Below are 57,671 nucleotides of genomic sequence, written 5' to 3' on the forward strand. Positions count from 1 at the left end.
TCACCAATCCGTCTTCTGCCTACGAAGCGCAGGGCAGCGCCGGTATTATCAACATCATCCTCAAAAAAAATGAAATGCAGGGCTGCAATGCTTCTGTACAGGCCAGTCTGGGCAGTCCGGCCAGCAACGGCATCAACGTGAATATGAGCTATAAAACGCAGAAGGTAAACCTCTTTTCCAATATCGGTTACCGCTATATAAATATGATTGTGGACAATACCCTGTATAAAGATAGCCGCAACAAAGGCCAGCAGAGCATACTGGAGCAGCATGGCAGCGAAAATTCAAGTGCCGGCACCACTAGTGTGTATATCGGCGGCGATTATTACATCAATGCAAAGAATACGCTGACCGGCAGTTATTACCGCTCATATAATGTTAACAAGGATGACAACCGGTATTACTATAACTACTTCACCAATAACCGGAAGGATAGCACGGTTGCACGTCTGGAAAACTACCGCGAGCCACAGATATTCAACGAGCTGGAACTGAATTATGTGAAGACATTCAACCAACCCGGGCTCAAGTGGACTACCAACCTGCAATATGATTTCTGGAATGATGATGAACATCAGAATATCCGCCAACAGCGGTCCACACCGGAAGGACCCCTATCGCAGATCATAACCCGTGATATTGAAAGCAGCAACGACATATTCATTCAAAGCGATTTTACCACTCCCCTGAAAAAGAGCGGCAGGCTGGATGCTGGCATCAAAGGCAATCTGCGCGCCATCCGCAGTGAGTATTCCGCCAGTCAGGACAACGTAGCCCTTGAACAGTACAATAATAAACTGATGTATGATGAGAATATCTATGCCGCCTATATACAATACAGTAATAAGATCAGCAAGCTGAATTACCTCGTGGGATTACGTTCTGAGCTATCAGACATTCACATCAGCGATCGTAAGGGTACCCTGGATAAGCGAAAGAATTACCTGGACCTCTTCCCTACACTTCATCTGCAATACCAACTGCAGCCATTACTTGACCTGCAACTGAGCTATAGCCGCCGTGTTAACCGTCCCAAGTTCTGGCAGCTAAACTCCTTTGCCGGTCTCTCAAACGACCGTTACCTCACCGTTGGTAACCCTGATCTGAATCCAATCTATACCCATTCGATCGAGGCAGGTGTACTGAAAAAAACAGGCAGGCTCTCCATCAACCCCGGCGCGTATTTTCAGTATTCTACCAACTACTTTGAATTTATTTTACAGGAGACAGATAAAGGCAATGTACTGCGCACGCCTGTTAATCTTGACCATGAAACCAGGTACGGCGCAGAACTTACCACCTCCTGGAATCCTTATACCTGGTGGCGGCTTTCGCTGGACCTGAACTTCTATAAGTTCTCGCAGGAAGGGGCATTCGAAGGAAAAAATTATTATACTACAGACCAGACCTGGTTCTCCACATTACGTTCCGGTATGAAGTTTCCGAAGATCGTATCCGTAGATTTCAGTTTCAATTACCAGGGACAAAAGAATACCGTTCAATCGGTGATACGCCCGAACTACCGCGCCAATATTGCGTTATCGAAAGATCTCCTGCAAGACCGGGCATCGATCACCTTTGCGGTGAACAATTTGCTGAACTCTCAGACGTATGAGCAGATCACCGCAGCGCAGGATTATTATCTGAACGTGTATTACAAAAGAGTCGGACCAACATACCTTGGCGCCATTACTTACCGTCTCAACAGGAAGAAGGATCAGGCGGACCGCCTGCCTACTGAAAAGTGAGGCCCCATTATAACAAAGATATAACAGGACTGCGTTCCCGCGTTCCTGTATTAATTCCTACCTTCCGGTTTCAAATGTAGCATCATGGGATTATTTGATAAGTTAACCGGAAAAAACAACAAGGTAAAGGTGCAGTTCATTGATAATACAACAGGAGAAACAATTGGTATAACAGAGCTGACGCCAGAGCAGCTGCCCCAGACGTTTGAAATCAATACCACTCTTAATATCAGAGAAGAACAGTGGGTAGTGGAAGAAGCAGCACCTGCACAGGCGGCAGACTTTATCAGAAGCGGGAGTCTGGTACTGAAACTCCGGAAAATCGAACGTATCGACCCGAAGGATATTCTCTATTCATTGCCAACCATTTCCTCAGAACTACCTGCTGTAAGTATATCTGCGCGCTTCAACAGTTTTGAAGCTACCCTCCGCGAAGACGACTGGCGGCAATATGAATTTCTGAATCACACTTCTTTTCCACTGGTGGATATTGAAACGGCCGCCATCCGGAAAATATGGGAAGATCACAGTAAAGAGACTGGTGAAAAATTCAGTGCCTTCGACAAAATACATGTCCGGGAAACCATTGGAGAACCATCGTTGAATATTGATTTCACTGCACTGCAACAATTGCTGGGCGTGAACGATGCAGGCTCATTGAAGCTGGACGGCTACACCGGGTTTATACAGGATGCCTTCGCGCTGAAAACTTCTGCCACCACTTACTATGGCCTTCTGGAAAATAATAAGGTGACCCTGCTGGGCATCTGCCAGTTCTCCGACAATACCATCGATGAAATAAGAAAGCTTACTACCGCCTTTGAAATACTGTTCATCAGTTGGTACCGGGGCGACATTATTGTGGGCGACGATTACCGTTAATAACGGGAACGCCCGTATTGAAATCAGCGCAGCAGTCCTTTGAGGATGTCCACGGCTTTTTCCTGCTCCCGGAAGTTGAGCGAGGCAAAGCCCATCCGCACTGAATTATAGCGCTTAGGATAGGTATCATAATCCCGGCTGTTTCCCATCACAAGACCTTTACGATAAGCATTTGCCGATAGCTCCATTGTATCGGCGGAAAGAAATTTTGTCCAGACAGACATACCGCCGTCAGGGATCTTAAATGAAACATGCGCTCCCAGTTCCGTCCGCAACAGGTTACAGAAGTGATCGCGGCGCTCTTTATAGAGCTTCACGGACTTCCTGATATGACGGCCGATGGTACCGTCTTTATACAGGTCGGCCAAAGCGTTTTCGAGGAGGCTGTCGCCTTGTGTATCAACGGCTTTGCGCAGGTGCGTAGCTGCGGTAGTGAACTGCTCCGGCGCTACCATGAAACCGACGCGGATGGCCGGCGCCAGCGTTTTGGTGAGCGTACCAATATAGATTACGCTGCCATGGCGGTCGAGGCTGGCCATCGGCATAATGGGTTTGCTGGCGTAGTGAAAATCGTAGTCATAATCGTCTTCAATCAGGGCAAACTTATATTTGGCAGCCAGCTCCAGCAACCTGATTCTTCGTTCAGGCGTAAGCGTTACCGTAGTAGGATGATGATGGTGCGGGATCACGTACACCAGTTTTATTTTCTTCTTTTTACAGATGTCTTCTAATTTATCGATGTCCATTCCTTCTTCATCCACCGGTACGGAGATGATCTTCGCGCCTGTATACCGGAAGATAAGATTGGCGCCGGCGTAGCCTGGTTCGCCTACGACCACGTGATCACCGGGCTGCAACAGTGTATGAGCCGCGAGGTAGATACCCTGCTGTGCCCCTCTGGTAACAAGGATGTTAGCGGGTGAAACCGGCAGGCCGCGGGTATCACTTAAAAAATCAGCGAGGATATGCCGCAACTTTTCGGTACCCTGTGCGCCGCCATACATGAAGTATTTGCGTTGTGTAGCCAGCCGTACAAGGCTTCGCATGCTGCTTACCAGCCGTTCCACCGGGGCCAGCCTGCTGTCGGGGAAGCCATCGTTAAGAATGATCTTGCCGCCTTCCGGGAAATCAGACGAAAACACAGGTATGATATGTTTTTCGTCGAAATGAAAAGATGGTTTCGCCGGAATGGTGAACACCTTCTCTTCTTCCTTTATCCGGCCCGGTTTAAGCACAGGAAGATCCTGTGTTACAAAAGTACCGGTACGCGGCAGCATTTCAATCCAGCCCTGTGCCTTCAGCTCATCGTAAGCCGCTACCATTGTCATGCGGTTGATGCCGAGCAGCGTAGCTACTTCGCGGGAGCCCGGCAGCCGCAGCCCCTTTCTCAGTCTGCCTGCCCGTATATGGTGGATGAAGGCGTTTGTGATCTGTATATAGACGGGCATTTCTGCCTGATGGTCTATTTTTATCAGCTCTTGCAATAGTTCCATCTGGATTAGTTAGTTTATTCAAATTGGATGAGTTATCTCATCCAGCGAAGATATAATTTTACAGAAAAAAATAAGCAATGGAAAAAATAACCGCACTTGAAAAAGCTGGTATGCAACTGGAGCCCGGCATGAGCGAACGGACAACGCTGGCGGAAAAAGTAAATACATATATCAACCAATTTGTAGAAGAGCTGCCGCAGAAACCCGGCTATACAAAGAAGAATATCGGCAGGCTGCGCGCACTGAAGCTGCGGGAAGAAGGCGGACAGCTGGATGAGCTGCTGGACATACTCGGTGAAGAGATGGACAACGACGGTATCAACTCCGCCTCCGGCAGGCATATGGGCTATATTCCCGGCGGCGGCCTATGGACAAGCGCACTCGCCGATATGCTGGCGGCCGCCACCAACAGGTATGCCGGCATTGCCTTCTCCAGCCCTGCCGCTGTAGAGATCGAAAACCAGATGATACGCTGGCTTTGCGAAGTGGCCGGTTATCCCGCCACTGCACATGGTAACCTTACCTCCGGCGGCTCAATAGCTAACCTCGTAGCCATTCAGACTGTGCGTGATCATTATCATATTCATTCCGGCAATGTAAAAAAAGCCGTTATCTATTATAGCGAACAGGCGCACCATTGTATATACAAAGCCCTGCACATGACCGGTCTTCATGAAGCGGTGATCAGAACCATCGGCCTGAACGACCGCTTCCAGCTGGATGTACACGCACTGCAGCTGCAAATGGAAGCCGACGTGGAGGCAGGCCTGCAACCCTTGCTGGTGGTAGGTACAGCGGGTACCACACATACGGGCGCTGTTGATCCGCTGGAAGAAATAGCAGCCCTTTGCAAACAATATCATGCCTGGTTCCATGTAGATGCAGCCTATGGCGGCTTCTTCCTGCTGGTGAATGATATGAAAGATAAACTCAAAGGTATTGCACTATCCGACTCAGTTGTGATGGACCCGCACAAAACACTGTTCACGCCGTACGGTTCAGGTGTAGTACTGATAAAGAACAGGAAAGCGCTGCTGGCCACCTACTCTCATACAGCAGCTTACATGCAGGATGCTTCCGGCCTGGAAGATATTGATCCCGCAGACGCCGGTCCAGAGCTGAGTCGTCACTTCCGCGGGCTACGCATGTGGCTGCCCCTGCATCTTCACGGGATAGCCCCTTTCAGGGCTAACCTCGAAGAGAAAATATTGCTGTGTCGCCACTTCCATGAACAGATCGGTGCGATGGGATTTGAAACAGGCCCGGCACCCGACTTATCTGTGGCTATTTTCAGATGCCCGGATGATCCCGGCAATCAGCAGACAGAGCAACTCATCCAGGCGCTGCATGAAGACGGAAGAGTATTCTTCTCCACTACCCTGATCAATCGCAAACTATGGATACGCTGTGCTGTGGTAAGTTTCAGAACACACCTGCGTGAAATCAAGCTGGCGCTGAGTATGGTAAAGGAAGCGATGGAGGCCATACAGCTGGGGGTTAAAAAATATTCTGAAACTTTTTCCGGGTAGATGTCCATATGAGTTTTGATGGTTTGTTATAAGAGTATAAACAAACTATTCACTAACTTAAAAACAAAAACCATGGATCAGTTCATGTTAATTTTCCGTCATGAAGACGGCACCAAGATAGCCTCCCCGGAACAGATGCAGATCTGGATGAAACACACGATGGACTGGATTGGCGCCATTGCCGCACAAAATAAATATGTGGGCGGTAATGGTCTCCCGTTCGACAACAGCAAAATAGTATGGCATAACAATGTAGTAACCAACGGTCCTTTCGGGGATGTAAAGGAAACCGTAGGCGGCTATATCATTGTTAAGGCTGATTCCGTAGATGAAGCTGTAGAATTTGCGAAAGGTTGTCCCATACTGGGAGGTGAAGGCAACAGCGTGGAGGTAAGAAGGATTGCCACAGGAGATGGAGTACATTGATGAGCTTTTAGCTTCTGGCCTTTAGTTCAAAACTAAACGCCAGAAGCTAAAAACTAAACGCTTGATTTATGAACAACCAGGACCTCATACCCCACCTGTTCAGAGAGGAATACCGCAAGATCGTAGCCGTATTATGCAGACGGTTTGGATTTGAGCAGATGGAAACTGCGGAAGATATTGCCAGCCAGACTTTCCTGGCAGCAGCGCAGACGTGGAGCCTTAATGGCATTCCGAAAAACCCGGTTGCCTGGTTGTATAATGTAGCGAAGAACAATGCAAAGAATTACCTGCAACGTGATCATCTCTTTACAACAAAGATTGCTCCTGAGATAAAACAGACCTCAACAGCTGCTTATGAAAACGAAATAGACCTTTCTCCTCAGAATATTTCAGACAGCCAGTTGCAGATGATGTTTGCAATATGTCATCCGGCCATTCCGCCAGAAGCGCAGGTAGGTCTGTCACTTCGTATTCTTTGTGGTTTTGGTATTGATGAAATTGCGGACGCTTTCCTGTCTAACCGCGAAACCATTACCAAGCGTCTTTTCAGGGCAAGGGAGAAACTGCGGGATGCAAATATCAGTATTGCGTTGCCACCGCCTGCCGAGATTGACAACCGGCTGGATACAGTGCTGGCTACGTTGTACCTGTTGTTCAGTGAAGGGTATTACTCCGCCAGCCAGGACACCACGCTGCGCAGGGACCTTTGCCTGGAAGCCATGCGCCTCTGTTACATGCTGGTGGAAAATGATGCTACCAACAAGCCACCGGTAAATGCACTACTGTCGCTGATGTGCTTTCATGCCTCCCGGTTTGAGGCGCGGATCAGCGAAAACGGCGAACAGGTGCTCTACAACGAGCAGGACACCACCCTCTGGAACCAAGACCTGATCCGTAAAGGCGCCTGGTACCTGAAATGCGCCACCACCGGCGATCATATTTCACGTTATCACCTGGAAGCCTCCATTGCTTACTGGTACACACAGAAAGAAGATACAACAGAGAAATGGGACCACATGTTGCAATTGCATAACCGACTGTTACAAATAGCTTACTCACCTATCGCGGCACTGAACAGAACCTATGCATTTTCAAAAGTATACGGCAAAGTGTCCGCCATAAAGGAAGCGGAGAAATTAAAGCTGGAAGGCAACCATTTTTACTTCACCCTGCTGGGTGAATTGTACACAGGCATAGATGATATAAAGACCAACAACTACTATCAGCAGGCATTACAGCTGGCCAAAACACATCCTGAACAACAACTGATCCGGAAAAAGATTGACCAGTTACCTTCCTGATCATATCCGATATATACCTAGCCGTTATACTCCTGACTGATGGCTGCTACCGCGGCGCATAAAATACTGATCTCCTCTTCTGTATTATAATAGTGTACAGATGCGCGCACCACATCTGTGATATGATGCTTGTTCATGTAGATCACTGTTGCCCTGGGCATTGCCATGGATACATTAATATGCTTTTCCAGCAGCCGGCTTTTCACAGATCCGCTGTCGATCCCTTTGATGGAGAAAGTCACAATGCCGGAGCGGAGCAAGCCTCTGTCCTGTATCGTAACACCGGGGATAGTGCCCAGTTTTTCGCGAAGCTGCGCAGACAGCAACTGTATGCGTTGCCAGATACGGGCAACATCAACATGCAGTGCATATTCTATCGCCTTACCAAGTCCGATTACCAGGGCGCGGTTCTTTTCATACAGTTCAAACCTCCTCGCATCATCCCTCATGGTATAGCTGTCCGGGCTTATGGCAACAGTGGAATGGCCATCCATCATCAGCGGTTCCAATTGGTTCAGGATCTCTTTCTTCACATACAGGAAACCTGTACCCCTGGGAGCGCGCAAATATTTGCGGCCGGTAGCTGCCAGCATATCACAATGGATGGCTTTTACATCAAGCGGTACATGGCCCGCAGACTGGCAGGCATCCACGAGGTATAAGATATTGTGCTTTGCCGCCACCTCACCTATCTCTGCCACAGGCAGCATGCCACCGGTACCAGAAGCAATGTGTGTTACAGCAATCATGCGTGTACGAGGTGTGATGGCTGCTTCCAATGCCGGCAGGGAGAAGTTACCGTCTTCATCATGCGGCGCCGTCTTAATAACAATACCGTGTATTTTCTTTGCCTGTAAGGCGCCTATCAGATTGGTGGAATACTCCAGCTCTGATACAAGCACTTCGTCACCAGGCTTGAAGCTGATCCCCCGGAAGGCTGTCATCCAGGCAGTACTGGCGTTCTCCACTACGGCTACTTCGGAAACATCTGCATTGATAAGCTTTGCGATGAGTGCGTACACCTGTTCCAGCTGGTCTCCGTATTTGTATTCTGCCTCATAGGCGCCGATGTATGCTTCTTCCTGGAGGTAGGCTATTACCGGATCTATCACAGCATCCGGCGGAAGCGCGCCGCCAGCATTATTGAAATGTATCCTGCCTGCGGTTCCTCTGGTGGCAGCCCTGAATTGTTGTATTTCGTCGTTGGTGAACGCTGTTGTTTCCATAGTCTGGGTTTAAGCAGCAGTAAATTAAGGAAAAACAGGCAGACCCAACATCGCATGGGAACGCCATTTATCTGAACCGGTAGTGAATACCCGCGCTGATATAGGCATTGGTGCTGAGCTTATGCCCCGGATTGTCAGAGAACATCTTCGATATATTCTTTTCAGTGAATGCAAAACTTCTCAGCATCATCAGACCACCTTCCACGGAGAAATCAAATTTCTTCACATGCCAGGTATTTTCCAGTCCGATAGGCAGCTGCCAGAAACTGACCAGGCGCTTGTCGTCTGTACGGTAGCTGACGTCATAGGGTTGCATCCTGGGTTTGAAGGCGAGTGTCAGGTCCGTTTGTTTATTGATCAGGTAAGTGGCGCCCACCCTGAAAGCCATTCCGGGTCCTTTGTCCGGCACGTTGATATTGATCCTGAACCGGTCGTTCTCAGGTTGCCATTGCACGTACAAGGCAGGCCAGATAATGGGTACACCAAAGCTATTGGTAACAGTGGCGCCGAAGCCAAAAGTAAAGGTACGGGTGAAATGCTTCATGAAGATAGCGCCGCCGCTGATGAAAAGTGCATTGGTGGTGATCTTTTCCATGTCGGTATAGAGCCCGGCGGAGAGGAAGGAGACCACTCCCCATTGGTTGCGCAGGCTGCGGTAGTGCTGTACGCCCAGGTCCACAGTCAGTAACCCTGACGGATATATTTTCTTGTCGTAATCTTTGTTGAACAGGCTGGTATAACTGCCACCCACATAGGCAGTCCAGGTTCTGACACTGCCGGTGACGGTGTCAATCTGATTAGATAACAGGAGGCTCAGGCCCATGTTCAGCCTTGCCTGTGTAGTAGTGGCGTTGGTTTTCACACTGTCTTCGGGACGTATATAGCGTGATGCCGGTATATAGTCCATGCTTACATTGAGGTCCACTGGTCTTACCTGGGCGAGGGTACCGCCGGTGTGAACAAAGAACAAGATGCCGGCAGCACCGCATACTCGCATGAGGCGGCCTGCAAAAAAGAATCTCTTTTTCTGCATATAGGTATGTTTGAGATGTAGAGTGGTACAGCGTTATAGTTACGCGCTGTTAATCGACGGTCAACTATTCACCCACCCCTATGCATCGCAAAACATTTTATACAGAAAACCACCGTCCCCCTAGACAACTTCGTGGCATCAATCTCTCCTAAGAGCCGGTAACAAACCTGAGAAAGTAGTGTTTTCCGGGAAATATTGCCCTTCTACAGCCCTGATCAGTGGCGGAATAGCGGAGTATAGGCGGACTTGACGTGGACTTGATACGGACATGCCCAGGAGGGGAGCTTTCCTTCCTACAAACTTGATAACTTTAAACGCATGGCATTTACGTGATTTCTTCCTTTCGTCTGATCCGATTTAGCGGGAACAAATAAAAATGCTGAAAGCGCCTCGATAAGCGCTTTCAGCATTTAGGGTGTGTAATTTAGTAAATGAAAATCCTTAGAAAGTGTGAGTTGCCTGTGTTGTCAGTATCTGTCCTGTTGCGGGGCTCTCTTTCACGAGCTTTCCGTCCACATAGATCTGTGCCTTCAGGGTAGCGGCCGCGCTTTCGGACTGACCGGCAGACAAGAGCATAACATAGCGAGCGTCTGCCGGTGTTGTTATTTCAGTAGACCAACTGGTACCTGTAATATTGGTTTTGGAAGTTTCAGTGCCGTTGACAACATATGTTACATAGTGGATAGTTGCATTGGCGGACCATTCTACTTTAAACGTAACCTTGTGACTGCTGGCGGAAGGAGCGTCGTTTTTATCATCTTTCTTACATGCTGCAAATACAGTTACAAACAACAGTGATAACAGAAAAAGCTGCTTAAATACTTTCATAAATCTAAAAAATGTGATGCCTACTCTGAGAATATGCAGTTTTCGGCTTCCCTGCAATAATGCTGTAGCGTACATCCGGATGTAGTTCGAACACTCCTGGTGATGCGGTACAACAAAAGTACTTCCGGCGGGAAACAGCGCCAATACCCGGATGCAAGGAATTATTACTACCCGTTTCCAGGTATTTTTCAGTACCAGGAAGTGTTTAATATCAGAATAGTTGTTTATTTTGTCTGCATGAGAAAACCATTGTGCCTACTATTTCAACTGATAGCTTTTGTTTCCCTGTGTAAAGCGCAGGAACCCCTTCACATGCTGAAATATGCAGACAGCCTCTCCGGAATCCTGCACCGGGCTCCTTCCGACAGTGTGAAAGCCCGCGCAGCATTCGAGCTGTCTGAACTATGGTCCACCTCTGATACATTGCAATCATCCCGTTTCCTGGAACAGGGGCGGCAATTAGCGGGCAAGTCTGCTTACTTACAGACGTTACATCGTTTTTATAGAGGACATTATTTAGCAAAAGCCGGCAACGATAATGCGCAGCCTGTACTGTTACAGGCGGATACGCTGTTGAGCCGGTTCAATACCAAAGAAGCTGCGCTGTACCGCTCGAAAGTATGGTATGATTACGGTGCTCTCGAACAACGCAAAGACAACCCCAAGGGCTTTGCAGACATCCTTGTGAATAAGGCTATCCCGTTTGCAGAAAAGGCCGACAACAAAGCCTTTTCCGGCAGATGTCATCTTGCCCTGGCAATGGTGTTCAAAAACGCCGGGGAGTACGACAAAGCTGAAACCTACTGCCTGAAGGCCATTGAGCTGGAAAGAAGCGGCAACGCCCCTCCCAACTACCTCGCCATGGCCTATTTTACGATCGCAGAAAACTATACACTGGCCGCTAAAACCACGAAAGCGCGCCCGGTGCTGGATACCCTGCGGCAGATACTCGCAGAAGATCCGGAGTCGAGCTATATGCTGGATTATTACGCTGTAGAAGCACTGTATTGGGGACAGGAAAAACAGGCAGACAAAACCCTTGTCAGTGTTGACAAAGGTATTGCCCTGGCCAGGAAACTGAAATTACGCTACGAAGAGCAACGGTTGTTGTTCCAGAAATTCTTCGCCTTACACAACAGTAATAACTTCTCGGCTGCAATAGATGTCCTGAAGGAACTGATGCAGCAGCCCGAAATGATGATGCTTGCCACCAACCGCACGCAGATATATGGGGGGATGGCCCTCAGCTACGAAGGACTGCACAAATGGGACCAGGCGTACTCCTGGATGAAGCGCTACGCGGAGCTGAGCGACAGCATAGCGGCCAGCAAGCTAAAGAACGATGTGCATGCGATGGAAATAAAATTCAACAACGCGGAGAAGCAGAAAGAGATAGACGCCCTGAAAGCTAAAAGCGTACAGGAAGCCCTGGCAGCAAAGAATTCCAGGCTCTTCAACTGGTTATTAGGATCTGCCAGTATATTCCTGCTGGTAGTGCTCATCTTCGTTCAACAGCTTTACCGCAGCAGGAAGATCCTGATGGCACAAAAAGAGCTCACCTACCGGCAACAGCTGCACGAAATTGAACAACGGCAACAGTTGCAGTTCAGCCAGGCGATCATCCAGGGAGAAGAACAGGAACGCAGAAGGCTGGCCCGCGATCTCCACGATGGCCTCGGCGGCATGCTGGCAGGCGCGCGGCTCAATCTCTCCGGCCAGATGAACGATACGCTCTCCACTGACCACCGCGCAGAACTGGAAAGAGTGACCAATCAGCTGGACAGCTCCGTCACAGAACTACGCCGCATTGCACATAACCTCATGCCGGTGAACCTGCTCAAGTTCGGACTCGAAACAGCTCTCCGCGACCTCAGCACTTCTCTGATGAATGACACTACACGTATCGACTTCCAGGCGCTTGATATTTCTGACACCCTGCCGGAAGAAGTGCAGATACATGTTTACCGCATCGTACAGGAGCTACTGTCCAACTCCATCCGCCACGGCCATGCATCCCATATTATACTACAATGCAGCCAGAACGGTGACGTCTTCTATATCACACAGGAAGATAACGGCAAAGGCTTCAATCCCGAAAAGGTCAGCAATGGCATGGGATTGGGTAATATTAAAAACAGGGTAGGTTTCCTCCGGGGCAAAATAGAAATTGAATCCGTAGAAAATGAAGGTACTACCGTAAATATAGAACTTCATGTCAAATAATCATACCACTTTAGCCATTGTAGACGATCATCCGATCGTACTCGAAGGATTGCAGCGTCTGCTCAACAACCTGGACGAGATCCGTATCGGCGGCTGTTTTACTACAGGAACTGACTTCATGTCTTTCCTCAAAAATAACAAAACAGACATCGTTCTTCTCGACATCACGCTCCCCGATGCCAATGGCATTGAGCTTTGCAGGGAAATAAAGAAGCTCTCACCCGACACACATGTGCTGGCATTGAGTAATCACAGTGAACGCAGTCTCATCATGCAGATGATCAACAACGGCGCCACCGGCTACCTGCTGAAAAATATCTCTTCGGAAGAACTGATCACGTGTATACATGAAGCGCTAGATGGTATGATCACCTTCAGCAAGGCGGTAAAAGAAATAATGGCACGCCCCTCTATGAATGAGCTGACGGGCATTCCGGTGCTCACCAAAAGAGAGAAGGAAATACTGCATCTCATCGCCGACGGCAAGACCACGCCTGACATAGCAGAAAAGCTGTTTTTAAGCCCGCTGACCGTAGAAACGCACCGTAAAAACCTTATACAGAAATTCAAGGTAAGAAACGTGGCCGCCCTGATCAAAATGGCAGCACAACAGGGACTTCTCTGATCAGTTATTTTTTCCGCCTGTATAAAAGATCCATCTGCAGGATCTGTAATTCATCAGATTGCAGGAAGCTCACCGGTGCAATGAACTCGAAATCCAGGCTTTTTACGTAGTTGTGCATTTCGTCGAAAAGCGGTTCGCCATTGTACATGGCTACGAAGGAAGTTTCAAACAGCAGGTAATCCACCCGGTCCATGCAGTTTGCGGCGCCCTTCAGCACTTCTTTTTCAAAGCCCTGCACATCCAGTTTGAGCAGCAGCGGCGCGTTAACCCGGATACCCTGCAACCATTCATCGAGGCGTTTCACCGGCACTTCTATCTGTTGCACATTCGCCGTAAAAGGGAGCGTTTTCCGTTGCAGTTCAGACACTTCCAATGCAGAGCTGGCGTGAGAATAGGCATTGCTGTAAAACTCCAGGGTGCCGGTATTACTGCCCAGCGCAAAATTATAAGTGTGGATGTTACTACTCCGCCGCGTGTTGCGTTGCAGGACGGCATATGTTTCAGGAACCGGCTCAAAGGCATGTATCGATGCATTGGGATAAAAATGAGTAGCCGCCAGTGCAAACTGACCCTGGTTGGCTCCCACATCCAATACCGTTTGCAGTTCAGGGATGAATTTCTTACAGTTGTATAATATCTGTGACGACGCTACGGATGCTCCTTTCTTCCACAACATGGAAAGTCCCATCCCCGTTTTCAGCATCACACGCGCTGCATCCGTGATTTTAAAGAATATATGCATGAAGGAAAAATGTTTCAGGGATTTACTGGCTGTTTGTCGGATACCTGCACATCTTTCAATGCGTTCATATCCTCCATTACTTTCGATTTCATAAACAGCTGCACGGCCTTGTCGAGTCCGAAGCGCCCCGCTCCTGCCACCAGCTGGAACACAGGGTTGCTGACCTTCTTCTCCGTCAGCAGGTGATACCCTTTCAGTGAACATACATGGAGGTTATGTTTGCGGGCAATGAATTCCAATGTACGCTTGCGGTAAAAGGCAATATGCTGCCCGTGTTCGCTGCCATAGTACCACCATTTGCCGGGCTTTGGCGCCGGATCGGGGATCAGCTGGGTGGAAAAGAATATATTCCGCGATATGCTGAGGATCTTCTCAATCTCTGCGAGCGGCTCCACAAAATGTTCGAAGCTCTCGAAAGTAGTAACCAGCTCTATTTCATCTGCCGGATTATATTCAAACCCTTTGGCCAGCAGGTTATCTGTATATGGATCATGCGTGTAGAAATCAAAACCATAATTGCGCATCAGTCTTGTAAAAAGACCATAACCTCCGGCATAGTCGAGGAATTTTTTCCTTTTGTTATACAGGCAGAAGACAATGGCAGCTGCTGATCTGGCCGCCATCAGGTTTCTTCTTACCAGACCTGTATCTGTAAGGTTAATAGGCGCCGCATAGGCTTCTGCCAGCCAGTACGGCTGCTCTGTCTGTACCAGGCCGCAATGGTTGCAGGCATAATACTTTACCTGATACCTGTTCAGCAGAGGGGCAGTAAAGATATATTCCGAAGCCTTTCCACATATCCTGCAAGGTATTTCCATAGTACCTGAATTGATTAAAGTATTTTCTTCCGCATAATAATCGCCATCCTACATTACAGTAACACTCATCGGCAGATACTGTTCACTTGGACAGTGATTTCCAGCAAAGAATGCAGAGGGGGCAAAGACGCAATATCCTTTGCGCCTTTGCCCCCTCTGCATTCTTTGCTGGAAACTATTATTCCACTACTATTTTCTTCGTTTGCCTGTCGCCGTTACTGTCTGCTACAGTAAGGAAGTAAATACCGTGAGACAGCGTGATGGTCTGTTTGACGATTCCTGCCGGCACCTGCCATGCGTTTTCCTGGATCTTCTTGCCGGAGAGGTCAGTAACAGTATATTTCACCAGCTGTTGTTTGGAGCTGCTGATTTCTACCTGCAGGTTGTTGTTAGGGACAGGGTTGGGATACACCTTACAGGAGAAGGAGGATGGCGTTTCAGCCGTTTTGCTTTCATCGCCGGCGTCTGTCATGGTGCGGGCCAGTGTACCGGTTACCACCTTGAAGGTATCCGTTACACAGATGCTGCCGGCAGTGGCATTGTCGGCTACGGTGTACACGGTAGTGCCATTGCCCGGTGTAATGGTATTGGTACGGCTGGTGGCGCCGTTGTTCCATTTATAGTTGCCAGGCCATGAAGCGCTGAGTGTGAGCGGCTGACCAGCGGCGGCATTCACCACGGTGGTTTTGCTGACATCCTTCATCATGGTGAAGCGGTCTTTGATGGTTTTATCCGCTGCAACGAACTTAGCATCCAGTCTATTGCCTTCTACTTCCAATACCAACGAGCCGCCGGTGGTAGCGTTGGAATAATAGGAAGATGCATGCGGGAAGGAAGATTGCGTACCGCCTATTTGTCCGGCGGAACCGGCCACTACGTATACGGTACCGTGTGCTGTTTTAGCAGAGGTGGATACGTAAGGGCATGAATTGGAAGTGCTGTCGTACTTCGCACTGCTGTTGCTAACGGCATGCTGTGAGAAGGAGAAGGTATTTTCCAGTCCGTAGTGTCCGCGGATATAGTAAGAGCGCTCGTAATCGTGGCTATGGCCGTTGAGGATAAGGTCTACACCATAACGCTCCAGGATGCGGATGACCATTTGCCTTACTTTCACGAGTTCGCTTTCACTGTCGGAGTTGTGGCTGCCCATAGTGTAGGGCGGATGATGCCAGTAAGCGATTGTCCATTTACGGGTATTGGCGGCCAGGTCATTCTTGAGCCACTGTATCTGTGTGCTGGTGGTATCGTAGAAGCGTTTGCTGCTCTCCATTCCATAGGAGTCGAGGCAGATGAAGTGGATGTCGCCGTAATCAAATGAGTAGTACTCTTCCTTGCCGGAGGCGAGGCCACCGCATTCACCGTTCTTCGGCAGGGTGAAGTTGGCGAGGTACGGAATGTTGTGGTCATTCTGGCGGCTGGAATTATTATCATAATCGTGGTTGCCCAATGTGGGGAACAGCAGGATATTTTTGAGCAGATTGTCTTTGTAGATATTGAAGAAATTGGATTGATACTCGTTATCAAATCCGCCGTCATAGGCGTTATCACCGAGCAGCAGCCATACGTCTGTCTGACCGGCGCCTACATAGTTAAGATAGGCGTCCCGTACTTTGGTCTGGTTGGAGGAATTGTTTCCACAGTCGCCATAAGCGGCAATCCTTATTTTACGGGTAGTGCCGGCAGGAGGCGCTGTATTGAAATAGTTTTTGTCTGTTGCTTCCAATACGGCGGTGGTGGTACCGATGCTGTAGTAGTAACGGGTATCAGGTTGCAGGTTGGTAATCCTTACTTCATGTTCAGTAACAGCAGAGGTGTTCACTACGCTGTCAGTAAGATTGCCGTAAACCGTGCCATACTTCACTTTGGTGTTGTTGGCCACATCTGTGCGCCAGCGGACAGTCACAGCAGTCTGGTTACCCATTTGCAGGTAAGGTCCTCTTACTACGGCGCTGGAAGTGCTGCCGGTATTGCCTTTGAGTTGCAGGTCGAAGGAGATGTCGCTGCTGGTAACCACATGCTGGTGGATTTCTACTGCGATGGTGTTACTGCCTTCTACAAAAGCGGAGACAGGGATGGAAGCCGTCTGGACGGAAGCGCCGTCATCGCCGGCATCATTTGCAGCCATTGTATTGTAAGAGATGGTGCCGGTGGGCATGTTATCTCTTTTTACTTCGGCGCCGTTTACATATACGACGATACCGTCGTCTCTTCTGAATTCCAGCGACAGGCTGGTGTAATTGCTAAGACCTGAAATGTTGAACTTCTTCCTGAAATAGGTGGTGACGTACTTGTTGGAAGAGCTGCTGCCATAACTTACGGTAGTAGCTTCATCTCCATCGCCGTAGCCCAGTTCCGCGGGGCCTTCCTTCCAGGAGCCGTCATTGAAGGAAGCGGAACGCCAGGAAGTGCCCTGGTTAGAGCCATTGTCAAGATATTTCCAGGTAGCGCCAAAGGGCAGCAACGTGGTCTGTGCCTGCAAAGTTAGTCCCAGCAGGGCGCCACAACATGTAAGGATACATGATTTCGCAATAGCGGGCAAACATGGGATCATGGGATAAGATTTAATTGTTGAATGTTGATAGTTGATAGTTGTCAGATAGATAGAATGATCGATTTAGATTTGACACGATACAGATAATCGTCTGGTACAGAACCACGTTTTAATAAATGAAGCCCAGGGTTTTCCGAAAGCGCGCAATACTGCTTCATTACAGGTCCGGAAAAAACATCTCCCGCAGTTGAAAATTAATTATAATTATCCATATTTTACAATACCTAATTGTTAATTACTGCTGCCTGTATGAAAACCATTACCTCTATCCTGTTGTTAGCCATGCTATCTTTTGTGCAACTGCACCGGGAGCAGCACCCTGCTCCTGCAAAGCCAGCCGCGGTACTGGAAGACTATTTCAGGCAACAGATGGGCCTTGCAGCCGACACGCTTCAGCAGCTGCAGCAGGCTATACGCAGCCATGCACCGGTAGCTGTACTGAAACGATTGTTCCGTTCCGGCAGGCTGGCATACAAACGTGCGGAGTTTCTTACAGAATACTATTACCCACACCTCATCCGCAGCATCAATGGACCGGCGTTGCCGTTTGCCGATGGGGAGAATTCCCGCGATATACTGCCCCCACAAGGTTTTCAGGTGATAGAGGAGAAATTATGGGCGCCTGTTATCTCCTACAAAGAGCTGCTTGCCGCTGTAACAGTCCTCAGGACACAGTTTACGACACTACAATCACAAACAGACCCTTATGGTTTCATGGATGCCTATGTATTTGATGCCATGCGCTTTGAGATATACCGCATCATTGCGCTGGGCATCTCCGGTTACGATTCACCGATAGCGTTCCTGTCCATGCCGGAAGCCGCGGCGGCGCTGGAAGGACTGCAACGTGCTGCTATACTGTATGCCGGCAATCTCGCAGACAGCACCATCAAACACACACTGAGAGCGCGTTTCCGGGAAGCGCGGCAATACTTGCTGCAACATCCGGGGTTCAATGAGTTCGACCGGCTTTATTTCATCACTACCTATGCCGATCCCCTGAGTGCATCCCTGCTGGCATTGCAGCATGCACTTTCCTTGCAGCTGCCGCATGAAAGGAGGATATTGTCGCCCGAGGCGCCGCACCTCTTTGCCATGCAGTACTATAACGCCAATGGCTACTCGCCGAATCATGAGTCTGACCCTACGGCGGTGAAAGTACAGCTGGGCCAACGCTTGTTCTATGATCCCGTGTTATCCGGTAACCTGCAACGTTCCTGCGCTTCCTGTCACCAGGCATCCAAAGCCTTCACCGATGGCATGGTCAGAAACACCTCGCTTGATGGTAAACTCACGATTGCACGCAATACGCCTACCCTGCTCAATGCCTCCTTTCAGTCGAAACAATTCTACGACTCCCGCGCTATCTTCCTCGAAAACCAGGTGTCGGATGTGGTGCATAATAAGCATGAGATGAATGGCTCCCTGCAGCAGACCGCACATGCATTAAAAAAAGACAGTGCCTATGTAAGGCTCTTCAATAAAGCCTTTGCAGCTGGACGCAACAGCATTACGGAAGAAAATATTGCCAATGCACTCGCCTCCTTCCTTCGTTCGCTCACCAGTTTGCAGTCGCGCTTCGATTCATATATGAATGGCGATGCCACAGCACTGAATGCCACAGAAAAGAAAGGCTTCAATATCTTCATGGGGAAGGGAAAATGCGGCACCTGCCACTTTGCGCCACTGTTCAACGGCGTGGCGCCGCCTTATTTCGCGGAACCGGAATCAGAAGTACTGGGCGTACCGGAGAGCAACCGCCCACATGCCAAGCTCGACAAAGATCCCGGCAAATATGTGCTGTATCGCATCCCCATTCACCGCTATGCCTTTAAAATACCAACGGTAAGGAACAGTGCCCTCACGGCTCCGTATATGCATAATGGTGTATTCCCTACACTGGAATCTGTGATCGACTTCTACGACAAGGGAGGTGGTGCAGGATTGGGTATAGCACCGTCCAATCAGACATTACCTGCCGGAAAGCTACAGCTGACGCCACTGGAGAAGAAGGCACTGACCGCCTTTATGCAGGCGCTGACGGATACCAGCAGCTGGAAGTCCGCTGCTTCATATTGACTCAGCATTTAAGATCGCTGGGGAGGTAGCCGAAATGTTTCTTGAAAGCAGCCGTAAAATGCTGCGGGTTTTTATATCCTACCACAAAGGAGATATCCGCAATACTCTGCCGCCCCTCGAGCAGCATCAATCTTGCTTTCTCCATACGTACATGGTTCATGTATCCGAAAACGGTGTTACCAAACATTTCCTTGAAGCCCTTCTTCAGCTTAAAATCGTTCAACCCTGCCCGGGAGGCCAGTTCTATCAGGGAGCAGGGTTCCTGTATATTCTCTTCTATCAGTTCCTTCACATGCCTGATACGTTCAGCGTCGCCGCTTTTCAGTACAGAACGGGGCGCCTCTTCCCGGTGCGCTTCCAGCTGCGCCAGCTGCATCAGCAACAGCTCTGTCACTTTGGCCTCGAGGTATACTTTCTTCAGCATATCCCGGTAGGGACAGTGCAGGATCTCATAGATCACATTCCGCATGGCCGGCTGTATGGGCAGGCTTCTGCCGCCGATCAGCACCGGCTGGTTATCCTGAAGCCCTTTGCCGAATGCGCCCAATGGCGCCAGCTCCGGCCCCATCATTTTTTCGAGGAAGCTACGCGTAAGTTTGATTTCCAATGTAAAACGCTGTTGGGCGGCATATTGCAGCCGGCCTTTCACTTCCGGAAAATAAAACAACTGATGACAACCATCAAAGATCGTTACATCCCGGCTGCCCTTTGATTTACTGGCGTACCCGGAGAATCCCTTCAATTCAAAATGCATTTTAAAGAAAGGGAAGTCGTGATGTACTTCCAGCTGCAATGCATTTTCATGATGGATATTCCTATGCTCAATACAAATCCCGTTCAGCAGGATTTCGCGGGTATCTCCCGTATATCCTTCCAGGTTAGTCTGATAGACCGTTTCGCTGAAACCATGATCAGCAGCGAAGTTCTCAGGAAACTCCTTGATGATGGCCTGTTCTTTGAATTCACTACTTCTTATTATCGTTCTCATCTGCTGGTCCGTTCTTTATTGTCATAACCGGGTCAACTCCGTTTTGCGGCAATAAATACTCCGTATTACGTTATATCCGCTCCGGCTTCTACCGGTAACTTTGCAAACCGGTTCAAAATTTTGTCAAACGTAATGCGGATCACGCCTGTGGCGTGGCTCGAAGTGGGAATATTTCTTTCCAATAAGGGAATATTTTCTGCCATACCGGTATTACCATGCTAAAACTGTTAACTGTTATAAGATGAAGATCAGATTGAACCTTGTACTATGTAGCTTTTTGTCCCTATTCCTGACCACCTTTATACCTGGCGTCCATGCGCAGATCAGGCCGAAAGGCAGTATCGCCGGCGTGGTGAGATCAAGCGACAACAAACCGGCAGAGAACATCGTCGTGCTGCTGAAAGGCACAAGCCGGGGCACGATAACTGACAACAACGGAAACTATGCTTTTGACAATCTCGCCGCCGGCGATTATGTTCTGGAAATATCTTTTGCAGGGTTGCAGCCCAGGCAGGTGAATGTAACGCTTCGTACAGGCGAAGACGTTACCGTGGACCCGGTGATATTGCAGGAGAGCACCAAAAAGCTCCAGGAAGTAGTAGTGGTAGGCGCTGTGGAGAAGTTTGCCAGGAAACAGAGCGATGAGGTAGCCCGCATGCCGTTGAAGAACCTGGAAAACCCGCAGGTATATACCGTTGTACCAAAAGAGTTGCTACAGGAACAGCTGGCGGTTGATTTCAAAAGTGCGTTATCAACCGCTCCCGGTGTGAGCAACATTACACTGGGCGTAGGTTCCGGTGGTGTGGGTCTGGGTATGCGTATGCGCGGCTTCAGCGGTTCCAATGCCGCCGGCGCTATCCGTAATGGCATGGCTACCAACTGGGTTACCATGAGCGATCCTGTGAACCTCGAAAGCATCGAAGTGATCAAAGGCCCTTCCGCTACCCTCTTCGGTTCATCCCTCGTAACATACGGCGGCCTTGTAAACAGGGTCACAAAAAAACCTTTCGATTACTTCAGCGGCAACGTGAGCTATACCACAGGCAGCTGGGGGCTGAGTCGCGCTACCATCGACATTAACACACCGCTGAATGCAGAAAAAGGTATGCTCTTCCGTCTGAACGCCGCCGTGGATGTACAGCGTACCTTCCAGGACTATGGCCGCAGCAGCACACAGGTGATAGCGCCAGCCTTCACCTACCGGATCAATGAGCGTCTCACGCTGGACGTGGACTTTGAATACTTCCATACCAAGCGCAACTCCACTTATATAGGTCTGGGTAACCCCGGCCCGATGAAAGCCAAGAGTCTGGATGATCTCAACATGGACTTCCGTTACGCCTATACGAATAACGATCTGCAGAGCGAAGCCAAAACATTTAACGCCTTTGCTAAGGCTACTTACCGCATATCCGATCAGTGGACGTCCCAGACGCTGTTCTCCTATGCCAATACAGATAACAATACCAACTACCTCTTTTTGCTCGTCAATACCGATTCTACCATGCAGCGCAGACTCATGTACATTCCCAGCATCTTTGGTGTGAACCAGGTACAGCAGAATTTCGTTGGCGACTTCAAAATAGGCGATATGCGCAACCGCCTGCTGGTGGGCCTCGACTTCACCCAAATCACGACTACTGATAACAGGTGGATGATCAATTTCTATGACACTGTGAAGATCAACAGAACGCCGGCCTTCATCAATATGGAGAAATACCGCCAGCGTATCGCCAATATGCCGGCGCCCTCCACAGTCAGCAAAAGGAACCAGAAAACCTACAGTGCATATGTATCCGATGTATTGAACATCACGCCCAGGTTGATTGCGATGGCCAGTGTGCGTGTAGACAGGTTTGTGAATGAAGAAGATGATTACAACCAGACAGCGGTGTCACCCAAGTTCGGATTGATTTACCAGGTAATCCGCGACAAGGTTTCTCTCTTTAGCAACTACATGAATGGCTTTACCAATGTGCCTCCAGGCACAACAGCAGAGAAGCCGGCAGAGAAAACCAGCTTCAGGCCTGAACATGCGAATCAGCTGGAAGGCGGTGTGAAAGTTGAGTTGCTGCAGGGCAGGTTATCAGGTACAGCCAGCTACTATTATATCAAAGTGCAGGATAAAATGAGACAAGACCCCAACAACCCTACGTACTCCATACAGGACGGAACACAAGAAAGCAAAGGGATTGAGGCTGACCTGATTGCCACACCGGCCAAAGGGTTGCATATCATTTTTGGTTATGGTTACAATGAAAGCAAGTATACCAAAGCGGCAGCCAATATCAACGGCAAGCGTCCTGCTTCCGCCCCGGCCAATGTGGCCAACCTGTGGGTCAGCTACACTGTGCCTGCCGGCAAAGTAAAAGGGCTTGGATTTGGTTTCGGTGGCAATATGCAGAGCGACTGCTATCTGAACGATACCAACACGTTTACAGCCAACGGCTATACGAAGTTTGACGCTACGGTGTATTACGACCGTCCCAAATATAGGTTGGGTCTTAAATTGAACAACATCACCGATAAGCAATACTGGTCTACCGATTTCTGGGCCAACCAGCAGCCCACCAGACATCTGCTGGCCAATGCAGTGTTTAAATTCTAAGCTGATAGCTGTTGACGTAGAAAGCCAGCAGCTATAACTTCTTCCAACTTATGAACACAAAGTCCAATAAAGTAAAAAGAAAACCCTGGCTCAGCAGGTTGAACAGCTGGCTGCATCTGTGGCTGGGTATATCATCAGGGATCATAGTGGTGATAGTAGCGCTTACAGGTACCCTGTTTGTATTCTGTGACGACATTATTGACGCCATGGCCGGGAAGTCGCAGTATGTACAGGAAGTGCAGACACGGCGCCAGTCGCCGGAAGCGTTGCTGGCAGCCTTCAGTAAAGACCATCCGGGTTTGAAACCATTCAGTATCCAGGTATATAAAGATCCTTCCAGAACAGCACGCATCGGGGCCGGCGACAAAGCGGGGCATTTCAGTTTCACCTGGATAGATCCGTATACGGGGCGGTCGCTGGTGACCAGCGGCGCTTATTATTTCTTTTACGTGGTAGCGCATGTGCACAGCGGAGAGATGCCGTTTGGGCATACCGGTAACCTGATTGTACAAATTGCCACCTGGATATTCCTGATAGAACTGATCACGGGACTGGTGCTGTGGTGGCCTGCCCGCTGGACACGTGCCGCCAGGAAGCAGCGCTTCACCATCAAATGGAAAGCCAGCTTCAAAAGAGTGAATTACGACCTCCATAATGTACCGGGATTCTATAGTCTTATACCTGCGTTGATGATTACTATTACGGGGCTGGTGATTATAAATGATACGGTGAAGCGATCCACCCACCAGCTTTTCGGCAGCAAACCCGATGCGTTTAAATATATGCGCAGCAAGGCTCCCGCTTACGACAGCAGCAGGCAGTTTGTGACCATGAATGAGCTGCTGAACAACCTGTTACAGGAGCCCTCCGCAGCGCAGGTGCGCCTTTCTATACCGAAGGACAGCGCCACCACCGTATTTGCCATGAGCGGCCGGGAGCTGGGTCTCAAGGCCCTGGACGGACGTATGTTCATGATCAATCGTTATACCGGCAAAGAGATGGAATTCCCGGAGAACATTCGCCGCGGCCTGCAGGTGGACGGTATGAATATGAACCTGCACATCGGCTTCTGGGCCGGATGGCTGGGTAAAATACTCACCGCAGTTGCCGGGCTCATCTGCGCGGCCTTGCCCGTTACCGGTTTCCTGATCTGGTGGGGAAAAAGAAATAACAAGAAACATCAGCGTACATCTGTTTCCGTTAGTAAGTCTTCTAAAACATCCTTAGCGTGAAAAAAGCAATCTTACTTATAATATGCCTTATGGCCATGCTACCTGTTTTCTCCCAGGAAAACATCAGTATCGGTAAAAAATATTCCCTGCCCTCCGCTATACTCGGAGAGAAAAGGGAGTTCTGGATATATCTCCCGAAAGATTATTATAACACAACGTATAAGCCTGCCCGTTATCCGGTAGTGTACCTGCTTGATGGCGATGTCAACTTCCATACCTTCACAGGCATCCAGGAAATGCTCACGCAGGGGCCTTATGCCAGTATTCCGCAGATGATTGTAGTGGGCATCCTGAATACGGACCGTACCCGCGACCTCACACCCACCGCTGGCGGCAGGCAGGCGTATTATGATAGTAAGGCCACGCTGTATCAGAACAGTGGCGGCAATAACCACTTCATTTCCTTTCTGCAACAGGAGCTGCGCCCTTACATCGATTCAGCATACCGCACGTCGGGCTATAATATCCTGGACGGCCATTCATTTGGCGGGCTCACAGCTGTTAATATACTGCTGCATCACACTAAATTGTTTAATGCCTATATCATTGTGGACCCTAGTCTTTGGTGGGATCAGCAGCTGATGCTCCGCCAGGCGGACAGTCTCTTCCCGCGGAGAGATTTTTCCGGCGCCAGTATATATGTAGCGATGGCGCATAAGGAGGTAGTACCGATGGATACCGCAACTGATCACCCGATGGCAATCCGGGCATTCGAAAAGCAGTTACAGCGCTTCCAGCCCAAAGGTCTGCGCTGGCAGTTCCGCTATTACCCGGATGAGGATCATGGCACTATACCTGTGCCCGCCGCTTTTGACGGATTGAAGTTCATTTATAGCGGGCACCAGGTGCACGTGAAGCAGGCAGTAGCCGACCCGGTACTGATTACCCGGCATTATGACACGCTATCAACCAGGCTGGGCTTCCCATTCCGGCCTACCGAAAGCTACCTGGACTGGGTGGGTAATTACTGCCTTCGCATAGGTAAAACCGGTAGCGCCATCACAATTTTTAAAATGGCCGCTGCATATTATCCGCAAAGTGCTCATGTCTACAGCAGCCTGGCGGAAGCATATAGAAAGGAAGGAAATCAGCAACAGGCAAGGGTATATGTGGAGAAGGCGGAGAAAATGAAGGAGAAATGAGGAGAAAATCAGAAAGCCCATTGCAGGGATGCTTCTTAATTTATGCACTATTCTCATTCCCCCATCTCAAACATTACGTTATGAAAAAAATTGAATGGTTAGGTAAAAACCTGACAAGAAATCAAATGAAAACCGTAAATGGTGGTAATGCAATGAACGTTTTTTGCCATTTTATTCTATGTCAAATAGTGTGTGATCTTCAGGATAAGAACTGTAATGGAGCTACCTGTAAATGTGTCTGATGGCATTCATTTAAACAGAAAAGATCTCATTTCATCTGTAATGGGTTATAGGTTTTATCGACCATAGCCCATTTTTCTTTTTATGGAAAAGGCAGCTTAAATAAGCCATACAAAATTCATTTACAATAAAATATACCATTTAAATAAAAAAATACGACCTTTCTGTCCAATACATACCAATTCGGTTGTCATTAGGTTTTAAAACACTTAAAACTTATAATCATGAAAAACTTCCTTTTCTTATTCAGGGCAGATCAATTTGTAGCAGCCAAGGGTTCACCTGAAGAGATGCAGGCGACCACCCAAAGCTGGATGGACTGGATCGGCAGCATTGCCGCACAGAACAACCTGGTAGACCGTGGTAACCGGCTGAACGCAGCCGGCAAAGTAGTAAGACCTAACAACGTAGTTACTGACGGGCCTTACACTGAGATCAAGGAAACACTTGGCGGATACACCTTGATAAAAGCCGCATCTATGGAAGAAGCCGTCGAGATTGCCAAAGGTTGTCCGATTTACAAAATAGGGGGCAATGTTGAAGTACGTGAGATAGACGAGATGTAAATTTTTTAATACAGGAAATCTCCGGAGCCTTTGTAATATTACAAAGGCTTTTTCTTATGCAGGAAAACGAATTGATACCGCACCTGTTCCGTACAGAATACAGCAAGATCACGGCTGTGCTGTGCAGCCTCTTTGGCTTTGAACACATTGAAATAGCGGAAGACATTGCCAGCGATACATTTCTGTCGGCCTCCGAAATATGGGGATTGAAGGGCCTGCCGGAGAACCCGGTAGCATGGTTGTATACGGTTGCCAAGAACAAAGCGAAGAATACGCTGAAGCACCAGGCCGTTTTTCACAACAAAATTGTGAAACAGCTTAATTATGATGCTCAGCGTGCAGACAATATTGAAATAGACCTTTCTCCCAGGAATATACAGGACAGCCAATTGCAGATGATCTTTGCGGTGTGTCATCCGGCGATACAGGCGGAAGCACAGATAGGACTAGCGCTCCGTGTGCTGTGCGGGTTCGGGATCAGCGAGATTGCAGACGCCTTCCTTACCGGTAAAGACACGATCAATAAACGGCTGCTGCGTGCCAAAGAAAGGCTGAGAGCTGAGCAGATAAAGATTGAAATGCCACCTGAAGCAGAACTGGGCAGCCGCCTGGAAGCTGTGCTGCGCACATTGTACCTCCTCTTCAATGAAGGTTACTACTCTGCCAGCTATAACACCACGCTACGTAAAGACCTCTGCTTTGAGGCAATGCGCCTCACCCTGCTGCTCATTGAAAATGACAGCACCAACCAACCAGCCGTAAATGCCCTGCTGTCATTAATGTGCTTCCAGGCTTCGAGGTTTGAGGCGCGCACTGGTGAAAACGGTGAAACCATTCTATATAATGATCAGGATATCTCCCTATGGGATCAGGAACTGATCGGACGGGGCAAGCAGTTTCTTTCCCATGCGTCGAAAGGCACCACCCTATCGAAGTATCATATAGAGGCGGCCATCGCGTGTTGTCATACCAACCGGGAAGACAGCCAGGAAAAATGGGACAATATTCTTCAGTTGTACACCCACCTGTTACAATTGGAATACTCTCCTGTAGCGGCACTCAACCGGGCGTACGCACTGGCAAAAGCCAGGGGTAAAACGCAGGCGCTCGCAGAAGCCCGTCAGCTGCAGCTTACCGATCATCCCCAATATCATATATTGCTGGGTGAATTATATACCGGTATCGACAACCAGAAAGCGATCTCGCACCTGAAGACTGCGCTTGGGCTCACCAGATCCTCAGCCGATAAGGCCATCCTTTCCGGCAAAATTGCGCACCTGGAAGCAGGCACATACCGTTCGTGAATTATCTCTGACCGTTAGTTAGTTTTTTTTCCTACTCCCTGCGATTCTGATTAAAATACAGCCGCATTCATCCGTATGGTGATGCATTTAACCCTTTATGTAATTCTTTAAACCCTTGTTATGAAAAGAAAGAAACTTGCCCTCAATCAGAAATTATCCCTTAACAAAACAACGCTTTACAATCTCAACGGGCAGCAGGTGCTGGGTGGCGCTACGATACAACCAACCGCACCAACGGGTTGTGCTCTTTGTCCGATAGACACCAACTCCAAATGCAATGACGCCTGCGCCGTCACCTGGGGTTGTCCCGTGCACACCTCCCCAAGAGTATGCCTGCAGCCAGCCACGCTTGATGCAGGATGCGGCCCCATCAAAACTATTCATACTACCATCCAGGTTTCGGGTATTTAGTTTTTACTGATAGCCTGAATAGTAATTTCCCTCCCGCTAATAGCGGGAGGTTTTTTATTTCCCGGATTAATAATTAAATTTATTCTGTCTTACACTTCATTATTAATCCTGCATATCAGAATGGGAGTGCTGTCGTTCCTGCCGCATCCGGATATAGCGGCTTATATCAGCGATATTGTTGTGATCGAGAACAACAACCTGTATAAGGAGGTGATCCTTCCTTTGATCCCGCGCGGCTCTCCGAGCATTACTTTCCAGATTACCAATCCCTGGCTTACTGGCGGTACCCGTATCGACAACCTGGTGTTGTATGGCCAGCATGTAAGGCCGATAGAACTTCGTACATCCGGCTATGTTATAGTGATTGCTTACTTCCTGTATCCGCATATGCTGAAAGGATTGTTTGGATATGATGCAAAGGAGCTGACCGACGCGAGTATAGACCTGGATCTCACAGAACCTGCCAGGGGTATGTGTCTGCAGGAACAGTTACTCAATGCGCCGGATCTCCGCCACCGCATGCAGCTTATTGATAATTTTATCCGGAAACTGGCGGCGCCCTGTGATACACATGCCGGCAGGGCTATTGCCCATGCCACGCAACTGATACAGCAAGGCCACGGCACGCTGCCCGTCAACTGTGTACAGCAGGAACTGCATACCACGGAGCGTACACTACAACGCCTCTTCGAGGCGCATGTGGGCGTATCACCTAAAACATTCAGCCGTATCTGTCAGTTCCACGCTGCATTGCAACAGCTCTCGCATAATAATTTTACTGACATGACTGCTGTAGCCTTTGACAATGGGTATGCAGATCAGAGTCACCTTATACGCGCTTTCAAAGAATTTACTCACTATTCTCCCCTCGAATACCTGAAACTGGCAGAAGATTTCCCCCGCTGACCCGGTTATTTCATTTTGTCGGGTTTCTTCTATCATATGGAAGGCGGCTGCTTTTACTTTGTACTCAACAAACAAAAACAGTACACTATGAGAAAGTTAATTGTATCAGCGTGGATTTCGCTGGATGGCATCTTCGATGCAGCGTCTATGGGTCAGTGGTTTGCTCCATACGACAGCCCTGAAAGGCAAGCTTACATCGCCGCCGGTATTATGGAATGCGATGCCATTCTCTTTGGCCGCGACACTTACCAGATGCTCGCGCCCTATTGGTCGTCACTCAAAAATAATGAGATGGGCGTTGCTGATAAGCTAAACAATGTGCAGAAGTATGTGGTGTCCACCACCCTGCAGGAAGCCAGCTGGAACAATACGGCTATCATCCGTGAAAATGTAGTGGAAGAGATCAGCAGGCTGAAACAGCAACCGGGGCGTGAAATACAGATAGAAGGCAGCGCCACGCTTATACAGTCGCTCACCAATGCCGGCCTGATAGATGAATACCGACTGCTGGTACATCCTCATATGATGGGCAGCGGCAAACGCTTCTTCAAAGACGGTACCCTTCCGGCAGGCCTGGAGCTGCTCAAAAGCGAGCCTATGCCTAAAGGAGTGATTGCATTATATTATAGAAAGCAGGCTTAAAAGTTTTTTTTCAGTCTTTGTCCAATTTTCATTTTCCTGGTCATTATTGTAGTGTAAATTATATATTCACGCACAAAATCATTACGAAAATGAAAAGTTTCATGTTATTATTCAGACAGCCAAGCTACGACTACAGCAACGCTTCTCCCAAAGAAATGGAAACACTCACGCAAAAGTGGAAAGACTGGGTTGGAGGTATCGCAGCACAGGGCAAACTGGGCAATACCGGTCCACGCCTGGCTACTGAAGGAAAGGTGCTTAAATCAGGCGGTGTGATCACAGACGGGCCGTTTGTGGAAATCAGGGAAAGACTGGGCAGCTTTCTGGTTGTGAAAGCCGACAGCCTGGAAGAAGCTACCACCCTTGCTCATGGCTGTCCCGCCCTGGAGTCAGACGGAAGCGTAGAAATAAGAGAAATCATTCAACAGTAATTTTTATTTTCAGTCATCAGCTTTTAGCATTATACAGCGATAGCTAAAAGCTGATGACTTATGTTTATTCAGTAATGGAACAGGTATCCTTAAAACAATTATTCCAGCAGGAATTTTCGAAGATGGTGGCAGTGATCAGTAAACTGTTCGGGCTACAGCATATAGAGACAGCAGAAGATATTGTCAGTGAAACATTCCTGCTTGCAGCAGAAACATGGGGGGTGAAAGGCATTCCCGCCAACCCTACTGCATGGCTTTACATGGTGGCCAAACAGAAAACGCTTTATCATTTCAGGAGGAATAAAATATTTGAACAGAAAGTTGTTCCACAGTTAACTCATAAAGAAGACATCAACATCATGCCTGACGATCTCGACTTCTCCCAGCAACACATCAAAGACAGTCAGCTGCAAATGATGTTTGCCGTGTGTAATCCGGCTATTGCCAGCGAAGCCCAGATAGGGCTCGCTCTGCGTATCCTCTGCGGCTTCGGCATCGACGAAATTGCCGCCGCATTTTTATCCAACAAGGAAACGATCAACAAGAGGCTCTTCAGAGCGAAAGAGAAACTGCGTCAGGAAAAGGTGAAGATGGAGATGCCGGCTGAAAACGAGATCCCCAAACGGTTAGACAATGTGCTGCATGTAATATACCTGCTTTTCAACGAAGGTTATTACTCCCAGACGCAGGACGAGATCCTGCGGAAGGACCTCTGTATTGAAGCGCTGCGGCTGGGTCTTATGCTCACAGAATATGAAAGTACCAATCTCCCCAAGACCAACGCACTGATTGCGCTGATGTGTTTCCATGCTTCCCGCTTCGATGCAAGGCAGACCAACGGCGATACCATTGTGCTCTATGAAGACCAGGACGAATCCTTATGGGATGATGACCTGATCAGCCAGGGCGCCGCCTATCTCGGCCGTTCCGTAGGAGGTGACGAACTCAGCTCCTATCATCTTGAAGCCAGGATCGCACACTGGCATTGCATAAAAGAAGACTCTTCTGAAAAATGGCACGATATACTTCAGTTATATGATCAGCTCCTGCTGGTGAATTATTCTCCGGGCGTGGCGCTTAACAGGGTATTCGCGCTATACAAAGTAAACGGGCCTGCAGCCGCACAGGCAGAGGCTGAGACGTTGCGCTACGAAGAAGATCATTTTTACTTCCTGTTACTGGGCGAACTATATAAACATACAGATACCGAAAAAGCCAGGCAGCATTATAAAAAGGCGATGGCATTGGCTAAAACCCAAACGGAGAAACAGGGTATCCGCCAGAAGCTGGACCAGCTTGACTAAAAACACGTTTCTGATTTTATACTCCCGGAAAGTTTTTCAGGTTGCGCTTGAACACACGCGCATTCTCTTTGCTGTCCTGGGTGGCCCATACCGCCATGGCATATAGCACGGGCTTCAGTCGTTGTCCGGAAGCTGAAAGGCTGTACGTTACGTGCGGCGGCACAACAGGCATTGCTTTACGTACGATCAACTCATCTGCTTCCAGCTGTTTCAGCTGCTGTATCAATACTTTCTCTGTGATGGCCGGTACGGCTTTCCGCAGATCGCTGTAGCGGCGGCTGCCACCCAGCAGCTGGAAGAGAATAATAGGTTTCCAATATCCTCCGATCTTCTCCATTACATATGTGACGGGGCATTCGTTGAATGCAGACTGTTTGTTTTCCTGTATGGTGGAACTCTCCTTAATACGTGTCATAGCATACATACTTTAGGGTAAGTACTTGTACAAAAGTAAGTATAAAAATACTTTTGCATCAGCAATAAAAGCTAAAAACTATGAACATCACCATCACAGGCTCACTGGGTAATATAGGCCGCAGACTGACAGCAAAACTGATTGCATCCGGACATACTGTAACCGTTATCAGCAGCAATGATCAAAGGGCGGACGAGATCCGTCAGCTGCAGGCAATACCTGCTATCGGCTCTGTAAGCGACGCCGCTTTCCTTCAACAGGTTTTTACAGGTGCAGATGCAGTATTTACCATGGTACCCCCAGACTTTTCCGTACCCGACCACCACACCCATATCAGGGAAACCGCTGCCAGGTATGCCCAGGCCATAGCAACCGCCGGTGTAAAGTACGTAGTCAACCTCAGCAGCGTTGGCGCACATACGCCTGAAGGTGCGGGTCCTTCAGGTGCACACTATCACGTTGAGCAGCAACTGAATGCACTAACGGTAACGAATATACTGCATATCAGGCCTGGTATGTTCTATACCAATTTCCTCGGCGCTGTTCCGGTAGTGAAACAGCACCATATGCTTGGCAATAACTTCGATGCTGCCGTGAGCGCTGCACTGACACACCCTGAAGATATTGCTTCCGCCGCAGCCGCATACTTCAATGCGCCGGTAACGGGTAAGCATATTCGTTATGTAGTCAGCGATGTAAGAACAGGTGGGGAAATAGCGGCAACGCTGGGGCGTGCCATTGGTATGCCGGAACTACCCTGGGTCAGCTTCCCGGATGAAGCGATGCTTCAGAGCCTTGTACAATCGGGGATGACAACAGCAGCAGAATCTTTTTATATTATCGAGATCGGAAAGGCGTTGCGCAATGGCAGCCTGCTGGAAGATTTCCTGCGCCAGCAGCATCAGGCAGGCGGACAGTCCCTGGAAGCATTTGCAAAAGAATTTGCGCAGGTGTATCATGCGTAGGTATCAGCTTTCAGGTATTAGTACTGAAAGCTAATACCTGAAAGCTAAATGCATCTCATCATACTGTTTCTGTCGGGCAAAAGCAGGTAGCCAGCCTGGTGATGCAACCGAACCTTGTATAAGGCAGACAGATAGCAGGCTCCGTACGGCCGCCCTGCAGTGTCAGTTGCTCATCAGTGCTGAGGTTACCCACTGTCAGTTTTCCCAGCTGTAATTTTTTAACGATTTTCTTTTTCATAACTGTAGATTTTAAACGTAACAGCCGTGAAAGTAGGTTCCACCAGTGCCGGGTGTCCGCAGTGGACATTAGAATTCACCAGTTTATCTTGATCTTACTGTTTTGTTAAAGCCGGTAATAAACCACACAAAGAGAATATCTTTATCCGACAGTATATCATCCGGATGAAAATATTATTCAGGCTGTTTATCAAACCTTTCTACAGGGAAAATGCCGGCGCCTTCCTGTTCCTGACCACTATCCTCTTTCTGATAGTAAGCCCGGTACATGGTGCAGGACTGGTGGAATATCATTATTCCCTGATGACGGGCATGCTCAGCAATTATTATTTCCTGCTGGTTGTTTTCTTTGTGTGGATATTATATGCCAGAAAATGCGCGGCATTTGTTACCGCGCTGCTGTACCGGCCGGAGTATACCTTTCTTCGTGTATATAACAGTGCCAGCAGCGCCCGACGGTTCAGACTGTTTCTCCTGGTGGATACCACGCTGTTGCTGCCTGTCATTATTTATGCGGTACTTGTTACCATCACGGGATGGCGGCAACGACTCTTCCCTTCCACCCTGCTGGTGCCTTTATATGTAGTAGCCTTATGTGCGGGGATGGCGGCATATCATCTGCAGCAACTGAGCTCCCTGGAAAGGGATACCACGAAACCTTTACTGCGGGGCGCCTGGAGTCAATGGCTCCGATCGCGTTACCCGGTGATGCTGCTGCGCTATGTGCTGACTAACCAGAAAATGATCTGGCTGGGTATTAAGCTCTTCACCTGCTGGATGCTCTATGGCGCCGCGAGAAATAACACTGCCACCGTATATGATCCGGGCACCGTATTCTGGTTCTTCAACTTCGGTATTATCGCTAATGGCATCATTTTAAATAAGACCAGGGAGTTTGAGACGGTGTACTTTTCTTTTTACCGTAACGTTCCAGTATCCCTCGTTACAAGATTGCTGCAATATGCGTTGTTCTGCCTGTTACTGCTGCTACCGGAAATGATTACTATTGCCTCGCTTACGCCCGTACACCTGCATGATAGCGATGCGCTGCGCTATGCACTGTGCAGCTATAGCCTGGTGTTACTCATGCTGAGCGTTACCTTTCTGCGCAGGTTCAGCATGAAATCTTACCTGCAGATCATCCTCCTCATTACCTGTATACAATTCGGTTGTCTGCTGACGGGCGCCCTGCTTCCGCTTTCCTTGCTGATGCTGGTAACGGCGGTATGTTGCTTTTCCGCCGGGTACTACCGATATGAATAAGTGTATTCAGTGGCTTCCGAGTGTAATACGAAGCCTGTTCAGCGCATTCATCAGCGATATACTGGCCGTGAGTTCTGCCACTTCTCTTTCTGAAAAATGTTGCAGTAGCCGTGGATACAATGCTGTGGCGGCCACTGGCTGGTTGGTCACGGTTTCAGTCCATTCAAGTACCAGCTGCTGTTGCGGGTCAAAATCGCCGGACAGTCTCCATCCCGGCAGCTTATCAATCAACGATGAGGGGATACCCATTTCCCGCAGCTCAGCGGCGTGATAAGCACAACAATATGCGCAGCCATTGAGCTGCGATGTGCGCAGCTCCGCCAGTGCAATGAGTTTCACATCCAGCCCGGATATACGGATACTGCGATGGGCCTTGTACATATATCCCACCGATTCTTTAGCAATTTCCTGATAATTCATCTTTGTATATGCTTACCTGTTAGAAAATAAATGCCGGATGGCCAGCCCCTTCAGCAGGGCAAAGGTACTCCTGCTTATTACCCGGCAACAGGTAAAAATCATGGATTAAAAGGTAAAATCAACCGGGGAGTCCTTACAACGCTGCCTTTAGTTGCCTCCGATGTTCTCCGGGAGCGGCTTCCTTATAGCGGGCAAACATCTTCCGGAAATGCGCGAGGTCTGTAAACCCTAGCTCATCAGCGATCTGGCTCAGGGAAAGGTCTGTATATTTCATGCGGTTTTCTGCCAGCTTCAGTTTATAAGTAAGGATATATTGTTTGAGACCTACGTCAAATTTCCGCCTGAAATATTCCCCGAAATAGGAAGGCGCGATATGAAACGTTTCCGCCAGGTGGTTCACCGTCAGCCGGTTGGGGTCATGAATATGATACTGCAGATAGGAAAGGATGGAATCACTTTGCTGTGTGGCTGGCTCCACTTGCTGACCACCCAGGTTACGCGCCACGATGTTGAGGATGGAGAACAGGGTATTCTGTACGATGATGTCACAATAGCCCAGTTTGCGCTGATGCTCCTGAATAATAAGCCCCATCAGACTTTTTACTGTTTCTCTGTCTTCCGCTGTTTTGAGCACAGGGATTTCCAGCCTGTTTTCGTTGAAGAAAATGAATTCCAGTTTCCGGAACCAGGTCTCAAAATTAAAATTGTAGGCATTTACAGCAGTCCGCTCAAAATAGACTTTCTGGAACTGGATGAAATGTATACGGGATGGCTCTGCTAACCTGAAGGCCTCTGTTTCCTGCGGCAGCAGGAAGAACAAATCGCCGGCTTTAAACGGAAGATGATGATCGTTGATCTGCAAAGTTCCGCTGCCTTCTTCAACCATCACCAGTTCAAAAAAGGTGATGGTCCCTTTGTTCCAGGGTACCTCATCACCTGCTATGGTCATTACTTTGAACGGTTCGTATATATTCCTGTTCATTGATGGAAATTTTTGGATTGATGATACCGGCGCCTGTATCATTGTTCTCCGGCAACAAAAATCCGAAAATTCCATCGTATTCTGTTACCGGTTCAGGCGGGCTGCAAGGAGCGCTGCCCGAACTGAACAATGTAGCCATCTGCGCCAATCCGACGTGATGCGGGCCGTAGCGCCCAGGATACCATTGCTATAATGGCGAATGATAAAGGCGCGATGAAATGTGTAACGCTATCTCCATTTACAATATGAGACGCTACAGCGCCGGTCATGTTGAAGACGATACCGGCATAAGCCCACTCCTTCAGCAGCTGAAAACGCGGCAGCAGCAAGGCGATTCCACCCAATACTTTCCAGCATCCCAGGAGCGTGATAAAATAAAGCGGATACCCCAGTTGCACCATTCCTTCTACTGTTCCGCCACGCTGAAACATATCAGCCATGCCGCCGGACAATACCACAAACTCAATAATACCGGTAGCTGTCCAGTAAGCAATCAGCTGTTTCCTGCCTGTTGCTTCTTTATCCGGCTCTATGGCGTATCCTTTCAGCAGCTTGCGGGATGCTGGCCGCAATGCCCAGGAAATGATTGTCAACGCTACAAATACCAGGGGGCCCCATGCTTTGGAAGAATCTCCCATGGCCAGGTGTGAGATCGCTGCTCCGGAATAGGTTAAGAACAATCCGGCATAAGCCCACTCCTTCACACGCGGGAAACGCGGCGCCAGCAATGCTATCACGGCCAGCACTTTCCAAACGCCCAGGATCACCAGGAAATAAAGCGGATAGCCCAGCTCTGTCATAATGTTGCGGACAAACGGGATGCGGGCAATATCCCAATAAGCGCCTACGGCTGTTTCTGTGAGGATGATAGCGGTAATGGCCCAGTAAGCAATGATACGTCCTTTTGATTCGTTGTTTGTATTAAGTTTTCTGACATCTTTCATAACAGATGATTTTTACAGTTGTTAAGGTGAATAAAACGTTGGTCTTATATCACAATAAGTACTGAGATATCAGAAACCGGACATCCAGGAGAAAATATTTTTTTAGCGCCGGTTTTTCTTTTCGTGGTCCAGCAGCCACTGCTTCCGCCAGATACCGCCGCCGTAGCCGGTGAGGCTGCCGTCTTCGCCAATTACACGGTGACAGGGCACCAATATAGATATACGGTTCATGCCGTTGGCGCCGGCCACCGCCCGGCAGGCATCCGGTCTTTCCAATGCAATGGCCTGCTGCTTGTAAGAGCGTACCTCTCCAAAGGGAACAGTACATAACAGCTCCCATACTGATTGCTGAAACGCGGTGCCAGGCATGCACAGCGGCACTGTGAAGACCTGCCTGCTGCCATTAAAATACTCTTCGAGCTGGCGGCGCAATGTGTGAAAGTGTACATGTTCGCCCTGTACGAGGTTGGCATTGAGCAGTCTGCTAAGTGCGCGTAATTCTGTTTCCAGCATTTTCCTTTCGGTGAACTCCAGCAGGCATATGCCATCATCCACCGCGCAGGCCAGCATAGTACCCAGTGGTGTTTCCAGCCGTGCTATATTAATGATGCGTTTATTTTTGCTGAGTGCCGGTGATGCGCCCACAATCGCTTTATAGGAGTCTGCAAACCCGCTAAGCGATTCATAGCCGCTATCGAATGCTACCGCGGTGACGGTTTCTCCCTTCTGTATGCGTTTGAAAGCGGAGTTGATGCGGAACATGCGCTGATAGCCCTGAAAGGTGATCCCATGATTCTTCAGAAACCATCTCCTGATTCTTACGGGATCTATGCCCTGCTGTAACAGGTCGTAGTCCTTTATTTTAGTGGTGGGATCTGCATTCAGCCGATCCAGTATTTCCCTGATATAGGCGGGCGTCTCCCCTTTCTTCTCCAGCGGACTGCATACTTTACATGGTCTGTATCCCTTCTGTATAGCTTCTCCCGACGTTTTCAAAAACTCTACATTCTCCACCTTGGGTTTTCTGGCCGTGCAAGTAGGCCGGCAGAATATACCGGTTGTCTTCACACAGGAGAAGAAAATCCCTTCGTAGGATGGGTCTTTATCTACCATCGCCTTATACATGATTTCGTTTGTGAGCATCCTGTTTATTTTATTACAAAAGTAAGGCAGGCGAACAGGTGCGACAACCGAAAAACGGACTTTGATTTTTTTTCTCACAAAGGTGCAAAGGAAGCAGAGAACATCACTCTCCTATAGCTTGCAGGTCTACCTGATATTGGGTTTTAAAGAACTGAAGCAGCAGGTTATATTTTTTTCCTACCAGTCCGTTTTTATCTGTAGCAGGCGCCAGGATGGTGGCCTGCAGCTCTCTTGCCGGTGTGCTGATGATCTTATAGATATAACTCATCAGGTCGCGGTATTTGGAGGGGGGGATGGGCCGGTTGTTATCATAGCCCAGTACCAGGAATCCGTGTTCATAACGGTTGGAGACGGTCTGCTTCTGATCATAGGAGCTTACCTCAAAGAATGCGGCCGGTGGTGTGATCTTTGGCGGATTACCGTTGTATAACAAGATTTCAAGGAAGAGTGCATGCACAGCGGTTTTCAGCTTGCGGCGCTGCTCTTTCGTCATATCGCGGAAAGCTGTGTCCACCGCCGGAAAGATGATGTAATCGAATCCCGCCATCGGGTAAGTAACCGGGTAATTGGTGGTATCCAACCCGGTTTCCGATACCAGCATCTGCCCAGCCAGCAATATTTTGAAGGGCAGATATTTCCGCAGGAAATCATCGGTATAAAAATCAAACCAGCTGTGTTTCAAAAATTCAACGGCAGCCGGTAATGCGATGGTGTCGGCTGTTCTCATCAGCACTGCTTCATAATAAAAGCCGGTGATTCCGTACCGGAACTCTTTTCCCGGGAAACGGTACAATACATAGGAGCCGTATTTCCGGTACCAATCTACTATCTGATGGTCGTAAGGTGCATTACCCTGTGGCAGCTCAAAGTACATATCGCCTTTGGGAGAAGGTGTTACGTTGTCATCGTTTTTTTTGCAGGCAATCAGTAAAAGTGTTGCCAGCGCAGGGATACAGAATATCTTTAATAGCTGCATGCATTAAGGGTTTTGAATGAGCATAGGATTATTGGTAAGCGCTATATCCGGGATAGGCAGCACATAGCTGGAGCTTCGTTCCGGCAGCTGATAGGCCTGTGGTTTCTGTTTGTTGCTCTGATAGTAAAAGTGCGTGATGGCTGGCATGCCATAGCGGCGGAGGTCAAACCAGCGATGTTCTTCGAAGCACAGCTCTCTTCTTCTCTCCTGCAAACAAAAGGACAACAATTCCTGTACTGAGCCAAAATCGGCTACTGACAAGGGTTTAAAGTTCACTGCCTCGAACCGGTTTTTCCGCAGAAAGTTCAGGTCTGTTACCGCCTGATCCAGCAAAGCAGCATCGCGGCGCCGTATATATGTTCTTATCAAAGCCTCCGCCCTGTTGAGATATGCCTCCGCGGTGCGGAACGATTTGCCGAGGTATCCCTTGTAATTCACTTTGGAGAAGATGCCGGTTCTTCTCCAGGAGTTGATGTATACATCAGCCCTGAGGTCACCTTTCTCATAGGCAGCGCTGAGCGTATCCGACGGATAGTAACAGGGCTGGTTATATACACTGTCGGTACCCAGCAATCCATATTCCCGGATGCATCCAAAGAGAAAGATGATTTCTTTATTGGAAGGATCGATGTAGCAGGGTCGTGGATAGATCATGCCGGAATCTCTGCCGGATGTCACTGCCCAACGGTGAATGTCTTCCAATGCAGGGCGTTCCGACAACAATCTGCCGGCATTCTCTATTACCCTTTTCCAGTCGTTCATGTAGAGAAATATCCTGCTGGCCAGGAGCCACGCGGCCTGCCGGCCAATGCAGAACACCTGATCATTGCTATTGGCTTTCTCCAGCAGTGCGGCGCCCTGTGTGATGTCGCTCACGATCTGGTTATATACTTCCTCCACAGAATTACGGCGCAGGCATGCGTCAGCCACTTTACCCGTGAGCACCAGTGGCACTCCCATAGACTTGTCCGGCGTTTGCTGCGGATCATTGTAAGGCCATCCGTAAAGATTAACAAGCATGAAATAGTAATAAGCGCGCAATACCCTGGCCTGCCCTTCCAGCTGGTCTTTCTCCGCCTGTTCTCCTTTGGCCTGCCTGATCATATCCAGTACTACATTACATCCTTTGATGCGCTGGTAATATTTCCCATAGGTATCTGCATCCCTGTCGCCATTGATCTGCATCTCACTGTACAGATCGCGGCTCCAGGTGAAGGCGGGTTGCCCCTGCTTCCAGTTGGAGGCATAAGGATCGGGGGTAACGCATTTTACATCATCGTCCAGCAGGCTGAAATAGGGATGAAAAGGGCGATTGGCAGGCGGATAGCCTTCGCGTGCCAGCACCTTCTGCAAATCGGCGATGGTAGCAGGGATGAACTCATCCGGAGACGACTGTTCCAGGAATTTTTTACATCCGCTGCAACACAGTATGATAGCGAGGATGCCGGAAGATATAAGGCGATTTGAAAATTTTCTGCCGATGGTTTTCATGCTGAGATTACATTTTTAGGTTAACGCTGACAACAAAGCTCCGGTAGCGTGGCAAGGTAGCTGAGCTTTCCGTAGCCGACATAGATCGTATCTCGGGGTCCTGTCCTTTCAATCTTTTATTCTTTATAACAAACGCATTATTTACACTGAAAGACAATACCATCCTGCACCTGGCAGGTAACCAGCGCATCATCTTATGATCCATTTCATACCCGGCAGTGATGTAGTTACAACGCAGGTTATCAGCGCTGACAGACTGCAAATCACTGTAGTTGTAGAGGTCATAGCGATACAATGTATTGCCGTTCTTACTAAGTGAAAGGTCCCCGAAGTACTTACCGATGGAGTACATTATGGGATAATATTCAAATGAATAGATGGATGGTACGTTGGTATATCTTTCGTCTCCCGGCTGCAGCCACCGGTAAGTAAGTTCCCGGCTGACATTTTTGTCTGGTGCAGGCGGGCGGTAATAGCCATCGGCGCCGGCCTGCATCAACGGATTCAGACGCACTTTATATCCAAGCTGCACATTGAAGCTGGCCGCCAGGCTAAAGCGTTTATATTTCACCGTAGTATTGAACCCTCCGGAGAAAGGAGGCTCAGTATTACCGCTGTACAATAAATAATCTGTGGCGGTGTTATGCAGCAGGCGGTCCAGATCTTTGTCAACATCCAGGTACCGGAACAACGGTTGCCCGTCCTTTGGCGACAGTCCTGCATAAGGGAATGACCACATTCCGCCGACGGGTTTACCATTCACGATGGCGTTGCTGTTGACCAGCGATACCATCCTGGCGTTAGCCCTTGTGTCAAAAACACGGTTATCATTGAAGCCTGCCACCAGCTGCACATCCCAATGTAGCTGGCGGTTGTTGGACACCGTCCAGGTAAGCGCACTTTCCACGCCTTTGTTGTGAATTTCACCACCGTTGACATAGGAGTCTGTTACACCGTACTCTTCCGGCACCCGTTGTTTAAGGATTACATCAGCAGATATTTTATAATAGTAATCTGCCGTCAGTTTCAGCTTTCCGAATAAGGCTACGTCAATACCGGCGTTGAAACTGTGTGTCCGTTCCCAGCGCAGATCTGTATACGGCAGGTTTTTGATACCAAGATAATGTTGCCCGGTATAAGGATCTGCGCCTGGGGTCACCTGCGTTACTAACAGGTAGGGGGAAATGAAATCCACGGTGTTACCCTGGTAACCGAAGGCCGCCTTCAGCGAGAGGTTGTTGAGCCATGCCAGTTGCTGCATCCATGACTCCTCCTTCATATTCCAACGAACGCCTGCGGACCATACAGGATTGAAGCGATGCCGGGAGTCGGCAGCAAAGCGGTTGGAAGCATCTGTGCGGAGGTTAAAATCTGCGATATATTTTTGCCGGTATGCGTAGGAAAAGCTTCCGTAGAAAGAAAGAAAATTAAAAATAGAATGTATCCGGTCCGGTTCATTGCCACCCAAGCTATTAGGATTCCTGACATAACTGGATGACAGTCCTTCGTATATATTCTTACGCGCTTCTGTACCAGCCATGATATTGACTTCGTGCTGCCCATGGCGGCCGGCGGACAAGAAGTAATACAGCGTATTGCGCCAGGTATGGGTTTTCTGCCGGATGGAATCCACTTTTGAGATGTAGGTATTGCCGGAAGCTGTTGCCGGATCATAGTCGCTGCCACGTATCAGTGCGGCAGCAAACGAGCGTTCATCTGCATACCTTCTATTGATGGTAACATCATACGCTAACGCATATATGGATTCCCAGCGCAGGGATTTACCCAGGCGCGTGTTCAGGGAGAATATGGCATTCACGGAGTTGCTGCGGCTGTTATTGCCGGTATGCGCCAGTTCATTCAGGAAGTTAAAGTGCAGCAATGGCTGGTTGTATGAGAAGTCGCCAGGCTGGTATGCCTCTCCGATACTGGCGTAGTAGGACTCATCGCTGCGGAGTGCCCGGTTTGTGTTGAAAGCATATTCATAGGGATTGAGGCCATCGAAGAATCCATGCACACGATAGCTGGCAGAGCTGATGTTGACAGCTGCGTCAACGAACTTCAGCAGTTTCAGTTCTGTTTTGAAAAGCGCGCTGGTCCTGTTCATATAGTTACCGCGGGCATTGCCGTTTTCATCAGTACGTCCCAGTGAGCCATACCAGGCGGCACGGGCGTTGCCGCCGCTCATACTGACGTGCGAGTTGGCGGATACGGCGTTACGGAAGAGTACATCAAACCAGTTAGTGTTCTGCTGTTCCATCTGCGTTACTTCCCGGTTGAAGGTCTGCTGATCTATGGATTTGTCCAGCAGCCGCAGCAGGGCGCCTTCATAGCCTACTGGAGGAATACGGTCGTCGGGATAGATAATGCCTTTATCGAATATTTCTTTCGACAAGGCAATGCGTTCTACCGCATTCATGCGGTTCAGGTTATGATACGATGGTTTATCCGTTACTGTTATATCGCTGCGGATATTGAACTGTGGTGGTCCGGGGCGGCCTTTGCGGGTGGAAATAACAATCACACCATTTGCAGCCCTGGAGCCATATATGGCGGTAGCCGCCGCATCTTTCAGTACGGTGATCTCTTCAATATCGTCGGGATTCAGACCGGTGATGGCATTGCCGTAGATGCTGAGGCCGGCCTGTATGGCTGCCCTGTCGGTAAAGCTGAGGTTCTCCGGTTGGTTCTCGGCCCTGGCGGGGAAGGGAGGTTCACGTACAATACCGTCTACTACCCAGATAGGTTCACGGTTCCCCTGCAGAGTGGAAGTGCCGCGGATGCGTATACGTGGCGCAGCGCCCACGCCGCCGGAAGGGAAAGTTACGGTAGCGCCGGGAACCCTTCCCTGGAGTGCCTGGTCAATACGGTTCACACCGGGTATACGGAGGGCGTCTCCTTTCACTTTGGCGACGGCGCCTGTTATCTCCCAGGCTTTGATCTGCTGGTAGCCGGTCACGATCACTTCGTTCACCGACTGTTGCCGGAGCTTCATTCGTATATGCATGGCCGGGGACTGCATATCTGTTGCTATCAGCTGGCTTTCAAAACCGATGAAGGAAAAAAGCACCTTATTGCCGGAAGTAGTTTCCAGGGTAAAGGCGCCCGATTCATCTGTCCAGGACCCTTTACCGGTTTCCTGGTCTACTACGTTTACTTTAAACATGGGCCGGTCTTCGTCATCTGTAACGGTTCCGGCTATACGCAAAACGGGCGAGGTAGCCGGCATACGGTCCATGTTCACTGCCATTGCGGCTGAAGCGGGTTTGATGATCACCAGTCCGTTGCTGAGCATGTACTCCCAACCGGTATGTTGCAGCGCCTTGTCCAGTATGGTGGTGAGGGGCGCCTGATCCAGGTCCAGTGTGATCCGTGAGGGTGGACTTCCTGCTTCGCTGTATATAAACTGGAATTGAACCTGCTTGCGCAGCAGGCGGATCAGCTCACCAAGGCAGATGTTTTTCACGTGAATACTCACCTTCGGCGTCATCTCCTTTTCCTGGGAGGTAGCGCGGACTGTGCACATCAGGCACAGGCAAAGGAATGCTGCGAACCGGGTACATCGTTTACCCGGTAAGGGTTTCTCCAGTTGATGCTGATGTTTGCGGCTGGTCACTGAAATACCAACGGTTTGCTGATGCCCTGGGCCAACAGTCACGGTTCAGGTTTTCTGATTTTGGTTCTGAATTCGGGTCCCCCAAGTATTAACGCTATCGCTGTGCACTTTATGCCGGTTCTTACCTTTTTCTTCTCTATGTCAGGCGTTCACTGAAAAAACTAAAACGGTTATGGTTGGCTACTATCGTTGGGGGCTACTAAAATAAACCGTGCGGGGGAGTTTTCCAAACAAATGTTCAGTAATACTTAACAAGGCTTTTTAATGGGCTGTCAGGGCTTCTTTTGGAGAATCAGGGTGTTGCCATCCTTTTGAATGTCGATGTTCAACGTGCTGGATAATACGGTCTCCATTACATCTATGTCCGGTATATTCATATCGGCTGTGATGCGCCGGGAAGTCAGTGACGTGTCTTTGAAAACTACCCTACAGCCATAGAAGTCTTCCATCATGCGGGCCACCTCTTTCAGTGGTGTGTCGGCAAAGAGGAAGCGTTTTTGTTTCCAGGAGGTAAAGAGGAGCGTATCTACTTTCTGCACTACAGGATTCTGACTGCTGTTGTATTCCAGCATGTCGCCGGGATGGAGTATTTTGTCCGGTTGCTGCCCGCCGTTGAAGTGAATGGTCACTCCGCCGTGGTTCAGCACCACGCGTGATTCCCCGTGGCGCGCATATACATTGAATGCGGTGCCGGTCACTTTTACGCTCAGTTCATTTGTGTGTACGGTAAAGGATTGCCGCTGTCCGTCGGCGCCGGTATGCGGCGCTACAGAAAAGAATGCTTCCCCCTGGACCCACAGTTCACGGTTGTTGTGCGCACCAAAGTCCCTGGCATATTTCAGGCGGGAGTTGGCGTTGAGTGTTACTTCGGAATTGTCGGGCAGGATGATATGTGATATTTCGCTGTTGATCGACGTGACATACGTGTACCGTTCGCGGCTCCATTGCCATATACCTAATGTTATGATCAGTATGATGGAGGCTGCTGCGAGCAGCCACTTGGAGGGCAGGTTGATACGGCGTGCGGCAGGCTGTTTCGGCGTATTGGCTTCAATGTAGTCCCACATGCGGCGGGTACGCTCAGGGCTGGGTGGATTCGCCGTAAAACGAAGGCGACGCAGTAGATCATAGGCTTCCTGTACTTCCTGTTCTTTCTGTGGATATTGCCGCAGAAACTCATTCCAGAATGCATTTGCGTCAGGTTTCTCATACTTTACCCATTCCTGGAAATATTCATCAGTCAGAAAGTCATTGGTATCATAACGCAGATAATCCGTAATGCTGTGTTGCTCTTTCATAATGTGCCTTCAGGATGAAACTGGTACTATAAATATACTCAGTTTGGTGATTTGTTGACGAATTGTTTTTTTCCTCTGCCAGTACACTATATATACTGTTTCCACAGAGTTTTACCCTTCATGTATATATTTTCTGATAGAATTAATATTACAAGAGTAGCCACAGCAACAATGCAGCAATGGTGGCCATATATTCCCGCAGGAAGCTGAGTCCGCGGAAAACATTCTTATAAGTGGCCCGTACGGTTGTTTCCATAATACGGGCGATCTCTTCATAGGAAGCATTCTCATAGAACCGCAGGAAGATTGCTTCTTTCTGCCGGGGAGGCAGTTGCTGCAATGCTTTCTCCAATTTGTGCTGCCGGATCTGTTGTTGCTCAGACTGAATACGGCTGGCTTCAACGGACAGTTCCATATCCGGAAAAAAATCCTCGGGTATCTGTCTGCTGATTTTTTGCTGATCAGTCAGTTTACGATACAACAGGTGCCGGAAAGCCTTCAACAGATAATTCTTTGCAGATGCAGGAACAGAGAGCCTTTCCCTGGTAGCCCATAAGCGGATGAACAGGTCCTGGATAGTATCTTCTATAATGGCATCGTCCCGCGTGAATCCAAGTCCGTATTGATAAAGGCTGTCAACGAAAGTATTAAAAAAGTAGGCCAGTGCTTCCTTATCCCCTGCTTTAAAAGCTCGCCAGCGTTCCTGATCATGGTTGATTGCATGATTCTCCATTAATGTAAGCTGATTCTTATCTAATATACAATCTAAATGGCAATTAATGCTGATCATCTCTCTATATAATTATCCGGTTAAAAAATAAAAACAACTCCGGGGAAAACCCCGGAGTATGTATTTACTACTATGCACAGGACCAACTTGCCCATGCCTGATGGTTGGTTCTTTTGCCCTCTCAGATTTATGGTGTGTGTGTTATCAGAAATTATATGTAAAAGACAGGTTGGCGCCGGTATATGCAGGTACAATCCTGCAGATACCTCCTACGCAGAGCAATCCTTCGCGCTGACGTCCGTAGCTCAGCGACACACGGGCCGCCCTGTAATTGTATGCGCCGCCAACACCGTAGTAATGGATCTTCGCCGACTGGTAGTTGTACATATCACTTACATAGAAAGACCATCCCGGTGCATAGCTGTATTCCAGCAATGCAGCTGCCCAGTTCTTTTCATCATCAGCGGTCCACAGATGCTGCAACTCTACCCGCAAGGCGTTCTTCCGGTCGAAATTGAACAGCACATCTGCAACAGCTGTGTTGGCATGTACCAATCCATATCCGGGGCCCAGGATGTATCCTTTGTTGTAGTTAAGATTGATATAGGAAAAAATTGTTTTGATGAAGGACGACCATCTTCTTTCCACCGTTACATTGACATCACGATACAGCTCTGTTGGGCCGAAGCGCCAGAACCCTGTGGTGGTGAAGCCTTCCTTCGATTTCACATGGAGCGTATCGAGGTCACGATAGAGAGAGGCCGTGAGTGAGATTTTTGTGCCATAGCGGCCGCCAATGGCGCTGCCTCTTTTGAACTGATAATAGATGTCAGCCTTCCCTCCTATCTCACCCATTGACTGCGCTGCGTAAGGATAGAGGTTGGGCAGCGAATAGGTATATAGTTTGGTAAGTGCGGGCAGGTAGTTGAGCGTAGCGATGTTATCCTTCTGCGTTCTGTCTGTTCTGAAGTCCATGTTCTCCAGGCGGCGGAAGGCCATGTCGATACCCAATCCTTTATTGGTGGTAATTGATTGACTGATGTATAATGCAGATCCTTTCCGGTAAATGTTTTTGTTGATGTTGTTCGGATCTTCGCTTTTGCCTACATATTCTACATTCAGATTGTAATAAGTGTTGTCCAGTGCAAACCTGGCGGAGTAAGCATTTACAGCACGCGGGAAATCGTCATCAGGGCCGGAGTATTTCTGGAAGCGGTTTACGTAGCTACCGCCCAGTGTGATGCCGAAGTTGCGGCGTACTTTCAGGAGGTCAAGCAGATCCAGTTCCAGGTCGGCGCCGCGCATGATGCCTTCACCATTTTCCATGAGCACGCGTTGCAGGCCGTAGGTTGCTTTGAAGCGCAGGCTTTTGAGCGGTGTGAAGCGTACATTCACCCCATCCATGATATTATCTATCCCCAGCTGCCGCTCTTCAAAGGACCGGAATACGAGGCCGTTGCCATATTGTTCATAGAAGTTACCGGCGGTAATGTCGATCTTGTCTGTGCGATAGCCAGCAAAGCGGTGTGTGAGTTTGGTTCCTTTCAGTCCTTCCGGATAGCCCATTAATGCAGGCAGGTAAGATTCCAGCTGTATACCCGCATAGAAATTCTTCAGTGTATAATTAAGCGTAAAATAACTGTTGGTTGCTAATCTGTCGGTGGGCGCCTTTGCTTTGGTGGCGTTATCATCTGTATAATACTGGTTATTGGATTCGAGCCCACCGCTGAGTTTTCCGGGTATTTCCTGTGCATATGCGATACTGCCGTATCCTGCCAGCAGCAGAACGGCCAAGGTCCTTTTGTTCATAGTAAAATGTTGATGGTAAAAGATGCTTACCTGCCGGTGGCGAGTTTGCGCACTACATCCAGCAGGTGGTGCTCATCGCCGGGATTGTATCCGGCATGGCGCTCTACGATCTTTCCTTCGCCGTTGAGCACCAGCGTATAGGGTACATTGGCGATTCCCAATGCCCTGTACAGGTCTTTGTTGTAGTCGTTGTAAATTTCGTATGGCCATCCCCGTGATGACACCAATGATTTGATGCCGGCGCTTGTTCTGGCATCGTCAATAGAAACGGCGATGATCTTTACACCGGAAGAGTTCTGCCAGTCGCCATACTCATCTGCAATGGCTTCCAGCTCTGTGATACAGGGTTTACACCAGGTGGCCCAGAAACTCACTACAATAGGTTTGTTGTTATTCGAAAAGGAATTTACATTTACGAGTTTCCCGTTGAGGTCTTTCACCTGTACATTGGGCAGGCGGTCGTTCTGTATGCTTTGCGCATGTACGATGGCAGCACAAAACAGCAGTACTGTAAGGAGAGCAGCTAATTTCTTCATGATAGTGTTTTTTGGAAAGCCTGCCCCCATAACCACTATGCAGTTACAGGGGCAGTGGATAAAGAGAAGCATGGTTTTAGCTTTCAGTTTTTAGGTTACACAAATGCTAAAACCAGAACCGGCGGGGGATCAGTCGAATTTCTGTGACTGGCCAGCGACTACCACCTGCGCGTTGTAAGTATCTGCCAGCTTACCTTCGTCATCCTGCCCGTATACTACGGCAATCACCTGTGTTTTGGCGGCTTTATACTTACTGATGTCCACTGTATAATCTTTGGAATAGATAGCTCCTTTTATTTTATATGCAGCAGGGATCTCGTCTCCTTTAGCATCTGTGAGTACTTTTCTTACTACGTGATGATATTCGTACCCTGCGATCTTTGCGGGGAGTTTGGTGAGCGGGCCCAGATCCGGATCTTTTTCATAGGCGCCTTTAACTCTGTCATCAGCATAATAGTTGGTCTGAGTGGCAACCAGTCCGTCTTCCACGACGTAGATCAATACTTTGGCTTTGGCTACGGTCAGGGCCTGTCCCATTCCCACTTTTACGGTGATATTGAGATTGCTGCCGCTGACAGTGGTGTTAAGCGCAAGGCCTAATACGGCGGGTTTGCTGAAAGCTTTGCCTACAATGGCTTCTGCCTGCTGGTAGTTGATTTTGTCATCTGTATCGAACCAGTCGATAGACTCCGTTCTTTCCAGGATGCTGGTAGGATAACCCTGTACGCCCATTTTCTCTTCGATCACTTTACGGATATCTTTTCCAATATCAAAAGTGTCAGAGGCGTGGAACGCGGATATAACCAGGTTAGGATACTTTGCATGCAGTTTATCAAGCAGTATAGGCATGCGGGGGCACCATCCGCACCAGGTGCCGGTAAATTCTTCCACGATGGCTTTTTTGGTGTATTTCTCCGGTGCGCCCATTTCCACGCCGCCGGGCCTGGTGGTGTCGCCGCCACCGGGAGTGGGCGTACTGTCTTTTTTAGAACAGGAAGCTACAAACAGGGCTCCTGCCAAGAGGAGGGCGCTGGCAAGACGATAGACGAGTTTTGATTGCATAAAATGGTTTTTATAATGATGGTTGTTGAATACTGACGGGTTTTCCGGAAAAAGGATGTTCTGTACACCGCCGTGGGTGCAGTAACAGAAGGTTTTCATTCCCGGTTGTTATATCGTTCCGGAGTATATATACAGGAGATGATGTTTTTTACCCAGAGAAGAGGGAAAAATTTTGGGGATAGTTGTCTGAACTATGATTTTTCTGATTTGTTTGATTTTTCTGATGAGAGAAGATGATGAAATTTGAATGATTTTTAACTGACCCATCTTTTCGATCTTTATCCGTCAGGGAAATCAAACAAATCATAAAAATCACAGTTCAGACAATCAATAAATAGATAGATCTATCTATTTTTAAAATAATCCCTATCTTTGTTCCAGATAATTTCTATGCTATGGCAGAAAAAATAAAAGTGCGGGACAGGATACTGAATGTAGCAACTGACCTGTTTTACCGTCAGGGGTATAACCAAACGGGCATTAACCAGATCATAGCCGAAGCGGATATTGCCATCGGTTCTTTATATAATCACTTCCCATCCAAGGGCGACCTGCTGGTAGCCTACCTGGAAAAGCAGGAAGAGGAATGGTTTGCTGCATTTGAGCACTTCAGCAAAGGAGCCAATACGCCCAGAGAAAAGATCTTCCGGTTTATAGACTTCAGGATAGAACAACAGCAGGTATCCGCTTTTTGCGGTTGCCCATTTATTAAGATTGTGGCTGAATTAGGGCAGGATGATGATAAGATACACAAACTGGTGGAAGCACATAAAGACAAGCAGCGTGTGATGCTGCAATCCTGGTTTAAACAGCTGGACTATGAGGGCATCGACAAAAAACTGCTGGCCGACAATCTCTTCCTGATGGTAGAAGGCGCTACAATCAGCACCACCATCTCGCGCAATACACAGGCGCTGGAAAGCGTAAAGAAATTCCTCCGGAAATTATTGTAATCAGTTACTGACAACCGGAAACCCGTTACTTCTCTGCCGTAAGGCGGACAGGCATTGCTTTGCATTTTAAACTTAAACAGATATGATACCAGCAAACGAAACATTCAACGGCACGTTTCCCTTTACGCCGCACTTCACAGATACACCGGGGTTCCGCATGCATTATGTAGATGAAGGTAATGGCCCTGTAGTGCTCTGCCTCCATGGCGAACCTACATGGGGTTATTTATTCCGGGATCTGATCCGACAATTGTCAACAGACCATCGCGTGATTGTACCAGACCATATGGGCTTTGGTAAGAGCGAAACGCCCACAGACCGTACCTACTGGCTGCAAGACCATATCAATAACCTGGAGCAGTTCATCCTTGCATTGGACCTGCAACACATCACACTGGTCATGCATGATTTCGGAGGGCCGGCGGGTATGGGTCTTGCGGCCCGTTATCCGGAACGCATTGCACGCATTATCAGTATTAACGGGCCAACAGCTTTCGGCCAGGAAAGTCTCCTGGAAAAGCTGACAGCGAATGCCGGTGAATCTCCCTGGTTTAGCTGGATACTGACCGCCCACGCACAGGACCGTCTTGAACCCGTATTACAGGAACTACGCTACAATATTCTCAGTACGCTGAAGCTGAATGGTTTTGAGCGCAATGACCTCATTACAGACAACTGGCTGCAAGCCTACGGCTCCGCGTTTCCTACACCGGAGGCCTGCGCCGGCGCTATTGGCTGGGCTAAAGGTTTTGCTGCGGGTTCACATGTATTTGAAGCGCCCACCGAAGAAGCGAAACAAATCATCAGCGCCCTCCCTGCTCTTGCTATATGGGGCGCCGCAGATCATACGCTGCACGGGAAATATTTCCTGCCGCTTTTCCGGGAAACTTTCCCTGCCGGTCAGGTATATGAATTGCCTGAGGCTGGCCACTACAGCCCGGAAGATGCACCGGGTACCATCAGTCTGCTTGTTCGTCAGTTTCTGACACTGCATCGGAATGCCTAACTTTTTTTTCTCTTAAAGTAGATAGACCTATCTATATGAACAAATTTACAGAAACCAGCATGTCAAAGTGGTTATCGCTGCTCATTGTGTCCTCCGCCATTTTCCTGGCTGTGATAGATATCTTTATTGTCAACGTAGCCCTGCCGGCTATCAAACTGGGTATTAACGGCACCAACGGGGAGTTGCAGCTGGTAATAGCTATCTACCTGCTGGGCTATTCCTGCTTCCTCATAACAGGCGGAAGGTTGGGCGATTATTACGGCCGAAAAAAGGTCTTCATCACCGGCATGTTGCTGTTTACTATCAGCTCCTGCTTCTGTGGTCTTGCACAATCCGGCTTGCAACTCAATATCGCGCGTTTCTTTCAGGGTATCAGCGCTTCATTAATGACGCCGCAAGGGGTTTCTTATATACAGGTGTTGTTCCCGGAAGCACACGAACGTGTGAAAGCGATCGGGGTGTACGGAATTATTGCCGGCTCTGCCTCTGTAATAGGACAGTTCCTCGGCGGGCTGTTACCCTCATTACATACTGCCCTCGAAGGCTGGCGTCTTGTGTTCTTTATCAATCTGCCTATAGGTATCCTCGCGCTTATTACCTCTGCGATATTCCTGCATGAAACACCGCGTGACACTTCACAACGATTCGATTATGGCGGGGTATTGCTGCTTACGCCGGCATTGTTCTGTCTTATCTATCCGGTTATACAGGGAAGGGAACTGGGTTGGCCAGCCTGGAGCCTTGTGATGCTGGTGGCTTCGGTGGTATTATTCCTGCTCTTCAGTCGTGATCAGCGCCGGAAGGTATCGGCCGGCAAGGCGCCGTTGATTGATGCGCGGCTCTTCAGCTATCGTGATTTCCGTATCGGGTTATACGCTTCTATATTCTACTTCCTGGTACAGGAACCTTACTTCCTGATCACGGGTGTATATTTCCAGGATGGCCTGCGTGTCAGCTCCGCCACTGCCGGCTTCTACTTTATGTTCCAGGGTATTGGGTATGTTATTGCTTCGATATTGTCTGTGAAGCTGGTGCATCGATATGGTAAAAAAGTGTTGCAGGGTGGGATATTTATTATGATCATCGCTTTGCTGCTGCACATTTTCTTCATCACAACTCCTGAGACCAGTACGCTGACCTATATTTCCATCCTCTTCGTGTATGGCGTGGGCTGTGGCTCGGTGTTACCGTCGCTGCTGGCATTGTCGCTGAAAGGTATTCCGCATCAGTATGCGGGTGCAGCATCCGGCACCTACTATACGGCACAGCAATCGTCTATCGCGCTGGGTGCAGGCATAGTGGGAGGCATATTCTTCTATTACATAGGTAACACGCCTGTTCCGGCGGATTATCTGCCAGCATACAGCATTGCCGTTATCGTCAGTATACTGCTGCTGGTAGCGGTAAATGTATGCTTGTATGTAATGCCGGAATGAGGGTTTCTCGCAGAGAAGCAAAGGAGCAAAGTGCGCAAAGCATATTTTTAAGTTAAATTAAGACTGTTTAATAGTTCCGGACTATATTTACGGACTATCAAAGCGTTCTTTGCTAACTTAAAAGATGCTTTGCGTACTTTGCTCCTTTGCTTCTCTGCGAGAAATAAAAATCGCTCCGGTCTCACAGGCCGATCACCGGATTATCTTTCTCTTTACGCTGTACATGCGACATATAAGACGCGGCCATCATCTTTACGCTGTCGAGGTGTGTATCGATGTTGGACGTCAGTTTTTCTTTCGGTGTATTGCCCATTATGAAATCCAGGAACTCTTTTACCACTGCTGTTTTCGACTGCTCAGTGAGTAATTTGGAATCATCGAGGTGATGTTTTTGGGCGATGTCTTTCATGTTGATGACTTCCAGTGGATGTTCTCCACCGAGCACGCCTATGTTGCGGAAGATATAAATATCGAAGTGATTGTTGCCTCCTACTTTGTAATCCTCTGCACTGTTGTGCTGGTGTTTATCTTTTGCCTGGTAGGAATGAATCTGTATGTTCTGGAAAGGCCCCTGCTGGATGTGATGATATTCATGTTTAACGCGGCCATTGCCTTTATAGAGATCGCTGCCGGGCAGTATCCAGTTCCTTCTTGCAAAGCTGTTGTGTAACAGGTTGATGGTAATGTTGGCGATGTTCTCCTGCTCTTTCAGCATACGTACAATAATAGCAGCATCCATCTCTCCGTAATCTTTATAAATCTCCCACAACTCAGCGTCGCTGTGCGCTTTGATGTTGCCATAGGCCGCCTCAAAATAACCTGCGTAATCAGATTCGGGGAGTTGTTTGATAAAGCCTCTGGGCTGTACCATAGAAGACATTACTTCCATCGCGTCTGGTTGCTTGCTGCTGATGCCTGGCGCTTTGAACAGCTGGCTTACAATATCGAAGATGTGATAGCCGCTGTGGGATATTTTACCGAATCCCCTGTTATAGGGATGATAATCCTGTGTAACGATTTCTGAAGGGAGACGCCATTGCCCATCGCAATGGGTGGACTGGATGCAGGTAACCGGGCAATTGGTTACCAGGGCTACTTCGCGGATGCGCTCCATTGCCAGCTGAAACCCCGGGTGATAGCGGCGTTGCACGTTTACAGTAAATGCTGTGGAAGTACGCTGCTGTAGTTTGTTGTACATATCGAGCAGGTGCAGGTAATCGTCCAGTATTCCTTTGGCCTGGCTGAAATCAGAGATGGCATTATCCCGGGTGCTCACGGGTTTATCCATCAATATGTGCAGGCCCAGTTCCAAAGCCCATTCTGCATATGCATGGTGAACGGTAGGTTCCGTGGCAATGATTGCAGCATTTACTTTGTTGTCGGCAACAAATCCGGTCAGTGTGTTTCTCAGATCAACAGGCAATTCATTGCTGAACGGATCAATAAAAAGCGTATTAATCTGATACCCGTTTTTTTCAAAGTGGTGTTCTACATTGGAGGCTTCTGCCCTGACATCAACAGCAAGGCTGATCTCAACAGGGTATTTCTTTTTCAGATCTGCGACAGCGGGCAGGTATACCCTTTTGGAATGGGGGCCAACACCAATTAAGATAATTCTGATGGTCTCTTTCATTGACATGAGGTTTTCAATATGAAATTTATCGTTGTAACTAAATAAATGAATAACAAGTCATGGTACCGGCTATGGCGTATAAAACTAAAGCATCCCTGAAGATGCTTTAGCGGACAGTGTTTTATTTTATTATTAAATAATGGTCATATGTCGGGGTGAATGCTTTTACTCCAGGCTGTATGCAAGATAAGTAAATGCTACGCATTGTATATAGTCTGTGCGGCCTATTTTTTTATTCTCCTTCGGGCGTAACAAATGCCACAGGTATCCATTCAAAGGCGGTTCCGTTGCGGCGTACGTATCCCAATCCGGGCCATGGCAGGTGATAGGCCAGTGTAGGTTTTCCTGTATCTGCCAGCATGGAGAGCATACTAATGCGGGTATTACAGGCCAGATGAAAATCAGTATCAAAGAAGAAGCCCCATTCCGGGTGTGGCACCAGCAATACATCTGAGTGTACTACATCTGCGAGATGCCATAGTTCTTCGTTACCTGAATAAATCTGTAAAACGGTATGGCCAGGCGTATGGCCAGGGGCGGCCACAAAGCGGATACAGTTGTGCAGGGTTTGATGATGTTGTATGAGGCGTAGCTGCGGTTGTATTGCGGTCAGTATACGCCGGATGTGGTTAACCAGGTATTGTTGCGTATCGGCATCATCCTTCATGGCACTGGCAGAAAAATCGGGATTGGGCTGCATCCAGCAATTGTATTCGGTCTGTGCCAAATGGATCGTTGCAGATGGATAGGCTGGCTGACCCGCTGGTGTTATGAGCCCACCGATATGATCCAGGTGGCCATGCGTCAGCACGATGTCTGTAATATCATTGGCCTGTATACCGGCAGCAGCCAGCGCCTGTGGCAAGCGGCCGGATGTGGGTTCCAGGTTACCGAGGCCGCTGTCGGCCATTATAAGCCGGTCTCCTTTCCTGATCAGCAGGATATGGAGGCCAAGGCTCACGGCCTCTGTTGGCCGGTGATGATCACGGAGCAATTGTTTCACCGTAGCCGGATCTGTATATGGTCCGAAGGTGGGATGAGATGTTTTCATCAGTTGGCTGCCATCGCTGAGGATCGTGAGTTCCAGTTTACCAAGTTGTTGTTCTATCATACCTGTTGCTTTAAATCTGATGCAAACTTACCTTTGTTCCATACTTTTGCATAATTGAAACATTTAACGCAATACTTTAAAAAAACTAAAGTATGATAACCACACTACTTGATCTTGACCTGCTCCGCACCTTTTTGCTGGCAGTGGATCTGCGCAGCTTTGCCAAGGCTGCAGACCAGGTATCGCGTACCCAGTCGGCTGTGAGTTTGCAGATGCAGCGACTGGAAGAAATAACAGGTCATGTCCTGTTTGTGAAGCAGGGTCGCGGCTGGCAGCTGACACCCAGCGGCGATTTGTTACTGGGCTATGCGCGACAGCTGCTCGAAATAAACGATCAGGCTATACAGGCCCTAACGGCAACGCATATATCAGGACGTATGCGACTGGGCATGCTCACCGATTTCTCAGAGGGCGGTTTGCCGCTGGTGCTGGCTCGCTTTGCAGGTGCGCACCCGCAGGTGCAGGTAGAGATAACAATAGACAGGCATGCTGCACTTGTGCAGAAATTGCAATCCGGCAAGCTGGATGTAGTAGTAACCTTCGGCATGGAGATGCCGGAAGAAGCGATACCGGTGGGTAGGCTGCCGCTGCACTGGATAGGCAACAGCAATAAAGCGGTAGCACAGCAAACGCCCTTACCGCTGCTGTTGTTTGAAGCACCCTGTCTTTTTCGCGCAGCCGCGCAGGAAGCATTGGAGAAAGCGAAACGCAACTGGCGTCCGGTACTCACGATCAGCAGCGTAACAGGTATGTGGTCAGCAGCCGGCGCCGGCCTTGGTATTGCGGTGCGCACGGGCATGGGCTTACCGGAGAGTTGTATTGTATTGCCGGCATCAGCGGGGTTACCACCATTACCAGCAGTAAAGGTGTTTATGCTCGCCAGGCAGAAAAGCCCTACACCAGCAGTAAAGCAACTGACAGAGATCCTGCATGATACCCTGAAAGAGCAACTGATCGCAATTCGCAGGAAGTATAAGTGATAGCATTATTCCCGGACAAAATCACGGATACTGCCATTTGCATTGAAGTTGATGCCATACTTCATTCTGCTGCCGCTGATGGTACGAGGGTACCATATAAAGCGGCCATCGCGGACAACAGCATAGATATGATCCAATGGCGCCGCACCGTCAATAGTAGCGGCTTTTGCAGTATAGTTACGGTATACGTTTGCAACGTAAACAAAATTCAATTCATCAAGCGGAACGAGTGATTTCTTAACATCTTCTTTTACAGACAACTGCACGGGCATTGGCTCCCCCCACTCGCCGTCCCGGAATTTGTATTCATCCACATACTCCGGATTTTCCGGATGCTGCAACTTCACGGATATTCTTCCGTCATTATAGAAGTGAATACCATCGTAAATATAGATCTGCTTGCCAATATAGGCCGGGAGTATAAGCAACGCAGTATTCGCGGCCTGCAGTGCAACTATATTGTATAAGAAGTCCTCTTTACGTTTGCTTTTGGAAGACGAGATAACGGTGGCGCCATTCTGCGAATGCCGGATCACGGTAGTACTGCTCACAGTAAAGGAGGTATCTATCGAGAAAGAGCTTTCAGCTACTTCTTCCGCTCCATCTTTCCCTTTACTTTTTTCCGATGGCGTGCCATGCAGCGTGTCGTTGATAGAATCACGGAAATACTGGCAGGAGCTGCATCCTGCGATCAATGCTATTATAAGGATATTCTGAAGACGCATAATTATATTTTTATTCCTCCACATCGCTGGCGAAGGCCACTTGTCCGGGTTTGTCTTTAAGGTAAAAAATAGCGGCCGTTTTCTGCTGTGCGGTATTCAATTCCAGCAACGGGATGATTTTTTTTAGTGTAGCCGTGCGGGTTATGCCGGTATTATCCTGGTAACTCAATTCAAATTTAACCTGTGGCTGTTCATTGATATACGTACCTGTTTGCGTGGCAGACAGGATGGAGGCATCTGTGCGTATCCCATAATATTTGAGTGAGAGCTGATCATCTCCGGAGATTCCACTCACCAGGTCTAACAGCTTACCAAATCCCAGTCGCCCGAGGAGCAGTATCAAGGGACAAAGTACCAGCGGATGATAGAATTTAAGAAAACGCCATCCGGTTCCATCGTTTTCCAGCACATAAGAATAACCGTAATAGAAGAGCACCACGGCCACAATCGCGAGCCAGGCCAGGCACAGCAGTATCATCCTCGTCATCCTGATGCTAATTGTCACATCATCCAGTGTCAGATAGGGAACTGCTTTCAGGCGATCGTCTATCCTGAGCTGAATGGTTTTTCCTTTATCATAGCGGTGCAGCGCAGGTTTGGAATCATTCACTTCCAGCTGTTCCCGGATCTCGGTGCCGGAGAAATTCTGCAGGGACACCGTT

The 57,671-nt window shown here is 48.8% G+C and carries 50 protein-coding genes (1 of these 50 running past the window's edge); 24 read left to right on the top strand and 26 right to left on the bottom strand.

What is annotated here, in order from left to right:
• Together VM802_RS04830 and VM802_RS04835 are read left to right on the top strand one after the other, a co-directional pair.
• Positions 1-1,748 (top strand): TonB-dependent receptor domain-containing protein (locus tag VM802_RS04830; RefSeq protein WP_325528551.1); only part of this gene is annotated, 1,748 nt, incomplete at its 5' end.
• An 84-nt stretch (positions 1,749-1,832) separates the two neighbouring features.
• Positions 1,833-2,630, top strand: a complete 798-nt coding sequence (locus VM802_RS04835) for a hypothetical protein (RefSeq protein WP_325528553.1) — start codon at positions 1,833-1,835, stop codon at positions 2,628-2,630.
• A 23-nt stretch (positions 2,631-2,653) separates the two neighbouring features.
• Here VM802_RS04835 and pdxR read toward each other — a convergent pair whose 3' ends face one another.
• The gene (gene pdxR, locus VM802_RS04840; RefSeq protein ID WP_325528555.1) at positions 2,654-4,123 is read right to left on the bottom strand and encodes a MocR-like pyridoxine biosynthesis transcription factor PdxR; all 1,470 of its coding nucleotides are present in this window, start codon (positions 4,121-4,123) and stop codon (positions 2,654-2,656) included.
• Between the two features lie 77 nt (positions 4,124-4,200).
• On the opposite strand from pdxR, the gene VM802_RS04845 reads away from it, so the two are divergent.
• From VM802_RS04845 to VM802_RS04855, 3 genes are all read left to right on the top strand, one after another.
• Positions 4,201-5,652 (top strand): pyridoxal phosphate-dependent decarboxylase family protein, encoded by a 1,452-nt coding sequence (locus VM802_RS04845; protein WP_325528557.1) that lies wholly within the window; start codon positions 4,201-4,203, stop codon positions 5,650-5,652.
• Between the two features lie 72 nt (positions 5,653-5,724).
• On the top strand, positions 5,725-6,078 hold the full coding sequence (locus tag VM802_RS04850; RefSeq protein ID WP_325528558.1) for a YciI family protein: 354 nt from the start codon (positions 5,725-5,727) through the stop codon (positions 6,076-6,078).
• 68 nt (positions 6,079-6,146) lie between these two features.
• Positions 6,147-7,379 (top strand): RNA polymerase sigma factor, encoded by a 1,233-nt coding sequence (locus VM802_RS04855; protein WP_325528560.1) that lies wholly within the window; start codon positions 6,147-6,149, stop codon positions 7,377-7,379.
• 17 nt (positions 7,380-7,396) lie between these two features.
• On the opposite strand, the gene VM802_RS04860 is transcribed toward VM802_RS04855, so the two are convergent.
• The 3 genes from VM802_RS04860 to VM802_RS04870 form a co-directional block, all read right to left on the bottom strand.
• The gene (locus VM802_RS04860) at positions 7,397-8,605 is read right to left on the bottom strand and encodes an aminotransferase class V-fold PLP-dependent enzyme (protein ID WP_325528562.1); all 1,209 of its coding nucleotides are present in this window, start codon (positions 8,603-8,605) and stop codon (positions 7,397-7,399) included.
• 67 nt (positions 8,606-8,672) lie between these two features.
• On the bottom strand, positions 8,673-9,638 hold the full coding sequence (locus VM802_RS04865) for a DUF6268 family outer membrane beta-barrel protein (protein ID WP_325528564.1): 966 nt from the start codon (positions 9,636-9,638) through the stop codon (positions 8,673-8,675).
• Positions 9,639-10,079: 441 nt separating this feature from the next.
• Positions 10,080-10,466 carry a hypothetical protein gene (locus tag VM802_RS04870; protein WP_325528566.1) on the bottom strand — a complete coding sequence of 129 codons (387 nt, stop codon included), beginning with the start codon at positions 10,464-10,466 and terminating at the stop codon, positions 10,080-10,082.
• A 312-nt stretch (positions 10,467-10,778) separates the two neighbouring features.
• Between VM802_RS04870 and VM802_RS04875 the strand changes: the two genes are divergently transcribed.
• Positions 10,779-12,689, top strand: a complete 1,911-nt coding sequence (locus tag VM802_RS04875; protein ID WP_325528569.1) for a tetratricopeptide repeat-containing sensor histidine kinase — start codon at positions 10,779-10,781, stop codon at positions 12,687-12,689.
• Positions 12,679-13,314, top strand: a complete 636-nt coding sequence (locus tag VM802_RS04880) for a response regulator transcription factor (protein ID WP_325528571.1) — start codon at positions 12,679-12,681, stop codon at positions 13,312-13,314. The genes VM802_RS04875 and VM802_RS04880 overlap by 11 nt, the downstream gene beginning before the upstream one ends.
• A 4-nt stretch (positions 13,315-13,318) precedes the next feature.
• Here the strand turns inward: VM802_RS04880 and VM802_RS04885 are convergent, their stop codons facing one another.
• From VM802_RS04885 to VM802_RS04895, 3 genes are all read right to left on the bottom strand, one after another.
• Positions 13,319-14,056, bottom strand: a complete 738-nt coding sequence (locus tag VM802_RS04885; protein WP_325528573.1) for an FkbM family methyltransferase — start codon at positions 14,054-14,056, stop codon at positions 13,319-13,321.
• Between the two features lie 14 nt (positions 14,057-14,070).
• The gene (locus VM802_RS04890) at positions 14,071-14,874 is read right to left on the bottom strand and encodes a class I SAM-dependent methyltransferase (protein ID WP_325528575.1); all 804 of its coding nucleotides are present in this window, start codon (positions 14,872-14,874) and stop codon (positions 14,071-14,073) included.
• A gap of 178 nt (positions 14,875-15,052) precedes the next feature.
• Positions 15,053-17,425 carry a metallophosphoesterase gene (locus VM802_RS04895; protein WP_325528577.1) on the bottom strand — a complete coding sequence of 791 codons (2,373 nt, stop codon included), beginning with the start codon at positions 17,423-17,425 and terminating at the stop codon, positions 15,053-15,055.
• 249 nt (positions 17,426-17,674) lie between these two features.
• Between VM802_RS04895 and VM802_RS04900 the strand changes: the two genes are divergently transcribed.
• Positions 17,675-19,504: a cytochrome c peroxidase gene (locus VM802_RS04900; protein WP_325528579.1), complete on the top strand. Its 1,830-nt coding sequence runs from the start codon at positions 17,675-17,677 to the stop codon at positions 19,502-19,504.
• Position 19,505: 1 nt separating this feature from the next.
• Here the strand turns inward: VM802_RS04900 and VM802_RS04905 are convergent, their stop codons facing one another.
• A complete protein-coding gene (locus tag VM802_RS04905; RefSeq protein WP_325528581.1) occupies positions 19,506-20,492 on the bottom strand; it encodes a helix-turn-helix transcriptional regulator in 987 nt (328 codons plus the stop codon).
• Between the two features lie 241 nt (positions 20,493-20,733).
• On the opposite strand from VM802_RS04905, the gene VM802_RS04910 reads away from it, so the two are divergent.
• From VM802_RS04910 to VM802_RS04955, 10 genes are all read left to right on the top strand, one after another.
• Complete coding sequence (locus VM802_RS04910) at positions 20,734-23,100, top strand: TonB-dependent siderophore receptor (protein WP_325528583.1); 2,367 nt, start codon at positions 20,734-20,736, stop codon at positions 23,098-23,100.
• 50 nt (positions 23,101-23,150) lie between these two features.
• Positions 23,151-24,332 carry a PepSY-associated TM helix domain-containing protein gene (locus VM802_RS04915; RefSeq protein WP_325528585.1) on the top strand — a complete coding sequence of 394 codons (1,182 nt, stop codon included), beginning with the start codon at positions 23,151-23,153 and terminating at the stop codon, positions 24,330-24,332.
• Between the two features lie 29 nt (positions 24,333-24,361).
• Positions 24,362-25,474, top strand: coding sequence for an alpha/beta hydrolase-fold protein (locus VM802_RS04920; RefSeq protein ID WP_325528587.1), 1,113 nt, complete (start codon positions 24,362-24,364; stop codon positions 25,472-25,474).
• Positions 25,475-25,938: 464 nt separating this feature from the next.
• Positions 25,939-26,280 (top strand): YciI family protein, encoded by a 342-nt coding sequence (locus VM802_RS04925; RefSeq protein ID WP_325528589.1) that lies wholly within the window; start codon positions 25,939-25,941, stop codon positions 26,278-26,280.
• Between the two features lie 56 nt (positions 26,281-26,336).
• Positions 26,337-27,584, top strand: a complete 1,248-nt coding sequence (locus tag VM802_RS04930) for an RNA polymerase sigma factor (RefSeq protein ID WP_325528591.1) — start codon at positions 26,337-26,339, stop codon at positions 27,582-27,584.
• A gap of 120 nt (positions 27,585-27,704) precedes the next feature.
• Positions 27,705-27,995: a class I lanthipeptide gene (locus tag VM802_RS04935; RefSeq protein WP_325528593.1), complete on the top strand. Its 291-nt coding sequence runs from the start codon at positions 27,705-27,707 to the stop codon at positions 27,993-27,995.
• Positions 27,996-28,115: 120 nt separating this feature from the next.
• Positions 28,116-28,901 (top strand): AraC family transcriptional regulator, encoded by a 786-nt coding sequence (locus VM802_RS04940; protein WP_325528596.1) that lies wholly within the window; start codon positions 28,116-28,118, stop codon positions 28,899-28,901.
• Positions 28,902-28,988: 87 nt separating this feature from the next.
• Entirely contained in the window at positions 28,989-29,543 is a 555-nt protein-coding gene (locus VM802_RS04945) for a dihydrofolate reductase family protein (RefSeq protein WP_325528598.1), read from the top strand.
• 101 nt (positions 29,544-29,644) lie between these two features.
• Positions 29,645-29,974, top strand: a complete 330-nt coding sequence (locus tag VM802_RS04950; protein ID WP_325528600.1) for a YciI family protein — start codon at positions 29,645-29,647, stop codon at positions 29,972-29,974.
• Positions 29,975-30,027: 53 nt separating this feature from the next.
• Complete coding sequence (locus VM802_RS04955) at positions 30,028-31,278, top strand: RNA polymerase sigma factor (protein WP_325528602.1); 1,251 nt, start codon at positions 30,028-30,030, stop codon at positions 31,276-31,278.
• 16 nt (positions 31,279-31,294) lie between these two features.
• On the opposite strand, the gene VM802_RS04960 is transcribed toward VM802_RS04955, so the two are convergent.
• Complete coding sequence (locus tag VM802_RS04960) at positions 31,295-31,693, bottom strand: winged helix-turn-helix transcriptional regulator (RefSeq protein ID WP_325528604.1); 399 nt, start codon at positions 31,691-31,693, stop codon at positions 31,295-31,297.
• Between the two features lie 80 nt (positions 31,694-31,773).
• Here VM802_RS04960 and VM802_RS04965 point away from each other — a divergent pair, with 80 nt between their 5' ends.
• Entirely contained in the window at positions 31,774-32,658 is an 885-nt protein-coding gene (locus tag VM802_RS04965; RefSeq protein ID WP_325528606.1) for an NmrA family NAD(P)-binding protein, read from the top strand.
• Positions 32,659-32,716: 58 nt separating this feature from the next.
• On the opposite strand, the gene VM802_RS04970 is transcribed toward VM802_RS04965, so the two are convergent.
• Positions 32,717-32,896, bottom strand: coding sequence for a class I lanthipeptide (locus VM802_RS04970; RefSeq protein ID WP_325528608.1), 180 nt, complete (start codon positions 32,894-32,896; stop codon positions 32,717-32,719).
• Positions 32,897-33,060: 164 nt separating this feature from the next.
• On the opposite strand from VM802_RS04970, the gene VM802_RS04975 reads away from it, so the two are divergent.
• Positions 33,061-34,158, top strand: a complete 1,098-nt coding sequence (locus VM802_RS04975; protein WP_325528610.1) for a hypothetical protein — start codon at positions 33,061-33,063, stop codon at positions 34,156-34,158.
• A gap of 6 nt (positions 34,159-34,164) precedes the next feature.
• Here the strand turns inward: VM802_RS04975 and VM802_RS04980 are convergent, their stop codons facing one another.
• From VM802_RS04980 to VM802_RS05035, 12 genes are all read right to left on the bottom strand, one after another.
• A complete protein-coding gene (locus VM802_RS04980) occupies positions 34,165-34,578 on the bottom strand; it encodes a carboxymuconolactone decarboxylase family protein (protein ID WP_325528612.1) in 414 nt (137 codons plus the stop codon).
• Between the two features lie 133 nt (positions 34,579-34,711).
• Positions 34,712-35,560 carry an AraC family transcriptional regulator gene (locus VM802_RS04985; protein WP_325528614.1) on the bottom strand — a complete coding sequence of 283 codons (849 nt, stop codon included), beginning with the start codon at positions 35,558-35,560 and terminating at the stop codon, positions 34,712-34,714.
• Between the two features lie 92 nt (positions 35,561-35,652).
• Entirely contained in the window at positions 35,653-36,504 is an 852-nt protein-coding gene (locus VM802_RS04990; RefSeq protein WP_325528616.1) for a DoxX family protein, read from the bottom strand.
• Positions 36,505-36,606: 102 nt separating this feature from the next.
• Positions 36,607-37,647, bottom strand: coding sequence for a bifunctional transcriptional activator/DNA repair enzyme AdaA (locus tag VM802_RS04995; RefSeq protein ID WP_325528618.1), 1,041 nt, complete (start codon positions 37,645-37,647; stop codon positions 36,607-36,609).
• A gap of 103 nt (positions 37,648-37,750) precedes the next feature.
• Positions 37,751-38,623 (bottom strand): hypothetical protein, encoded by an 873-nt coding sequence (locus VM802_RS05000; RefSeq protein ID WP_325528620.1) that lies wholly within the window; start codon positions 38,621-38,623, stop codon positions 37,751-37,753.
• A gap of 3 nt (positions 38,624-38,626) precedes the next feature.
• On the bottom strand, positions 38,627-40,114 hold the full coding sequence (locus tag VM802_RS05005; protein ID WP_325528622.1) for a RagB/SusD family nutrient uptake outer membrane protein: 1,488 nt from the start codon (positions 40,112-40,114) through the stop codon (positions 38,627-38,629).
• Between the two features lie 7 nt (positions 40,115-40,121).
• Complete coding sequence (locus tag VM802_RS05010; RefSeq protein ID WP_325528624.1) at positions 40,122-43,772, bottom strand: SusC/RagA family TonB-linked outer membrane protein; 3,651 nt, start codon at positions 43,770-43,772, stop codon at positions 40,122-40,124.
• A gap of 230 nt (positions 43,773-44,002) precedes the next feature.
• Complete coding sequence (locus VM802_RS05015) at positions 44,003-45,028, bottom strand: FecR family protein (RefSeq protein WP_325528626.1); 1,026 nt, start codon at positions 45,026-45,028, stop codon at positions 44,003-44,005.
• Between the two features lie 148 nt (positions 45,029-45,176).
• Positions 45,177-45,761, bottom strand: a complete 585-nt coding sequence (locus VM802_RS05020; protein WP_325528628.1) for an RNA polymerase sigma factor — start codon at positions 45,759-45,761, stop codon at positions 45,177-45,179.
• Between the two features lie 201 nt (positions 45,762-45,962).
• Positions 45,963-47,567, bottom strand: coding sequence for a DUF6029 family protein (locus VM802_RS05025; protein WP_325528630.1), 1,605 nt, complete (start codon positions 47,565-47,567; stop codon positions 45,963-45,965).
• Between the two features lie 26 nt (positions 47,568-47,593).
• Positions 47,594-48,103 carry a TlpA family protein disulfide reductase gene (locus tag VM802_RS05030; RefSeq protein ID WP_325528632.1) on the bottom strand — a complete coding sequence of 170 codons (510 nt, stop codon included), beginning with the start codon at positions 48,101-48,103 and terminating at the stop codon, positions 47,594-47,596.
• A gap of 129 nt (positions 48,104-48,232) precedes the next feature.
• Entirely contained in the window at positions 48,233-49,264 is a 1,032-nt protein-coding gene (locus VM802_RS05035; protein WP_325528634.1) for an Omp28-related outer membrane protein, read from the bottom strand.
• Between the two features lie 296 nt (positions 49,265-49,560).
• On the opposite strand from VM802_RS05035, the gene VM802_RS05040 reads away from it, so the two are divergent.
• From VM802_RS05040 to VM802_RS05050, 3 genes are all read left to right on the top strand, one after another.
• On the top strand, positions 49,561-50,118 hold the full coding sequence (locus VM802_RS05040) for a TetR/AcrR family transcriptional regulator (protein WP_325528636.1): 558 nt from the start codon (positions 49,561-49,563) through the stop codon (positions 50,116-50,118).
• 82 nt (positions 50,119-50,200) lie between these two features.
• Complete coding sequence (locus VM802_RS05045) at positions 50,201-51,124, top strand: alpha/beta fold hydrolase (RefSeq protein ID WP_325528638.1); 924 nt, start codon at positions 50,201-50,203, stop codon at positions 51,122-51,124.
• A 35-nt stretch (positions 51,125-51,159) separates the two neighbouring features.
• Positions 51,160-52,560 carry an MFS transporter gene (locus tag VM802_RS05050; RefSeq protein ID WP_325528640.1) on the top strand — a complete coding sequence of 467 codons (1,401 nt, stop codon included), beginning with the start codon at positions 51,160-51,162 and terminating at the stop codon, positions 52,558-52,560.
• Positions 52,561-52,741: 181 nt separating this feature from the next.
• On the opposite strand, the gene VM802_RS05055 is transcribed toward VM802_RS05050, so the two are convergent.
• On the bottom strand, positions 52,742-54,193 hold the full coding sequence (locus VM802_RS05055) for a Gfo/Idh/MocA family protein (RefSeq protein WP_325528642.1): 1,452 nt from the start codon (positions 54,191-54,193) through the stop codon (positions 52,742-52,744).
• Between the two features lie 232 nt (positions 54,194-54,425).
• Positions 54,426-55,304: an MBL fold metallo-hydrolase gene (locus tag VM802_RS05060; RefSeq protein ID WP_325528644.1), complete on the bottom strand. Its 879-nt coding sequence runs from the start codon at positions 55,302-55,304 to the stop codon at positions 54,426-54,428.
• Between the two features lie 92 nt (positions 55,305-55,396).
• Here VM802_RS05060 and VM802_RS05065 point away from each other — a divergent pair, with 92 nt between their 5' ends.
• On the top strand, positions 55,397-56,284 hold the full coding sequence (locus VM802_RS05065; RefSeq protein WP_325528646.1) for a LysR substrate-binding domain-containing protein: 888 nt from the start codon (positions 55,397-55,399) through the stop codon (positions 56,282-56,284).
• A 5-nt stretch (positions 56,285-56,289) separates the two neighbouring features.
• Here the strand turns inward: VM802_RS05065 and VM802_RS05070 are convergent, their stop codons facing one another.
• Together VM802_RS05070 and VM802_RS05075 are read right to left on the bottom strand one after the other, a co-directional pair.
• Positions 56,290-57,009: a hypothetical protein gene (locus tag VM802_RS05070; protein ID WP_325528648.1), complete on the bottom strand. Its 720-nt coding sequence runs from the start codon at positions 57,007-57,009 to the stop codon at positions 56,290-56,292.
• Positions 57,010-57,019: 10 nt separating this feature from the next.
• Positions 57,020-57,671: the 3' portion of a hypothetical protein gene (locus VM802_RS05075; protein WP_325528650.1), read on the bottom strand. The gene runs 314 nt beyond the window's last position; 652 of the gene's 966 nt are visible here — the last part of the coding sequence; its start codon lies off the right edge, out of view; its stop codon occupies positions 57,020-57,022.

The sequence above is a fragment of the Chitinophaga sp. genome, assembly GCF_035538455.1.
In the GTDB taxonomy this organism is placed as follows: domain Bacteria; phylum Bacteroidota; class Bacteroidia; order Chitinophagales; family Chitinophagaceae; genus Chitinophaga.

Excerpts from the sequence above, each read along its gene's own strand:
- VM802_RS04835 (WP_325528553.1), top strand. The coding sequence starts at position 1,833 with ATGGGATTATTTGATAAGTTAACCGGAAAAAACAACAAGGTAAAGGTG.
- pdxR (WP_325528555.1), bottom strand. The coding sequence starts at position 4,123 with ATGGAACTATTGCAAGAGCTGATAAAAATAGACCATCAGGCAGAAATG.
- VM802_RS04845 (WP_325528557.1), top strand. The coding sequence starts at position 4,201 with ATGGAAAAAATAACCGCACTTGAAAAAGCTGGTATGCAACTGGAGCCC.
- VM802_RS04850 (WP_325528558.1), top strand. The coding sequence starts at position 5,725 with ATGGATCAGTTCATGTTAATTTTCCGTCATGAAGACGGCACCAAGATA.
- VM802_RS04855 (WP_325528560.1), top strand. The coding sequence starts at position 6,147 with ATGAACAACCAGGACCTCATACCCCACCTGTTCAGAGAGGAATACCGC.
- VM802_RS04860 (WP_325528562.1), bottom strand. The coding sequence starts at position 8,605 with ATGGAAACAACAGCGTTCACCAACGACGAAATACAACAATTCAGGGCT.
- VM802_RS04865 (WP_325528564.1), bottom strand. The coding sequence starts at position 9,638 with ATGCAGAAAAAGAGATTCTTTTTTGCAGGCCGCCTCATGCGAGTATGC.
- VM802_RS04870 (WP_325528566.1), bottom strand. The coding sequence starts at position 10,466 with ATGAAAGTATTTAAGCAGCTTTTTCTGTTATCACTGTTGTTTGTAACT.
- VM802_RS04875 (WP_325528569.1), top strand. The coding sequence starts at position 10,779 with ATGCTGAAATATGCAGACAGCCTCTCCGGAATCCTGCACCGGGCTCCT.
- VM802_RS04880 (WP_325528571.1), top strand. The coding sequence starts at position 12,679 with ATGTCAAATAATCATACCACTTTAGCCATTGTAGACGATCATCCGATC.
- VM802_RS04885 (WP_325528573.1), bottom strand. The coding sequence starts at position 14,056 with ATGCATATATTCTTTAAAATCACGGATGCAGCGCGTGTGATGCTGAAA.
- VM802_RS04890 (WP_325528575.1), bottom strand. The coding sequence starts at position 14,874 with ATGGAAATACCTTGCAGGATATGTGGAAAGGCTTCGGAATATATCTTT.
- VM802_RS04895 (WP_325528577.1), bottom strand. The coding sequence starts at position 17,425 with ATGATCCCATGTTTGCCCGCTATTGCGAAATCATGTATCCTTACATGT.
- VM802_RS04900 (WP_325528579.1), top strand. The coding sequence starts at position 17,675 with ATGAAAACCATTACCTCTATCCTGTTGTTAGCCATGCTATCTTTTGTG.
- VM802_RS04905 (WP_325528581.1), bottom strand. The coding sequence starts at position 20,492 with ATGAGAACGATAATAAGAAGTAGTGAATTCAAAGAACAGGCCATCATC.
- VM802_RS04910 (WP_325528583.1), top strand. The coding sequence starts at position 20,734 with ATGAAGATCAGATTGAACCTTGTACTATGTAGCTTTTTGTCCCTATTC.
- VM802_RS04915 (WP_325528585.1), top strand. The coding sequence starts at position 23,151 with ATGAACACAAAGTCCAATAAAGTAAAAAGAAAACCCTGGCTCAGCAGG.
- VM802_RS04920 (WP_325528587.1), top strand. The coding sequence starts at position 24,362 with ATGGCCATGCTACCTGTTTTCTCCCAGGAAAACATCAGTATCGGTAAA.
- VM802_RS04925 (WP_325528589.1), top strand. The coding sequence starts at position 25,939 with ATGAAAAACTTCCTTTTCTTATTCAGGGCAGATCAATTTGTAGCAGCC.
- VM802_RS04930 (WP_325528591.1), top strand. The coding sequence starts at position 26,337 with ATGCAGGAAAACGAATTGATACCGCACCTGTTCCGTACAGAATACAGC.
- VM802_RS04935 (WP_325528593.1), top strand. The coding sequence starts at position 27,705 with ATGAAAAGAAAGAAACTTGCCCTCAATCAGAAATTATCCCTTAACAAA.
- VM802_RS04940 (WP_325528596.1), top strand. The coding sequence starts at position 28,116 with ATGGGAGTGCTGTCGTTCCTGCCGCATCCGGATATAGCGGCTTATATC.
- VM802_RS04945 (WP_325528598.1), top strand. The coding sequence starts at position 28,989 with ATGAGAAAGTTAATTGTATCAGCGTGGATTTCGCTGGATGGCATCTTC.
- VM802_RS04950 (WP_325528600.1), top strand. The coding sequence starts at position 29,645 with ATGTTATTATTCAGACAGCCAAGCTACGACTACAGCAACGCTTCTCCC.
- VM802_RS04955 (WP_325528602.1), top strand. The coding sequence starts at position 30,028 with ATGACTTATGTTTATTCAGTAATGGAACAGGTATCCTTAAAACAATTA.
- VM802_RS04960 (WP_325528604.1), bottom strand. The coding sequence starts at position 31,693 with ATGACACGTATTAAGGAGAGTTCCACCATACAGGAAAACAAACAGTCT.
- VM802_RS04965 (WP_325528606.1), top strand. The coding sequence starts at position 31,774 with ATGAACATCACCATCACAGGCTCACTGGGTAATATAGGCCGCAGACTG.
- VM802_RS04970 (WP_325528608.1), bottom strand. The coding sequence starts at position 32,896 with ATGAAAAAGAAAATCGTTAAAAAATTACAGCTGGGAAAACTGACAGTG.
- VM802_RS04975 (WP_325528610.1), top strand. The coding sequence starts at position 33,061 with ATGAAAATATTATTCAGGCTGTTTATCAAACCTTTCTACAGGGAAAAT.
- VM802_RS04980 (WP_325528612.1), bottom strand. The coding sequence starts at position 34,578 with ATGAATTATCAGGAAATTGCTAAAGAATCGGTGGGATATATGTACAAG.
- VM802_RS04985 (WP_325528614.1), bottom strand. The coding sequence starts at position 35,560 with ATGAACAGGAATATATACGAACCGTTCAAAGTAATGACCATAGCAGGT.
- VM802_RS04990 (WP_325528616.1), bottom strand. The coding sequence starts at position 36,504 with ATGAAAGATGTCAGAAAACTTAATACAAACAACGAATCAAAAGGACGT.
- VM802_RS04995 (WP_325528618.1), bottom strand. The coding sequence starts at position 37,647 with ATGCTCACAAACGAAATCATGTATAAGGCGATGGTAGATAAAGACCCA.
- VM802_RS05000 (WP_325528620.1), bottom strand. The coding sequence starts at position 38,623 with ATGCAGCTATTAAAGATATTCTGTATCCCTGCGCTGGCAACACTTTTA.
- VM802_RS05005 (WP_325528622.1), bottom strand. The coding sequence starts at position 40,114 with ATGAAAACCATCGGCAGAAAATTTTCAAATCGCCTTATATCTTCCGGC.
- VM802_RS05015 (WP_325528626.1), bottom strand. The coding sequence starts at position 45,028 with ATGAAAGAGCAACACAGCATTACGGATTATCTGCGTTATGATACCAAT.
- VM802_RS05020 (WP_325528628.1), bottom strand. The coding sequence starts at position 45,761 with ATGGAGAATCATGCAATCAACCATGATCAGGAACGCTGGCGAGCTTTT.
- VM802_RS05025 (WP_325528630.1), bottom strand. The coding sequence starts at position 47,567 with ATGAACAAAAGGACCTTGGCCGTTCTGCTGCTGGCAGGATACGGCAGT.
- VM802_RS05030 (WP_325528632.1), bottom strand. The coding sequence starts at position 48,103 with ATGAAGAAATTAGCTGCTCTCCTTACAGTACTGCTGTTTTGTGCTGCC.
- VM802_RS05035 (WP_325528634.1), bottom strand. The coding sequence starts at position 49,264 with ATGAAAACCTTCTGTTACTGCACCCACGGCGGTGTACAGAACATCCTT.
- VM802_RS05040 (WP_325528636.1), top strand. The coding sequence starts at position 49,561 with ATGGCAGAAAAAATAAAAGTGCGGGACAGGATACTGAATGTAGCAACT.
- VM802_RS05045 (WP_325528638.1), top strand. The coding sequence starts at position 50,201 with ATGATACCAGCAAACGAAACATTCAACGGCACGTTTCCCTTTACGCCG.
- VM802_RS05050 (WP_325528640.1), top strand. The coding sequence starts at position 51,160 with ATGAACAAATTTACAGAAACCAGCATGTCAAAGTGGTTATCGCTGCTC.
- VM802_RS05055 (WP_325528642.1), bottom strand. The coding sequence starts at position 54,193 with ATGAAAGAGACCATCAGAATTATCTTAATTGGTGTTGGCCCCCATTCC.
- VM802_RS05060 (WP_325528644.1), bottom strand. The coding sequence starts at position 55,304 with ATGATAGAACAACAACTTGGTAAACTGGAACTCACGATCCTCAGCGAT.
- VM802_RS05065 (WP_325528646.1), top strand. The coding sequence starts at position 55,397 with ATGATAACCACACTACTTGATCTTGACCTGCTCCGCACCTTTTTGCTG.
- VM802_RS05070 (WP_325528648.1), bottom strand. The coding sequence starts at position 57,009 with ATGCGTCTTCAGAATATCCTTATAATAGCATTGATCGCAGGATGCAGC.